This is a genomic window from Vibrio furnissii CIP 102972, assembly GCF_000176175.1.
In the GTDB taxonomy this organism is placed as follows: Bacteria; Pseudomonadota; Gammaproteobacteria; order Enterobacterales; family Vibrionaceae; genus Vibrio; species Vibrio furnissii.
Genome location: NZ_ACZP01000006.1, coordinates 1 through 57,671, shown reverse-complemented (window position 1 = coordinate 57,671; position 57,671 = coordinate 1). Strand labels below are relative to the sequence as shown.

Below are 57,671 nucleotides of genomic sequence, written 5' to 3'. Positions count from 1 at the left end.
CATGGCGCATTTGCGTCATCCAATTGTTGGCGATACCACCCATGGTGATGGCAAACACAACCGCCTGTACCGAGAGGTGTATGACGCGCATCGCTTGATGCTACACGCCAGCGAACTGCGTTTCGTGCATCCGTATACCGAACAAGAACTGGTACTGCGCGCGGGGTTTGATGCCACTTGGCAGCGCTTGTTTGCCCTGTTTGACTGGTGTGCGCCGCAGCCATCCGCCTAGCAAGGTTTTGTCAGCGATGTCGTTTCAGCCATAAAAAAGCCTTCTCTTGGAGAAGGCTTTTTTCATGCAGTCCGCATTTTATTTTGCGAGGTAATCGCGCACCGCGCGTTCAATGCCTTCGGCATCTAAGCCCAGTTCGTGATGCATCTCGTCTTGAGTGCCTTGCGGAACAAATTGATCCGGCAACCCTAAGTTGAGCACAGGCTTGATGAGCTTGTTTTTCATCATCCACTCCACCACGCCAGCACCGGCGCCGCCCGCAACCACGTTCTCTTCCAGCGTGACCAGCACATCGTGCGTGTTGGCCAGTTCGGTGATGAGGGCTTCATCCAGCGGTTTCACAAAACGCATGTCCGCCACGGTAGCATCGAGCGCTTCGGCGGCTTGCAGCGCGTGGGGCAGCAGGGTGCCAAAGCTCAGAATCGCCACTTTTTCACCTTGGCGCATGAGGCGACCTTTGCCCAGCTCAAGCGCGGTGAATGTCTCTTCCAGCGCGACGCCCATACCATTGCCACGAGGGTAACGCACGGCGCTTGGGCCTTGATGTTGGTGGCCGGTGTAGAGCATTTGACGACACTCATTTTCGTCGGCAGGCGCCATGATCACCATATTCGGAATGCAGCGCATAAAGCTCAGATCAAAGGCTCCTTGGTGCGTTTGACCATCGGCTCCCACCAGACCCGCGCGGTCAATGGCAAACATCACTGGCAGGTTCATGATCGCCACATCGTGGATCAGTTGATCGTAACCACGTTGTAGGAAGGTGGAGTAAATCGCCACAATGGGGTGATGGCCAGCAATCGCCATGCCGGTCGCTAAGGTCACCGCATGTTGCTCAGCAATCGCCACATCAAAGTATTGCGATGGGTACTCTTTTGAGAACCGCACCATGCCCGAGCCTTCGCGCATGGCAGGCGTGATCGCCATCAGCTTGGGATCTTGCGCGGCCATGTCGCACAAAAAGTCACCGAAAATTTTCGAAAAAGTCGGTTTAGTACTGGTGCTTTTTGGCAGGCAGTCGTGGCTTGGGTCGAATTTGGGCACGCCATGGTAACCAATCGGATCTTTTTCCGCAGGCTCATACCCTTTGCCTTTTTTGGTCATCACGTGCAGGAACTGCGGGCCTTTCAGCTCACGCATGTTTTTCAGCGTTTTGGTCAGTTCCAGAACGTCATGGCCATCCACTGGGCCAATGTAGTTAAAGCCCAGCTCTTCAAACAGAGTGCCCGGAGCCACCATGCCTTTGAGGTGTTCTTCGGTGCGACGAACCAACTCTTTGATGGGCGGAACGCCGGAGAGCACTTTCTTGCCACCTTCGCGAATCGAGGTGTAAAGATTACCCGACAACAATTGCGCCAAATGGTTGTTCAGTGCGCCGACGTTTTCTGAAATCGACATTTCGTTGTCGTTCAGAATCACCAGCATGTCAGGGTGGACATCACCGGCGTGGTTCATGGCTTCAAATGCCATGCCGGCGGTAATCGCGCCATCGCCAATCACGCTCACCACTTTACGGTTTTCGCCCTCTTGGCCTGCGCAAATCGCCATGCCCAGTGCCGCGCTGATCGACGTGGAAGAGTGACCTACCGACAAGGTGTCGTATTCACTCTCTTCACGCCAAGGGAACGGGTGCAGGCCGCCTTTCTGACGAATGGTTGGCATCTGTTCGCGACGCCCCGTCAGAATTTTGTGCGGATAAGCCTGATGGCCGACATCCCAGATCAGTTGATCGAACGGGGTGTTATAGACGTAATGCAACGCAACGGTCAGTTCAACGGTGCCAAGACCAGAAGCCAAGTGGCCGCTGGATTGACTGACTGAGTTGAGCAAATAGGTTCTCAGTTCATCACAAAGCGTCGGCAGCACTTCTTTTGGCATGCTGCGTAATTCATCCGGCGAATTTGCCAGAGCCAGTGTCGGATATTTTGAAATATCAAGAGTCATAGTTATGCGCGCTTATAGTGTTAGTTTTTGCGCTCGATGACGTATCGGGCGAACTCTTCGAGATGCTCAGTGTTGTAAGGAATCGCTTGCAGTGCCTGAAGCGCTTCTTCATACAGCAGTTGAGCTTTATTCATCGCACCTTCTAGGCCCAGGAGCGCTGGGTAGGTGCTTTTATTGAGTTGTTGATCAGAACCTTGCGGTTTGCCCAACGTTTCGGTGTCACTGATGATATCGAGAATGTCATCTTGAACTTGGAAAGCCAGCCCAACCGCGTCAGCGTATCGGTCGAGATGTGGCAGCACATCCAACCCTTTGTGACCGGCAGCCATCGCACCCATTCGAATGGCGCAGCGCATCAGAGCGCCGGTTTTGTTGCGATGAATGTTTTCCAGCTCGTCGAGAGCCACCAAGCGGTTCTCCGCCGCTAAATCTAGAGCCTGACCCAAACACATGCCTTGCGCGCCTGACGCTTCTGCCAGTGCTTGAATCATCTTCACGCGGTTCATCTCACCCGCGTCAGACAAAGTGCCTTCGGCGAGAATAGTGAATGCCAGCGTTTGCAGGGCATCGCCGGTTAAAATCGCGGTTGCTTCATCAAACTTGATGTGACAGGTGGGTTTACCACGACGCAGCTCATCGTCATCCATCGCCGGCAGATCGTCGTGAATGAGCGAATAGGCGTGAATGCATTCAATGGCCGAAGCCGGGGTATCGAGGTCGCTGGGTTCACAACCGAGCATTTGCCCGGTGATGTACACCAGATACGGGCGAGCGCGTTTGCCGCCCAGTAGCAAGCCATACCGCATGGCTTCAATCAGAGGCAGATTCTGGTTGGGCAGACGATTTAACCACAGGTCAAGCTGCTCATTGTTTCGGTGTTGAAAAGAGGATAGAGCCTCAATCATAGGGCACTCTTTAGTCATCATTTATTCAGGCAGATCGGTAAATTCGCTCAGCGGCGCATCGTCGCTGTTGCTTAGCAAAATGCTAACACGTTGTTCCGCTTCATCGAGCTTAGTTTGTCCAGAGCGAGCAAGGGCAATGCCGCGCTCAAATTTTTTGAGGGCGTCATCCAGTGCCAAATCACCATTTTCCAGTTGATCAACCAGTTCATCTAACTCTTGAATGGTTGCTTCGAAGGACATGTTTTCAGGTTTCTTACTCGCCATAATCATTTTGCCTTGGGAAAGATGCACGAAAGTTACCTTAGGGCGTAGTGATGGTCAAATTTAACCAAGCAATTTTGTCAGAAATACGGCGCTTTTTACTGGATACGGATAACGAAACGTAAAAATGGCACCGGAGTCTGAAACTTGACTTGGATTTCTGTGCTGCCCGCAGGTGCATCTTAACAGGATTTGAGTATACACTGGGAAAAGCATATCACTGCCTGACAAGGCATGCAGACGTTTCAAGCGCATTTTTGCGCACCGGATCGGGTCAAGCCGTGGGGGATGAACGCTTGCGGCTGGCGCGTGCTTTCGGGCAGATGCCGCCGCGGGCTGAGCAATCATCGGCTCATTACCGTTTGGCTCGGGCAGGGTGATGTGTCATCCGGATTGAGAAAAAAGTTAAAGAATTTATTCTCTTGCCGATAACGAGAGTAATCTCTAATCGCGAATGAACAGCAGAGGAGCGCTTCGTGGATTTAGCAACGCTAATAGGTCTGATTGGTGGCTTAGCATTTGTCGTGATGGCGATGGTCTTGGGCGGCAGCATTATGATGTTCGTCGACGTCACCTCTATTTTGATCGTAGTGGGTGGTTCACTGTTCGTTGTCCTGATGAAATTCACCATGGGACAGTTCTTCGGCGCCGCTAAAATTGCGGGGAAAGCGTTCATGTTCAAAGCCGATGAGCCGGAAGATTTGATCGCGAAAATCGTGGAAATGGCGGATGCAGCGCGTAAAGGTGGTTTCCTCGCCCTTGAAGAGATGGAGATCTCCAACTCCTTCATGCAAAAAGGCATCGATTTGCTGGTGGATGGTCACGACGCCGATGTGGTACGTGCAACACTACAAAAAGATATTTCCCTGACCGATGAACGTCATGAAGCCGGCACGGGCGTCTTTCGTGCATTTGGTGACGTGGCTCCCGCGATGGGGATGATCGGGACACTGGTTGGTCTGGTGGCGATGCTGTCGAACATGGACGATCCAAAAGCGATCGGTCCGGCGATGGCGGTGGCGTTGTTGACGACCTTGTACGGTGCGGTACTTTCCAACATGGTGTTTTTCCCGATTGCCGACAAACTGTCGCTGCGCCGTGAACAAGAAACGTTGAACCGCCGCCTGATCATGGACGGTGTCTTGGCCATTCAAGATGGTCAGAACCCACGTGTCATTGATAGTTACCTGAAAAACTACCTCAATGAAGGTAAACGTGTGCTTGATGTCGACAACGAATAAGCGGAGTGAGTGATGGAAGAGCAAAAGTGCAAATGTCCGCCACCTGGGCTTCCCGCCTGGTTAGGGACCTTTGCTGACCTGATGTCGCTCCTGATGTGCTTCTTCGTCCTGCTGCTGTCGTTTTCGGAAATGGACGTTCTGAAGTTCAAGCAGATCGCCGGGTCGATGAAATTTGCATTCGGGGTACAAAACCGCCTTGAGGTCAAAGACATTCCTAAAGGCACCAGCATCATTGCGCAAGAATTTCGTCCCGGTCGCCCTGAGCCGACCCCGATTGACGTCATCATGCAGCAAACCATGGACATCACTCAGCAAACGCTGGAATTCCATGAAGGTGATGCCGATCGCGCCGGGGGCACGCAGCGTGATGCGGGCCAGTTGACGGGCGGTCAATCACCAGAAACCGCGACGCAAGATAACCAAAATACCGAAACGGAAATGCAACAGCAGCAGGCCCAATCTCAATCGATGTCGGAAGAGATGGAAACTGTGCTGGAAAGTATCAAGAAAGCGCTACAACGAGAAATTGAGCAAGGGGCGATTGAAGTTGAAAACCTCGGCCAGCAAATCGTCATTCGCATTCGTGAGAAGGGGGCTTTCCCTGAAGGCTCGGCGTTTTTGCAACCGAAATTCCGCCCGTTGGTGCGCCAAATTGCTGATTTGGTGAAAGATGTGCCGGGGATCGTGCGCGTCTCGGGTCACACCGATAACCAACGTCTGGATTCTGAACTGTATCGTTCAAACTGGGATTTATCGGCGCAGCGTGCGGTGTCGGTGGCGCAAGAGATGGAAAAAGTGAAAGGCTTTAATCACCAACGCTTGCAAGTGCGTGGCATGGCCGATACTGATCCGCTCGGGCCGAACGACACTGAAGCGCAACGCTCGCGCAACCGCCGCGTTGAAATCAGCATTATGCAAGGTGAACCGCTGTACAGCGATGAAGTGCCGTCCGCGCAGCCTACGAACGCGCAATAACGCGCTGTCGAGGTGACTCCCTAAGGCAAGCCAATTGGCTTGCCTTTTTCATAAGCTTTTCTCTGTGGCGAGAGATCGTGTATAATCCCGCCCCCTTAGCGGTGCTGAGCGCCACACAGTCGTGCCTGCCAGTGAATGTTCTAATTAAATTGCGAATAACCTTATGAAATTTATAGTTAAGCCCCATCCAGAAATTTTCATTAAAAGTGAATCGGTGCGTAAGCGCTTCACTAAAATTCTTGAAAGCAACATTCGCAATATCATCAAAAGTCGCACGACAGGCGTCGCGGTGTTCAACCGTCGCGATCACATTGAAGTGTCGGCCAACAGTCGCGACTTCTTTGCCGAAACGCTTGAGATTCTGACCACCACACCGGGCATTCAACAAGTGCTGGAAGTGAAGCAGTCTGAATTTAAAGATCTGCATGATATTTACGAACAGGTGCTGCTACAAAGCCGTCATCTGATCGAAGACAAAACATTCGTTGTGCGTGCAAAACGTCGCGGTAAACACGAATTTACTTCGATTGAACTGGAACGTTATGTGGGTGGCGGCCTCAACCAAGCGGTTGCCAGCGCAAAAGTGCGCCTGAAAAACCCAGACGTGACCATTAACGTTGAAGTGAACGATGGCTTGCTGAACCAAGTGATCGCGCGTCACAAAGGCTTAGGCGGCTTCCCATTGGGAACGCAAGAAGATGTGTTGAGCCTGATTTCCGGTGGTTTCGATTCGGGCGTGTCCAGCTACCTGCACATCAAACGGGGTTCAAAGGTGCATTACTGCTTCTTTAACCTCGGCGGTCCGGCACACGAAATCGGCGTTAAACAGGTCGCTTACTACTTGTGGCACAAATACGGTTCTTCGGCCAAAGTGCGCTTTATCTCAGTTGATTTCGCCCCTGTGGTGGCAGAAATCCTTGAGAAAGTTGACGACGGCCAAATGGGCGTGATCCTCAAGCGCATGTTTATGCGTGCTGCGGGTCAGGTTGCGGAGAAATTTGGCATTCAAGCTTTGGTGACGGGCGAAGCGCTCGGCCAGGTGTCTAGCCAAACGCTGACCAACCTGCGTCATATCGACAACGTGACGGATACGCTGATCTTGCGTCCACTGATCAACTGGGACAAAGATGACATCATCAACGTCGCTCGTGAAATCGGTACGGAAGATTTTGCCAAGACCATGCCGGAATACTGCGGCGTGATCTCAAAGAGTCCAACCGTAAAAGCGGTTAAAGGCAAACTGGAAGCGGAAGAAGCCAAGTTCGACTTCTCGATTCTGGATCAAGTGGTGTATGACGCACGTCAGATGGACATTCGTGACATCGAAAAAGAATCACAGCAACAAGCACCAGAAGTGGAACTGGTGACCGCGGTGCAAGACCAAGCGGTGGTGCTGGATATTCGTAGCCCGGATGAAGAAGATGAAAAGCCGCTGGTGATTGACGGCGTGGAAGTGAAACACGTGCCGTTCTACAAACTGGCGACTCAGTTTGGCGATCTGGATCAGTCAAAGACCTACTTGTTGTACTGCGAACGCGGTGTGATGAGCCGACTACAAGCACTGTATCTGAAAGAGCAGGGCTTCGATAACATTAAAGTGTATCGCCCATAATTGAGCGCGCACTGAATGAAGAAACGCAAATCGCTGGTCGGTTTGCGTTTTTTTTTTGCCTCGGCGCAGCATTAGATTTATTTACCTTTTGTTACACACTTGCGGCGCGAGTTCGAGAATGCGAGCAAGGTCACAATGCGCAATTGCAGGCATAAAAAAACACCGCCCTTGGGCGGTGCTAAAAATTTGACAGACAGGTCAAAAAATAAATACAGGAAGTATATGTTTTGCGGCAGGGGATAACTGCACAAAACAGGATGGTAGAAAAACTACCTCACTCGAAAATCGAGTTTGCAAACACAACATCGCAATAACTAAGCCCATTGATTCTCAATGAGAATCAAGCCGTTCAGGCCCGCATTGCGGGGTGAAATATAGATTTTCTCTGGCTGGTTAGCAACGGACAATTTATAATGTTTCAGATTAAAAAAACTAATCTGTTATAGAGTGTGCTCATGTCCAGAAGATTGCCACCCTTAAACTCGCTGAAAGTCTTTGAAGCCGCGGCTCGCCACCTGAGTTTTACTCGGGCGGCAGAAGAGCTGTTCGTGACTCAGGCTGCGGTGAGTCACCAAATTAAAGCGTTGGAAGAGTTTCTCGGGTTGAAACTATTTCGTCGTCGAAACCGTTCGCTGCTGCTCACTGAAGAGGGGCAAAGCTATTTCCTCGACATCAAAGACATCTTTGGTTCGTTGGCGGAAGCGACCGACAAGTTATTGGAACGCAGCGAGAAAGGTGCGTTAACCATCAGTTTGCCACCCAGCTTTGCGATTCAATGGCTGGTGCCGCGCTTGGCGGACTTTAACCAGCAAGAGCCAGATATCGATGTGCGCATCAAAGCGGTCGATATGGAAGAAGGCTCGCTGACGGATGATGTCGATGTCGCCATTTATTACGGCCGAGGCAATTGGCCGGGGCTACGCGCCGACAAGTTGTATCAAGAGTTTTTGATCCCGCTCTGTTCGCCGTCGTTGCTGCTGGGCAGTAAACCGCTGGCGACGCTGAGTGACTTGTCGTATCACACGTTGCTGCACGACACCTCGCGCAAAGACTGGAAACAGTTCGCCAAAGAAAATGGCTTAGAGAGTGTCAATGTGAATCACGGGCCGATCTTCAGTCACTCGACCATGGTGTTGCAAGCCGCCGCGCATGGTCAAGGAGTCGCGCTGGGTAACAACGTGCTGGCACAACCCGAGCTTGATGCGGGGCGTTTGGTCGCGCCGTTTGACGAAGTGCTGATGACTAAAAATGCGTTCTACGTGGTGTGCCACGAGAAACAGGCGGACATGGGACGGATTGCAACGTTTCGTGATTGGATGCTGAAAAAAGCCCGCCGCGAACAGGAGGATATACTTGATGACAACAGCCTCAACCCCCGTGCGCATTGATGGCGGCTCGCAGCCGCTGACGTTTATTTTTGCCCATGGTGCCGGAGCTGATATGGACCACGAGTTTATGGCGGCGGTCGCCAAGGGCGTGGCTGAGCGTGGCATTCGTGTGGTGCGATTTAACTTTCCGTACATGGTCAAGCGTGCCGAAGATGGCAAGCGCCGTCCGCCGGATCGCGCGCCGAAACTGCTGGAAGCGTTTGAAGCGGTGATTGCCGAACACGCAACGGGGCCGGTGGTCATTGGGGGCAAATCGATGGGCGGACGAATGGCGTCGCTGCTGAGTGCGCACCCGCAAGTGGCGGGTATTGCGTGTTTGGGTTTTCCTTTTCACCCGCCCGGCAAGCCGGAAAAATTCAAAGGGGATCACTTGGCAGACATCGATACGCCCACGCTGATCCTGCAAGGCGAACGCGACACGTTTGGGACGCAGTTGGAGTGTGCCACATTCTCATTCAGCCCAAGCGTTTCGCTTGTATTTCTGCCAGATGGCGATCACAGCTTCAAACCGCGCAAATCGTCAGGGCATACCGAAACACAAAACATCGCCTTGGCGGTGGAACAATTGAGTCAGTTTATTCTCGAGGTGTACGATGCAAAGTAAGTCATTACTTACCTTAGGCGGCCTGTTCTCCGGGATTGCCGTGGCGCTCGGCGCGTTTGCGGCGCACGGTTTAAAAGCCACGTTGAGTCCCTATTTGCTGGGTGTCTTTCAAACGGGTGTGCAGTATCAATTCATTCATGCGGCTGCGCTGATTGCCTGTGGCATTTTGTTGCAGCTGTCGGGGACAGAAAAAGCGCGAAACTATTTTAGCCGCGCGGCGATTTGCTTTATCATCGGCATCTTTTGTTTTAGCGGCAGCCTGTACGCCTTAGCACTGACGGGTGTGAAATGGTTTGGTCCCATCACGCCGATGGGTGGTCTGCTGTTTATGATCGGCTGGGGATTATTTACCTTCGCGGCCATGAATATTAAAGAGGTCAAGCAGTGAAACAAGTCATGCTCTATTGCCGCGCAGGCTTTGAAAAAGAGTGCGCCGGTGAGATTCAGGACAAAGCCACGCAACTGGAAGTGTATGGTTTCCCGCGGATGCAGAAGAACAGCGGCTATGTACTGTTTGAATGCTATCAGGAAGGCGATGCGCAAAAGCTGATCAAAGCGCTGGATTTTCAGGCCTTGATTTTTGCCCGCCAGATGTTTGCGGTGGCGGCAGAGTTCACTGAACTGCCAAAAGATGACCGTATTTCGCCGATTTTGGCGCAGTTGTCTGAATACGAAGATTTTCCGCGCTGCGGCGATCTGCGTGTGGAAACGCCGGATACTAACGAAGCCAAAGAGCTACTCAAGTTCTGCCGTAAATTCACCGTACCATTGCGTCAAGCGCTGCGTGGCAAAGGAGTGTTGTTTGCGAAAGAGCATCCGAAAAAGCCTGTGCTGCACGTGTGCTTTATCGCGCCGGGCCACTGTTTTGCCGGTTATTCGCTGAGTTCCAATAACTCGCAGTTCTTTATGGGCATTCCACGCCTGAAGTTTCCTACCGATGCGCCAAGCCGTTCAACCCTCAAACTGGAAGAAGCGTTCCACGTGTTTATTCCGCGCGAGGAATGGGACACGCGTTTGGCGTCTGGCATGTGGGCGGTCGATCTGGGTGCTTGTCCGGGCGGTTGGACGTATCAGTTGGTGAAACGCTCGATGTTCGTGCACGCGATTGATAACGGCATGATGGCAGACAGCCTGATGGAAACCGGTCAGGTGAAACACCACATGGTCGACGGGTTTAAGTTTGAGCCGCCGCGTAAGAACGTGACCTGGTTGGTGTGTGACATGATTGAAAAGCCATCACGCGTGGCACAACTGATGGGCGAATGGATCATCAGTGGCTGGGCGAAAGAGGCGATTTTCAACCTGAAACTGCCGATGAAAGGCCGCTACGATGAAGTGTTGGAAGACATCGAAAACCTGAAGATTTTCCTCAAAGAGAATCACGTCAAGTTCCGTCTGCAAGCGAAGCATTTGTACCACGATCGCGAAGAGATCACGGTGCACGTTCAATCACTGAGTAACATCTCACCGCACTAATATCGTGACAGAGTTGAAACAAAAAACGCTCCTTAAGGAGCGTTTTTTTATGCCGGTGATCCGCTGAAACGAATGTCCTGCAGATTAAAACCGAGTTCGATGTCGGTTTTCAGTCCGGCTACCTGTTTACAGACCCGCGCCAGTTCAATGTGTTCATCGAGCTTTTTGCGATATTTCGCTGGCAGGTCGTCACTGGCGTATGCGCTGTCGATGTCCGGATATTGCGTCAGTATCTCTTTGGCCGCTTTAGGGCCAATTCCTGGGACTCCCGGCACTTGGCTGGAGCTGATCCCCGTTAATCCCCAGTAATCGGCCAGCTGTGTCGGTTTGACGCCAAACTCGTTTTCGATAAATGGTGCATCCAACCAACGCTGTTGGAAGTAATCGCGAATTTGTAGCGTGGGAGAGAGCAGTTGGCAGTAGCCTTTGTCGGTGGAAATGATGGTGACCTTTTCCTGATGCGCGGCCACTTTGGTGGCCAGTGTTGCGACCAAGTCATCGGCTTCATCGCCCTCGGAGAGCAGGGAATCGATGCCCAGTTCCCACCATGCTTGCTGAATCTGGTCGAGCCCTTGTTGTAGCGGCTGCGGCATGGGTTTGCGTCCGGCTTTGTAGCCGGGCAGCACCTCGGCGCGCCAGCCTCGATCTTGCAGGTGGTGATCAAACACCGCGATGATGTGGGTGGGGTCGGCTTCACCAATGATACGTTGTAGCGTCCGGCTGGTGGTGTCTATGGTTCGTGCAATATCGGTTTCATCCGGCTGAGCGGAATGCACGCGGCGAATGAGGTTCAGAGCATCGATAATGACGAGATGGATAGACATAGCAATTCAAAAAAATAAGGGCTGTTAGGCCCTTATTGTAATGAAATTCAATGGGATTGCTACCAAGCGTCAGGTGACGATGCGATAACACGGCACATAAGCCGAGCCGCCCGGTAGTTTCATGCGATGCTGTTCAACGAAATCTTTCAGCAGGCGGTCCATTTTCTTCATCAAGATCGGGTCGCCATGAATCTCAAACGGGCCATTGCGTTCAATCTCATGAATGCCTTCGGCTTTCACGTTGCCGGCCACAATGCCTGAGAAGGCGCGGCGCAGGTTCGCGGCCAGCACTTCCGGACGCTGATTGAGATGCAAGTCCAAATTGGCCATGCTTTCGTGGTTCGGCTCAAACGGCAGTTGGAATTCCGGCTCGATTTTGAGTGACCAGTTGAAGCTGTAGGCGTCATCGTTGTCTTTGCGATGCTGACGAACCGCTGGCATGGCATTTTTCATGATGCGCGCTGCTTCTGCGGGGTTGTCGATCACGATGGTGTAATGCTGACGCGCTTCGTCACCGAGTGTGTCGGCAATGAATTGATCGATGGAGCGGAAGTACGCTTCGCTCTCTTTCGGCCCGGTCAGGACGATTGGCATCGGTTGGTTGGCATTTTCTGGGTGCATCTTAATGCCCAGAATGTACAGCAACTCTTCTGCAGTCCCCGGACCGCCCGGGAAAATGATGATGCCGTGCGCCAAGCGGACAAACGCTTCCAGACGTTTTTCGATGTCGGGCATGATCACCAATTCGTTCACGATCGGGTTTGGCGGCTCAGCGGCAATAATCGACGGTTCGGTCAGGCCAAGGTAGCGCTGCTCGTGGTAGCGCTGTTTCGCGTGACCAATCGCTGCCCCTTTCATTGGGCCTTCCATCGCGCCCGGGCCACAGCCGGTACAGATATTGAGTTCACGCAGGCCCAGTTCGTGGCCCACTTCGCGGGTGTATTGGTACTCGATTTCATTGATCGAGTGCCCCCCCCAGCACACCACCAAATTCGGAATGATGCCCGGGATCAGCGTGCCTGCATTACGCAAAATGCCAAATACCAAGTTGGTAATGTGTGTGGCGTTGGTCAGATTCAGGCGTTGGCTGTCTGCCAAGTGCATGTTGACGTAGACGATGTCACGCAATACCGAAAACAGGTGTTCCTGAATCCCTTTGATGATGTGTCCATCGACAAATGCATGTTCGGGTGGGTTGGTCAGTTCCAGCTTAATGCCACGTTCACGGCGCAGCACGGTGACGTCAAAATTCTTATATAAATCGAGCAACTCTTTGGAGTTGTCGGTATGGCTGCCTGAGTTCAGCACCGCGAGGGTGCAGTTGCGGTACAGCTGATATAGATCACTGGACGCGGTTTTTTTCAATCGTTCGACTTCGAGCTGCGACAACAGATCCATACTGCCGGCAGGGCTGACTTGAGTGATCATGCTGACCTCCTTGCTTGAGAGGTTAATGATAGTCCACCTGCGCGGTTGGTTGATGAATGGTTGGCGTTATTGGTCGCTCGCGTCGCAGAGGTGGGGCAATCGTCCGGCGTGAACACAGATTCTGATGGGATGAACCTGAGGCAAAACCGGATGCATCAGGCTCGTGCGTTGCGGGCATGTTTGGCGCAACGTTCACGAGTCTGAACGTTTAACTAATTGATATTCCAGTTTCAATCTTGTTCGGTTCTGCTGAAATGGGAAATGTTGTGCGACATCAGATGTGAGATGAGTCACTAAAAACAGGTGTGTCAGATTAAAAAATAACCGAATGAGGCATGGGAAACGGACCGCGGGGCCGCGATCCGTCGGGGTTACTTCCAAGCGATTTGGTTTGGCCCGTATTTTTTCACTTCGACCAAGGCGCGGTGAACGCGCTCCAGCACCGTTTCTGGCGTGTCTGATTCTTTGAAACAGGTACTGGCAGCCGTCATGGTGATGATGATGCTTTTATCGCGGAACTTGAACGGCAGTTTGGAGATATTCCGTTGGATTTGTTGAATGATTTGATAACACGCGTTGTCGGCGTGTTCTGGCAGTAGCAGAATGAACTCTTCGCCGGAAAAACGCGCCACGGTGTCGGTGTCTTCAATCTCTTTACTGATGGTGCGCGCAATGATTTTCAGCGCTTTATCACCGGCCATGTAGCCGAAGCTGTCGTTGATGGTTTTGAACTTATCGATATCCAACATCACCACACGCAGCGTGTGCTGAGTACGAATCCAACGGCGATATTCGAGTTCCAATCGATCATTAAACGCGGTGCGGTTGTACACTTTGGTCAGTGGATCTTGCAGCATGCGCTGCGCCTGATCTTCCAAACGACGGCGGTAATCTTGGGTGAGTTCAAACAGGGCTTCCATTTGAGTGCGCGTGTATTGCATGCGTTCAATCAGCGCCTGTTCACGCTGCTCAGCGTGCGTGAGTCGCTCCGACAACGAGGCTAGATCCGCCAACATCGGTTCAAGCTTGGCTTTGGTGCTGCTGAGCTCTTCACCATCTTTCAGGGCGGTTTGACTACGACCGACCAGGGTGTTCAGCTCTTGATGCATCTCTTGACGATGCGTTTGATAGTTGAGGCTTTGGTCGACGTTTTGATTGACGCTTTTGATGTTGTTCGCCAAGGAGCTGTTGACTTGCTCTAGGAATTTTTCTGAACTTTTGCGCTCGAAGTGAGTGCCGGCAATCACCAGCTTTAACACGTCCAGCGTCAGTTCCAATAAGGTCTGAGTCGTCACGCCGTTTAACAGCTTGGTGCGAATGTCGGTCAGCAGATCGCCCGATTCCCCATCGAAATCCAGTTCGCAAATCAAGTTTTGCAGATCGTCACTCAGGCGTGCCAACAATTCGTTGTCGGCGCTTTGGCTGAGTTCGTCGGTCACCGATGGCGGATTGGCGGTGATGATTTTTACCGAGCGTTCGTAAATGCCCAGTAAGCGCATGGCTTGGTCCGCTTTGGGTAGTTGTTGGGCCGCAGAAAAACTGAGTAAATCACGCAGGTCGCGTTTTAATTTTGAAGGCAGGCCGGGAACACGCAGCAAGATTTCGCCACTGTGTTTGATTTGCGAGTCCAAATGGGAACTCTGCTTTTCCTTAATCAACGTGTGTTGCTTCAACATGCGCTCCAGTACGGCCAGACGAGGTATGAGCGAGCTTACATCTTTTTGTTGCTCGATGGCTTGACGCAGTTCAGCTAAATACCCATTCAATCGATGGTTCTCGCCTTGGCAAGCCAGACTTAAAGATGCGACGATACGTTTCAGGACTTTCTGTTCTCGATTAAATTTGAACGAAGTATCCCGTTGTGTCAAACGTGTCTGTTCCAACTGACTACGCAGCTGGTTTAACTGATTTTGGATATCTTGCTCGAGAACGCCCATCGACAACAAACTACAGCTTCGGATCAACCCTGATCCTATTTAGTGATTTATCGATAATAACAAAAAAAAATTATTCGTCACGATTTCAGTGCGTTAACCGTATAGCTTTTACCCATCTTTTAAAAGTTTTTTGATGTTCTCCTCATTCTTGTATGAGGAATGCACCTTGATCAATCCCTGATTGATGGCATGTTTGCACGATTTACGGATATTGTTGGACGCAAAACTGGCCGCTGGCGCATTGTCGATGGCGCGCAGGTAAACCCAGTGGCTGCTGTTCTCTTTGATGCTCAGATCGCGCGCCACACTGGCGGCCATGAGCAGAATGTCCAGCAACTCTTTGTCGTTGATTGCCGTGTATGCGCGAGGCAGGAACGGATAATCAGCGATGCCCATGCGAATGATGCGGTTGAGGCGGCGTTCGGGCTGAAATTCTTCAATCCATGACTGCACTTTATTGAACAGATCTTCTGGCGGACGTTCGCGATCCGGACACGGTTCAATGTAGAGCAGGTTGGCATCGGAGAAATGGTACAGACGTGCTTTGTCGTCATCGATTTTCGATTTGAGGAAGGCGCCAAAGTCGTGTTCCAGTTCCAGACCTGCGCTGTAGCCGTGTTGCAAGTACATGTTGCGCAGGAACGGAATGTCGATCATCGCAAAGCGCAATCGATCGTTGAGTGGTTCATGGATCAATTCCCCCACGTGCCACTGTTCGTAGTTTTGACTGCTGCGTTCTAGTGAAGAGAGCAGCTTGGAGTTGAGCATACGCAGGTTGTGTAGGCGCGAGCGCGAGTGAGTGTAAAGGTTACTGCTGAGTTCATCGATTTCATCGCGCTGGCGCTGAATCACGTAACCGCGACGCAGTAGCAGTAAGAAGAAGATCGAACTGGCCACGAACAGCGCAAACGCGATTTTTTGGAACTTGCTGTATTCACGCTGAGTTTCTTGCAGCTCTTTTTCCTGACCGACCAAATGCAGTGTCTGTTCTACGAACTCTTTTTGCTGGCGGAATGCATCTTCACTGATCTGATTGAGTTTTTCTTGGCGGATCTGCGCGATGGCATTGCTCTGTTTGACGTTTTCCAGCGCATTGGCATAACGGCCCGTCTGTTCATAGCCGAGCGACAACAGGCGGTAGGCGTTCTCTTCAATCGCTAAATCGCCCGTTGCTTGGCCGATGCTGAGCGCTTGTTGCGCTTGGGCAATCACTTGCTGGCCCTGATTTTGATGGTAAGCCAATCCAGCGTTCAACAAGCTGGCTCGCCCTTTGAGACGCGGAATGTCGGTGTAGCTGAGCAGCTCTTCTGCGCGCGCCAAATACTGCTCGGTCAGTGGGTAGTTGAACAGTTGCAAATAGGTCGCGGCAAGGCTGAGGCGCACTTCGATCACGCTTTCAATGTCGTTGCTGCTGCTCTCGTGGTCAATCACGTTGAAGTAGTGTACCAGCGCCAAGTTGTACTTGCCTTGCTGGTAGTAGACATCGCCCATGCGTTTTAACACTGCTGCCAGTGCCGGCGACTTGTCGTAGTTATCGTAAAAATCGGCGGCCTGCGAGAGATGAACCAGCGCTTTGTCCAGCACGCGGCGTTCAAAGAACAGTTGGGCCAGCAGGGTATTGGTTTTGGCCAGCAGGGCGCTGGCGTTACTTTCCACCGCGCCCCAATAAGACATCAGGAGTTCGGACAGGGCAAGGTTGTAGAGTTCGTGATTGAGGTAATGTTTACCGACCACCAAATGGTATTCAATTTGCGGCTTTTTCGATTGCAAGGTATCGATGTAGGGTTTGACTTGCGCAAATAGGCGATTGGCCAGTTCGAGGTCATTGGCTTGGGAGGCAATCTCGGCGCGCAGCATCGTCATTTTGTAATCGATGCCTTTGGCGAGGTGGTCGGAATTTTTGATCGCTTCGTATTCTTTGGCAATGTTGCGCAGCTCTTCGCGCGCTTCGCTGGTGTTGCCGTCGTAGCGCCATTGCAAGCGCACATCAAGGATCTCGACTTCCAGTTCCAAATACGGCAACTGGTATTTCTCCGCCAATTCTTGCGCTTCATCCAGCAACTTGAACGCCGTTTGTTGATACCCGAGATTAAACTCGGCTTTGGCAAGAATCTTCAACGCATCAATCGTACTGCCGGGCGTGCGCACCCGGCTGTCGGTTTCATCGCGTGAAATGGTGGTTGGGCTGGTTTCGGCTTTATCGGCCAACTTGCGTTGGGAGAGATATTCTGTGGCCAGCGCTTTGGCTTGCGCTGGAGAAATCTCAATCAAACCATCGGCTTCGTTCAGGGTGGGTGACGAATAGATGGTGGCGTAGGTCCAGGTTGAAAATGAGAGCAGAGCCAAACCAAGCCAGTGCTTCCAGCGAAGAAATGTCATCCTGTCGAGCATCCTTGTTATTGACGAGCCATACGTTGATTGTGGCTCGGAGCCGCCTGCTCAGTTGAGCGATACGGGTTGATATCTAGACCGCCGCGACGGGTGTAGCGAGCCAGCACCGTTAAGTGCTCTGGGTGGCAGTAGCGGGTGATGTCGGTAAAGATACGCTCAACACACTGCTCATGGAACTCGTTGTGCTCACGGAATGACACAATGTAGCGCAGCAGCGCTTCGCGATTAATTTTCGGCCCACGGTAAGTGATTTCTACGCTGCCCCAGTCGGGCTGATTGGTGATCAGGCAGTTGGACTTCAGCAGGTGGCTGTGCAACGTCTCTTCAACAACGTCATCGCTGGTGGCATCGGCAAGTAAGGTGTCGTCAAATGCGTAGCTGGTGATGGTGATGTCCTGATCGTCGATGCAGTCTCCTTGCATGGTCACAATCGGCTGCGCGGTATAGGCCGCTAGCGGCTTGACCTCGACATGCACGGTTTCACCGGCGCACGCGGACAAATCGTGTTGCAGGCGCGCCTGAACGTCTGCCCAGGTTGAGAAGCGCGTCTGGTTAAAACTATTGAGGTAAAGTTTGAACGATTTCGACTCGATCAGGTTGGCGCTGGTGGCCGGAATCGCGACTTCGCCGATCGCCACTTGTGGCAGGCCATTGTCGTTGAGCCATGACAGCTCATATAGCGTCCAGAGGTCGCAGCCCAAAAACGGCAGTGTGTCTCCCAAGTGCAGATCGTTGCGGTTTAGGCTACGTGGAACCGGCTGCAAAAGGGAAGGATCGTACTGGTTCGCGTACTCGGTTTTTTTCCCCAGGGTTAAACCCGCCAGCTCTTTTGCGTCAGAATATTTGCTCATACTTTACAGTGAATTCGATTAGAATAACCGGAATTCTACGCAATACCGTCGCGTGTGTCATCTGGCAGGCGCGACTAACCTAACTATGGAGAACGTCATGGCTCACTCAGTGGTTGAAGCCTTATTCTCATTCAGCCAGCGCTACTTGGATGCGGTTCAGCACGCCCATCAGCAATTGCCGTATAACGATGAGTTGATCGACTGGCCATCGCCATGTGTGGTCGAGGCGCTTGAGGACCGCGTGTTTTGGCAACCTGTGCCGCGCACCCCTGCTGCTGATTTGGCCAATGTGGAACAAGGGATTGAGCTGACGTTGCAGCAAGACATTGCCCCGTTTTATGGCGCACAATTTTCGGCAGACATGCCCGCGCGTTGGCGCGGCCGTGAGTTGACCTTGTTACAAGTGTGGAGTGATGCGGATTTTCAGCGCCTGCAAGAGAACATTCTCGGCCATTTGGTGATGCAGCGCCGCCTCAAACACAAACCCACCGTGTTTATCGCGACAACGGCCGATGAGATGGCGGTGATCTCGATCTGCAACCTGACGGGCAACGTGATTCTGGAAAAATTAGGCACCACGCAACGTGAAGTGCTGACCGCCGATGTGGTCGAGTTTTTGAATCAATTGGAACCGGTGGTGTAATCGATGTACGTGGTTGAACTTCAATTTGAGTGTTTTGACAACACCACCATCAGTGCCGTCGACAAAGCCATCAATGGGTTGATGGACGCGCTGCGTTACAACGGTCAAGTACTGGGACGCGAGTTTCCGATCATTTTGGGCGAGGGCGAGTTTTATGTGCGCGCTGTGTGCCCGGAAAAAGAGAGCTTGCACCCAAACCATCACTCCGATTTTGTTCAGGTGTGCATCAATCGTTTAGCCGATGCGAGTCTGCTGGCGCCAAAAGTGCGTTTGCTGGGGCGTGATATTAACTCTGAAGAAGCGGCTGAAGTGGAAACGCCAAGCTGGCAAGTGCTGTACACCACTTACGTGCACACTTGTTCACCGCTGCGCAGTGGTGAGACGCTGCTGCCTATTCCGCTGTATCGCAATGAACCGACGCTTAACGGTGACCACAAATCCGTGATCAAATGGCAAACCGAGTGGCAAGCCTGTGACGAAATTCAGATGGCGGGCGGCTGCAAGGCCGAGTTCGCGGCGCTGCATGAAATTTGCGATGTCGATAGCGACTTGTTTCGTCGTGGCTGGGACTTGCGTGGTCGGGTGGAATATTTGACCAAGATTCCGACCTATTACTATCAATACCGCGTCGGCGGCACCAGCTTGGCGGATGAGCAAGCACGCAAATGCCCGAAATGCGGTGGTGAATGGTCACTGGATGAGCCGCTGCATGACATCTTCCATTTCAAATGCGATACGTGCCGAATTGTCTCAAACATCTCTTGGGATCATTTGAAATAGCCGCGGTATTCGGCAGGGCATACGCCTGAAATGACCGCAACAAAAAAGGTTGGCCTAAGCCAACCTTTTTTATGGGTTTCACCGTGTCAAGGATGGGATTACCAACCTTTAACTGCGCCACCTTGGAAGATGTCTGCCGCGGCATTTGCCACTTCATCCGTTTGGTACGCTTTCAGGAAGTTCTGTACGTTTTCTGCGTTCACGTTGTCTTGACGCGCAACCAGCAGGTTCACGTATGGTGACTCTTTGTCTTCAACGAAGATGCCGTCTTTTTCTGGCGTCAGGTTGAGTGAGCTGGCGTACGTGGTGTTGATGATTGACAGAGCAACGTCATCCAGAGAACGTGGCAGTTGCGCTGCATCCAGTTCAACAATTTGGATTTTCTTTGGGTTTTCGACGATGTCACGAACGGTAGCCAGCAGGCCAGCATCAGCACGCAGTTTGATCAGGCCTTGTTTTTCCAGCAGGATCAGAGAACGACCAAGGTTGGTTGGATCGTTTGGTACTGCGATGCGCGCGCCATCTTGCAGTTCATCAACTGATTTGATCTGTTTTGAGTAACCTGCGATTGGGTACACGAAGGTGTTGCCCACGATCGCTAATTTGTAGCCACGGTCAACGATTTGCTGATCGAGGTAAGGTTTGTGTTGGAATGCGTTAGCATCAATTGAACCATCATCCAGCGCGGCGTTCGGTGTAACGTAATCCGTGAACGTGACCAGTTCCACATTCAGGTTGTATTTCTCTTTCGCAACTTTCGCTGCGACTTCAGCAACCTGCGCTTCAGCACCGGCGATCACACCAATTTTTACTTTGCTGTTGTCAACGGCTTTGTCACCACAGCCAGCCAGCACAAGTGCAGAGGCAGCAGCGGCAATGGTCAGTAAACCTTTCAGGCTCAATTTCATGATATTCTCCTTGTTATCAAACTTCTAACGTATCTGTGTTGTATTTTTTAAGATAATGAACGGGTTATCTGTGATCGACGCGACGAACAAACGCATCGCCGATCGATTGAATAATTTGTACCAGCACAATCAACATCACCACCGTCACAGCCATGATGGTGACATCATAACGGTGGAAACCGTAACGAATTGCCACATCCCCTAGGCCGCCGCCACCAACGGTCCCCGCCATGGCTGAGTAACTCACGAGGGTCACCAAGGTGATGGTTACTGAGTTCAAAATGGTTGGCATCGCTTCTGGGAGCAGCACTTTGGTGATGATTTGCATTGGGGTTGCGCCCATCGATTGCGCCGCTTCAATCAAGCCGGTTGGGACTTCCAACAACGCCCCTTCAATGAGACGCGCCACAAATGGGATGGCGCCAATGGTCAGTGGTACGATCGCGGCGGTTGTCCCGATAAAGGTGCCCACCAACATTTTGGTGACAGGAATAATTGCCACCATCAAAACCAGGAACGGTACGGAGCGACCAATGTTCACAATCGCGCCCAATACGTTATTCAGTTGAGTGTTTTCCAACAAGCCACCTTTTTTGGTGGTGTGTAGAATCACGCCCAATGGAATGCCTAACGCAAAGCCGACAATGCCAGCGACGGCAACCATGTAAACGGTTTGCCATGTGGCCATCAAAAGTAGGTCGCTGTTGAGTGATAACCAGCTGCTGATCGTATTAAAGGACATAACCAAGCACCTCGACTTTTACATTGTGGTCACGGAGATATTGCATTGCTGCGACGTCATCATTTTGATTGCCGTAGATTTCGGCCACCATCATCCCGAATTTCACGCCGCCGGCGTAATCGAGATCAGAACTCAGAATGCTGACATCAATATTGAATTTACGCGCGATTTGCGACATGAGCGGCGCATCAACGGTGGCGCCAGTAAACTCAAGGCGCACCAGCGGGTAGCTGCCTTCGACACGTTCTGCATTCAAACGCGCTTGGTAATCATCGGGAATCGACAGATCCAAGGTTGAACGAATGAATTGATGCGCCAGTTGTGTTTTCGGGTGCGCAAAAATGTCGCCTACGCTGCCTTTTTCCACCAACTCACCGTCACCGATGATCGCCACTTCGTGACAGATGCTCTTCACCACGTCCATTTCGTGCGTGATCAACAGCATGGTGATATTCAGCTTGCGGTTGATCTCTTTGAGTAGTTCCAAAATCGATTGTGTGGTTGCGGGATCCAGCGCGCTGGTGGCTTCGTCACACAGCAACACTTTGGGGTCAGACGCCAAGGCGCGCGCAATCGCCACACGTTGTTTCTGGCCGCCACTCAAATTGGCCGGGTAGGTGTCGCGTTTGTCGGTCAAGCCTACCAGCGTCAGCAGCTCAGAGACTTTACGTTCAATGTGTTGATCATCTTTGCCTGCCAATTCCAATGGCAGCGCAATATTGCCAAATACGGTGCGAGACGAGAGCAAGTTAAAGTGTTGGAAAATCATGCCAATATTACGGCGAGTTTCCGACAATTGTTTGGACGTCAGTTGCGTCAGGTCAACCCCATCAACAATCACGCTACCGCTGGTTGGCGTTTCCAACATGTTGACACAACGAATGAGCGTACTTTTCCCTGCACCAGAAGAACCGATAACACCGAAAATCGTACCTTGTGGAATATGAAGATTGATGTCTTTCAGGGCATGAATTTCTTTGTGGCCTTGCAAGAACACCTTATTGACGTGACTAATTTCAATCATGTAATAACCTGTGCAGGGATAGCAGTATAAAATTTTGAACTCTCTCTCACTTAGTAGAGGATGCTATGGGTTATCGATGGGCAAGTCAATAGATATTTTTACGTCTAGACGTCTAAACGGGTTAAGTGATGAGACGGTTAAGTAATTAGATAGTGATGAAAGAAATAAAGCGTGCAATAATTCTCGGCACACTACGTTATTTGAGAGCATTATTTTGGCTAAACCTGCTGTGTTTTTGGACCGTGACGGCGTGATCAACGTTGACCACGGCTATGTGCACGATGAGCACGATTTTGAGTTTATCGAAGGCGTTTTTGAAGCGACGAAAAAGCTGCAGGAGATGGGTTACCTGCTGGTTCTGGTGACCAACCAATCCGGCATTGCTCGCGGCATTTTCAGTGAAGATCGCTTTCTATCTCTGACACAATGGATGGACTGGAATTTTGAAGACAATGGCGTTGAGTTTGATGGCATCTACTATTGTCCGCACCACGCAGAGCACGGTGTGGGCAAGTACAAAGAAGATTGTGACTGCCGTAAGCCAAAACCGGGGATGTTTATCTCGGCGCGTGACTTCCTCAAAATCGACATGGCCAAATCGGTGATGGTCGGTGATAAAGCCGAAGATTTGATGGCGGCAGACGCTGCGGGCGTGGGTACCAAGATTCTGGTTCGTACCGGCAAACCGATCACCGAAAAAGGTGAAGTGCTGGCGACGACGATATTAGAGAGCCTGCGTGATGTGCCCGCCTATTTGAGCGCACATCGTTAACGTCTTCGAAAGGTCGCCATCGGCGGCCTTTTTCCTTTCTATCAATCGGCTGTCTATGCTTGTAAGAACGACTTAACCACCTGTGCGTCACAAGCGCCACCTGCGCGCGACTGACGTATGGCCTCACGTGATGAAAAGGAAAGGGATATGTTGGTTCGATTGACGTTTCTATTACTTGGTTTGAGTGCGCTGCTGACCGGATGTTCTTCCTCAAGCGACAGGGCAAACGATGACACCTATGGGGCTTTCTTTCATTATCAATGTGATGACGCCGCATCGTTTGATGTGGCTTACGCCGCCAAACAAAGTGCCATGTTGCGGTTGTCGGATCACAGTTATCGTCTGATGGAGGTTGCGGCAGGCTCCGGCACCAAGTACATTCTGGATGACCATTCGACCGAGGCCAATCCCATCACGCTGTTTACCAAAGGTGATGCGGCAAGGTTAGAGGCCAATGGGGTCATATACAAAAACTGCTGGCGATAACGCTCGCTGGTCAGTGCATTTTTCGGTGTGCGGTGACGCTGCCGCACCCGCTCTCAACATTAGTAGTCGTTATGGGTAAGAAACTCACTATTCTGGATATTGCAAAGCTCTCGGGAGTCGGTAAATCGACGGTTTCACGGGTGCTGACCAACGATCCCAAAGTCAAACCAGAAACGCGCGCCAGAGTCGAGCAAGTGATTGCCGAGCATGGCTACGTGCCATCGAAATCGGCCCAGTCGATGCGCGGGGGCAGCCAGAAAGTGGTGGGCGTCATCATCTCACGTCTTGATTCTCCCTCAGAAAACCGTTCGGTCAGCAGCATGCTGCAAGTGCTCTACAGCCAGGGGTATGACGTGGTGATCATGGAGAGCCAGTTTGATCGCGATAAAACTCGCGATCACCTCGATGTGTTGGCTAAACGCCATGTCGATGGGGTGATTGTGTTCGGTTTTACTGGCCTTGATATGGCGGCGTTGGTGCCGTGGCAACACCGCGCGGTGGTGATTGCGATGGACTCGGCGTCGGTATCATCTATCAACTACGATAACCGAGGGGTGATTCGTCAGGCGATTGCGTTTTTGCAGCAGCAACATCGAGTGAATATCGCGTTTATCGGCGTCAATCCGAAAGATAAAACCACCGGTGAGATGCGCCTGCAGGCTTACTTAGATTGGTGTGAGGAACAAGGAAAAACGCCGACTTATCAAACGGGTGAACTGCACCATGAGAGCGCCTATCGTTTGGTGGACGAGGTGCTGACCGACAGCACTCAAGCGATTGTGTGTGCTAGCGATACCATCGCTATGGGCGTCATCAAACGATTACAGGAACGCCAACGCGAAGATGTGATGGTGACGGGTGTCGGCGGTAATGAACTGCTGTCGTTTCTGTTTCCCAATGTCTACAGCGTCGATCCCGGATATCGCCAAGCGGGCGAACAGGCCGCGAAACTCCTCATTCAGCATTTGTGCGGTGAAATTGACGAATGCGTGCATCTGACCCAAAGCCCTGCGACTGCGGGTTGAGCCGCGATGCGGTTGTGCTCGTGTACTAAGCGGGCGAGCACAACCTAGATAAGCAAGGTCGCAAACCGCGGCGTTCTTTCGTTTTCCTTTCTGCCTTGATCGTCCGTGGGTTGTTTCATTTAGCGGACGTTGCCAAGATCGCATTTTTCACTCGGATCACTGCGCGCTTTGTGATCATTTTCAACTTGTGGGACTGTTCCCATTTTTCGTCATGATGAAGTATGTCAGTATGCTCGTCATTCTATGGGAATGTTCCCATTACAAATGAACTATGATAATAAATGGATCAATAGGGTGGACGAGGATATGAGTAAGATAGCGAAGCAAGACGTTGCGCGTCTTATTGAGCTGGTCGGTGGCAATGAGAACATTGCCAGCGTAACGCACTGCCTGACACGGCTGCGTTTTGTGCTGAATGAGCCGAGCAAAGCAGACATCAAGCAACTGGAAGCGATGAGTTTAGTGAAAGGCTGCTTTACCAATGCTGGCCAGTTTCAGGTGGTGATTGGCACTGAAGTCGATGCCGTCTACAAGGTGCTGCTTGAACTGACGGGGAAAAGTGGTGCGTCTAAAGATGAAGCCAAGCTCGCGGCGCGTCAGAACATGAACATGCTGGAGCGTGGCATTTCCCATTTGGCTGAAATTTTTGTGCCGCTGCTGCCTGCCATCATTACCGGGGGGTTGATTCTCGGTTTTCGGAACGTCATCGGCGACATTCGCATGTTCGATGGCAAAACGCTGGTGGAAATCAGCCAGTTTTGGGCCAGTGTCCATTCCTTCCTGTGGTTGATTGGGGAAGCGATCTTCTTCTTCCTGCCAGTCGGTGTGTGTTGGTCGACGGTGAAAAAGCTCGGCGGAACGCCCATTCTGGGTATCACCCTGGGGATTACTTTGGTGTCACCACAACTGATGAATGCTTACCTGATTGGTAAGCAGGTGCCAGAAGCGTGGGATTTCGGCTGGTTCGTGATTGAAAAAGTCGGCTATCAGGCGCAGGTGATTCCGGCCATTTTGGCGGGTGTGGTATTGGCGTTTATCGAGACCAACCTGAAGCGCATCGTTCCGGCCTATTTATATCTGGTGGTGGTGCCGTTTGTGTCCATCATTCTTTCAGTCATTCTCGCCCATGCTTTTATCGGGCCATTTGGTCGCGTGCTGGGTGATGGCGTGGCGTTTGCGGCGAAAGCGGCCATGACCGGTGACTTTGCGGTGCTGGGTTCGATGGTGTTTGGTTTCCTGTATGCGCCACTGGTCATTACCGGGATTCACCACACCACCAACGCGGTGGATCTGCAATTGATGCAGGATTTGGGCGGCACGCCGATTTGGCCACTGATTGCGCTGTCGAATATTGCGCAGGCATCGGCGGTGGTTGGCATCATCTTGATCAGTAAAAAGGCAGGCGAGCGCGATATCTCAGTTCCGGCGGCGATTTCTGCGTATTTAGGCGTGACGGAACCGGCGATGTACGGCATCAACCTCAAATACAAATTCCCGATGCTGAGCGCCATGATTGGTAGCGCGCTGGCGGCGGCCATCTGTGGCAGCTTTGGCGTGATGGCGAACGGGATCGGGGTCGGTGGTCTGCCGGGGATTTTGTCGATTCAACCGCAGTACTGGATGGTGTTTTTGATGGCGATGTTGGTGGCGATGGTTGTACCGATTGTGCTGACGCTGTTCATGTACAAGCGCGCGCAAGCCAAAGGCCAGCTGACCGCGGCTGAAGCCTAACCCTTTCTTTTTCAGAGTGGCCGTTGGCCGCTCTGCGATTTCTGATTTCAGGTAAGTGAGTTTACGTCATGACGACACAATTAACGGACGCCAACTGGTGGAAGACCGCGGCGATTTATCAAATCTATCCGAAAAGTTTCTGTGACAGTGCAGACAAAGGCACGGGTGATATTCCGGGCATCACCAGCAAGCTGGATTACCTCAAAACGCTGGGCATTGACGCGATTTGGCTGACGCCGGTATACCAGTCGCCGATGATCGATAATGGCTATGATATTTCCGACTATTACGCGATTAATCCTGAGTTTGGCACCATGGCGGATTTTGACTGTCTGCTGGCGCAAGCGCACGCTCGTGGCATTCGCATCATCATGGACATTGTGGTCAACCACACGTCAACCGAGCACGCTTGGTTCCAGTCGGCGCTGGGGGATAAAGCCAGTCCGTATCGCGATTACTACATTTGGAAATCACCGGTCAATGGTGCCGAGCCGAACAATTGGCAGTCCAAGTTTGGTGGCAGTGCTTGGGCGCTGGATGAAGCGACCAACGAATATTATCTGCATCTGTTTGCCAAAGAGCAGGCGGATCTGAACTGGGAAAACCCGCACGTTCGTCAGGAAGTGAAAGACATTATTTCGTTCTGGGCGGAAAAAGGCGTGGATGGTTTTCGCCTCGATGTGATTAACCTGATTTCCAAGCAACAAGATTTTGCCAATGATGACCTTGGTGATGGCCGCCGTTTTTACACCGATGGCCCGCGTGTACATGAGTATCTACAAGAGATCAGCCGCGATGTATTCCAGCGTTACGGCAGCGTGACGGTGGGAGAAATGTCATCAACCACCTTAGCACACTGCCAGCAATATTCGTCGCTGGACGGCAAAGAGCTGTCGATGGTGTTTAACTTCCACCATCTCAAAGTTGACTATACCCACGGTGATAAGTGGACTCGCGCGCCATTTGATTTTCTGCAACTCAAGCAGATTTTCAATCATTGGCAGACGGGTCTTCATGGGAAAGGGTGGGGCGCATTGTTCTGGTGTAACCACGATCAGCCACGCGTGGTTAGCCGCTTGGGCAATGACAAAGCCTACCGTGAACTGTCGGCCAAAATGCTGGCAGCGTCCGTGCACATGATGCAAGGCACGCCATACATCTATCAGGGGGAAGAAATTGGCATGACCAACCCCGGTTACACGTCCATTGAGCAGTACCGTGATGTGGAAAGCATCAACATGTACGACATCATGGTCAATCAGGGCACGACTTCCCATGAGGAGATGATGGCGATTTTGGCGCAGAAATCGCGGGATAATTCACGCACGCCGATGCAGTGGAATGCCAAGTCTCAAGCGGGCTTTACGCAAGGCACGCCTTGGCTTGCGGTGGCAGACAACTATCGCGACATTAACGCTGAGCAGGCGGTCGCTGATCCCGAATCGGTATTTTATTTTTACCAACGCCTGATTGCGCTGAGAAAAGAAGTGGCCGTGATTACGCACGGTGATTATCGCGATCTGTTGCCCGAGCATAGTGAGATCTTTGCTTATCAGCGCCAATCCGCGACGCAGACCTTAGTCTGTCTGAACAACTATTACGGACAAGAGAGTGAATGCGTGCTGCCCGCAGAGCTGGATGTCAGCCAAGCCCGTTATCTACTTGGCAACTATGCTGGTATCACAGAGCAACATGTGTCAGTTCATCAGATCCTTCGGCCGTACGAAACCCGCATCATCCTGATTGAATCTTCTCAATAAGATGTTACCGAGCTACGCCCCGCAATGCGGGGCTTTTTTGTTGCGCTGACGACAGATTTTCAAATCACAGGCAACAAAAAAGCCAGCTCAATGAGCTGGCTTTTCGTATATGGTGGAGGGGGACGGATTCGAACCATCGAAGGCGGAGCCGGCAGATTTACAGTCTGCTCCCTTTGGCCACTCGGGAACCCCTCCAGGGGATTTTTATACTTAGAAAGTGTTTTCCCAACACAGCTTTCCAAGTGCTTTCTTATGAGCATGTCACAAGAAATAATATGGTGGAGGGGGACGGATTCGAACCATCGAAGGCGGAGCCGGCAGATTTACAGTCTGCTCCCTTTGGCCACTCGGGAACCCCTCCAGGGGATTTTTATACTTAGAAAGTGTTTTCCCAACACGGCTTTCCAAGTGCTTTCTTATGAGCATGTCACAAGAAATAATATGGTGGAGGGGGACGGATTCGAACCATCGAAGGCGGAGCCGGCAGATTTACAGTCTGCTCCCTTTGGCCACTCGGGAACCCCTCCAAGGGGTTTTTATACTTAACTGACGTTTTCCCAACGCATCAATCAAGTGTTTCTCACGACAGCTGATGCTCTCATGAGAAGAATATGGTGGAGGGGGACGGATTCGAACCATCGAAGGCGGAGCCGGCAGATTTACAGTCTGCTCCCTTTGGCCACTCGGGAACCCCTCCAGGGCTTTTTATACTTAACTGACGTTTTCCCAACGCATCACTCAAGTGCGGAGCGCATCTTATCAAACTCGCTCCCTCTGTAAACCCTTTTTTTGTCTTTTTGAATTGAATGCTGTCTTTTTCGTCAAAGAAGCCAATAAATTACCGTTTTGTAGGAATAAATCACAGTGTTGCTTACAGTTTCATTCTGATCTTTACGTTCCTTGACGTTCAAAAAAATGATTAACGGTTACAATGTAAAAAGTGACCTATTCTCTGACCCTTATTATGAAAAAAAAGACTCTTCTTTGTTTGACGCTGGCGGCAACGTTCTATTATCCGTCGGCGTTTGCCGCTGGTGCTGCAAAAGCGATTCCCGTGGTGATCGAACCTGTACAAAATCATCAAGTTTCGCAAACCCTGTCTTTGGTGGGCAAATTGAAAGCCGATCAATCGGTTTATATCGCTTCGGAAGTTTCCGGTAAAGTGGATGTGATCGCGGTCAAGGCCAATCAACAGGTGAAAAAAGGCCAACTGCTCGTGCAGTTAAATGATGACAAAATTCGCGCCGCGGTGAATGAGGCCAATGCTTATCTGCGAGATGAGCAGCGCAAGCTGACTGAGTTTGAACGGTTGGTGAAACGCAACGCGATCACGCAAACTGAAATCGACGCACAAAAAGCCAGTGTGGAAATTGCCCAAGCCCGCCTCGATGCTGCCAAAGCCAATTTGGGTGATTTACGGATTACCGCACCATTTGATGGCACGGTTGGATTCATTGATTTTAGCCGCGGCAAAATGGTCAGCGCGGGCAATGACTTGCTGACGCTAGATAACCTGTCTTTAATGCAGTTGGATTTGCAAGTGCCAGAGCGCTATCTATCAAAGATTAAACGCGGCATGACGGTGATCGGCCAAACCGGTGCATGGCCCGGTCGTAGCTTTGAAGGCAAAGTGGTTGGCATCGATTCACGCATCAATCAAGAAACGCTCAACTTGCGCGTCCGTATTCACTTTAGTAATCAAGAGCGTTTGCTCAAACCGGGCATGTTGATTTCCGCCAAACTCGACTTTGAGCCGATCAGCGCGCCCATCATTCCCGTGCAAGCGTTGGAATACTCAGGCACCAAGCGTTTTGTCTATGTGGTCAATGACGATCGTATCGCCCAGCGAACGGAAGTGCATTTGGGCGCCCGGATTGAGAACGAAGTTGTGATTGAAGATGGCCTCGCAATTGGTCAACGCATTGTGGTGCAGGGGATTGTGAATATGCGCGACGGTGTGGCAGTGACAGAAGTGAACGCGTCGGGTCAGCCGATTGAACAAGGTGCGCAATAATGTGGTTGTCTGATGTCTCGGTCAAAAGGCCGGTGGCCGCTGTCGTGCTCAGTTTGTTGCTGTGTGTGTTTGGCTTCGTCTCTTTTTCTAAATTGTCGGTTCGTGAAATGCCGGACATTGAAAGTCCGGTGGTCTCCGTCACCACGCGTTACGATGGTGCATCCGCCACCATCATCGAAAACCAGATCACCTCGGTGTTGGAAGACCAACTGGCCGGGATCAGTGGCATTGATGAGATCACCTCCGTCACTCGAAACGGCAGTTCGCGGATCACCATTACCTTTGAGCTCGGTTATGACCTTAATACAGGGGTGAGTGATGTGCGTGATGCGGTCGCAAGAGCGCAGCGCAACCTGCCTGATGCGGCGGACGATCCGCAGGTATTCAAAAACAACGGATCGGGTGAAGCGTCGGTGTACATCAACCTCAGCTCTTCGGTTATGGACCGCACGCAGCTCACCGATTACATCGAACGTGTGCTTTCAGACCGGTTTAGCCTGATTTCCGGCGTGAGCTCGGTTGATATTTCTGGCGGCTTGTACAAAGTGATGTACGTGCGTCTCAAGCCGGAGTTGATGGCGGGGCGAGGCGTGACCACATCGGATATTTCCGATGCATTGCGCCGTGAAAACATTGAAAGCCCAGGCGGAGAGGTGCGTAACGATTCCACCGTGATGTCCGTGCGCACCGCGCGTACCTATCGCACGCCAGAGGATTTTCAATATCTGGTGGTGAAACACGCCAGCGATCGCACACCGATTTATCTCAAAGATGTGGCTGATGTCTTCATTGGCGCAGAGAACGAGAACTCGACCTTCAAAAGTGACGGTGTGGTCAATGTGAGCATGGGCATTGTGCCGCAGTCGGATGCAAACCCATTGGATGTGGCGAAACGCGTGCATCAGGAAGTGGACCAGATTCAAAAATTCTTACCTGAGGGGACGCGTCTGGCGATCGACTACGATTCCACTGTGTTTATTGAACGTTCGATCAAAGAGGTCTACAGCACGCTGTTTATCACTGGCGGTCTGGTGATTTTGGTGTTGTATATTTTTATCGGTCAAGCCCGCGCCACCATCATCCCGGCGATTACGGTGCCGGTGTCCCTGATTTCCTCCTTTATTGCCGCGTATTACCTCGGATTTTCCATCAACCTGATCACGCTGATGGCGCTGATCCTGTCGATTGGTTTGGTGGTCGATGATGCCATTGTGGTGATGGAAAACATTTATCACCATATCGAACAGGGGGAAAAGCCACTGATGGCAGCCTATAAAGGCGCGCGCGAAGTAGGCTTTGCCGTGATTGCCACCACCTTGGTGTTGGTGATGGTGTTTCTGCCGATTTCGTTTATGGACGGCATGGTCGGCTTGCTATTTACCGAGTTCTCGGTATTGCTGGCGATGGCGGTGATTTTCTCATCCTTGATTGCGCTGACGCTAACGCCTGTGCTGAGTAGCAAAATTCTCAAAGCCCATGTGAAACCGAACCGTTTCAACAACGCGGTCGATTTTCTATTCGGCAAATTAGAAAGCGGCTATCGCGCGGCGCTGAAAAAAGCGCTGCATTGGAAATGGGCGGCGCCCGTGGTGATTTTGTCATGTATCGGTGGCAGTTACGGTTTGAATCAAAGTGTGCCGGCGCAACTCACGCCATCGGAAGACCGCGGCGTGATCTTTGCGTTTGTGCGTGGCGCTGATGCAACCAGTTACAACCGCATGTCGGCCAATATGGATTTGGTGGAAGAGCGTTTGATGCCGCTGCTGGGGCAAGGCTTTTTGAAGTCGTTCAGCATTCAGTCGCCTGCGTTTGGAGGCAGTGCGGGCGACCAAACCGGCTTTGTGATCATGATTCTCGACGACTGGAACGATCGCAGTATCACCGCTCAGGATGCGCTAGGACAAGTGCGCAAAGTGCTGACGGGCATTCCTGATGTGCGTGTGATTCCGTTTATGCCTGGTTTCCGTGGCGGATCCAATGAACCGGTGCAGTTTGTGCTGGGGGGCTCGGATTATGCGGAGTTGAGACATTGGGCAGAACTGCTGGAAGCGGAAGCCGCTCAATCGCCGATGATGACGGGCGTGGATATCAACTACTCGGAAAAAACGCCAGAGTTGGTGGTAACGGTGGACCGTCAGCGCGCAGCGGAACTCGGCATCAGCGTGCAAGATATCTCTGATACGTTGGAAGTGATGCTGGGCGGTAAAAGCGTGACGACATTCGTTGACCGAGGGGAAGAGTACGACGTGTACCTGCGCGGAGATGAAAACAGCTTTAATAATGCTGCGGATCTGACGCAGATATACATGCGCACGTCGTCTGGCGATCTGGTGACGCTTGATACGGTAACCAAGATTGAGGAAGTGGCCTCGTCGATTCGTTTGGCACACTACAACAAGCAAAAGGCGATCACCATTACCGCCAGTCTTGCGGATGGGTACACCTTAGGGCAAGCGCTGGATTTCTTGGATCAGAAAGCGCTGGAGATGCTGCCGAGTGATGTGTCGGTGAGCTACTCCGGTGAGTCGAAAGATTTCAAAGAGAACCAGTCGAGTGTGGCGATTGTGTTTGCGCTCGCATTGCTGGTGGCTTATTTGGTGTTGGCGGCGCAGTTTGAAAGCTTCATCAACCCCTTGGTGGTGATGTTTACCGTGCCCATGGGCGTATTTGGCGGGTTTATTGGCTTGTACTTGATGGGGCAAGGCATGAATATCTACAGCCAAATTGGCATGATCATGTTGATTGGGATGGTGACCAAAAACGGTATTTTGATTGTCGAGTTTGCCAACCAGTTACGTGACCGCGGCTTGGCGTTTGAGACTGCGATTGTCGATGCGTCCGCGCGCCGGTTGCGTCCGATTCTGATGACGGCGTTTACCACGCTGGCCGGGTCAGTGCCGCTGATCCTCTCCACGGGCGCGGGTTATGAAAGCCGCGTGTCAGTCGGGACGGTGATTTTCTTTGGCATGGGCTTTTCGACCTTGGTCACGCTGTTTGTGATTCCGGCGATGTATCAGTTGATCTCGCGCTCGACGCAGGCGCCGGGTCACGTCGAAGCCGAGCTGCATCGCGAACTGGGCTACGATGTTCAGTCGCGGCAGACTCACGAATAGCAAAAAGCCCGCTTCGGCGGGCTTTTTTGTGCCTTTTACGCGGCTCAGCGATGATAGGTGACGGTATAGCGGGTGGGTTTATGGTTCATCGCCAATACCAGATTGAGCGCGATGGCCCCAAAAATCGACAGCAGAATCGTCCACGGGGATACAAAGAAGAACGACACCAACAGGATCAAGCAATCGATGGCCATTTGGCTTTTGCCCACGGAGAGGCCGAATTTGTCCTGAATGAACAGACACAATACGTTGAAACCGCCCAAACTGGAGCGATGGCGGAATAGGATCAGCATCCCCAATCCCATCAACAGACCTCCGGCCAACGCGCAATACACGTCATTGACGTTGTCAAAAGTGATGAACATCGCCAGATGATCGGTAAACAGCGAGACTAAAGCGCCGGAAATTGCACTGTTGATCGCGAAATGATGCCCAAAGCGTTTCCACGCCAATAAATAGAACGGGCAGTTGGCAATAAAATAGAGCCAACCAAAAGACCAAGGCAGAAAATGAGTCATCAGCAGCGCGAGGCCCGCTGTACCGCCCGTCAGTAATTGACCGGCCTGAAGAAAGAAGACGCCTTGTGCGACCAAGAAGGTTCCGGTCAGGATCGCAATCCAGTCCTCTTTGCGTGTGTGTTTTTCCATCAATCAATATTTTAAAGGCTGAGAATGGCGCGCATAGTAATGAAAAGCGGACATTTTCGGTAGCTCGCGAGGCGAATTTGAGGTAAACCTATGTAATTGCCGCTTTACAGGGTGTAAAGCATCAAATTGACACCAAGATGAGGTCGGATCAGCCTGAACCCTTCGGGATGAAATACTTCGTCAGTCACTATGAAAAAACTGCATGATATTTTCTTCAATTTGGGCTTTATGATAAAGATCAAATTATGTAGAATGCGCGCCAAAGAGGTGACGAAAACGTTTGCGTTGGGTCATTGTGTGGTTTTTTGCTAATTTCAGATAAATCTGAGTCAGGAGATACAGATGCTAAAGCGTGATATGAACATCGCTGATTACGATGCGGAGCTATTCGCAGCAATCCAAGAAGAAACTCTTCGCCAAGAGGAACACATTGAGCTTATCGCTTCAGAAAACTACACCAGCCCACGTGTGATGGAAGCGCAAGGCTCTCAGCTGACCAACAAATACGCTGAAGGTTACCCAGGCAAGCGTTACTACGGCGGCTGTGAGTACGTCGACAAAGCTGAATCTCTGGCAATCGACCGTGCGTGCCAACTGTTTGGTTGTGAATACGCAAACGTACAGCCACACTCTGGTTCTCAAGCCAACAGCGCTGTGTACATGGCACTGCTGAATCCTGGCGATACGGTTCTGGGTATGAGCCTGGCACACGGTGGTCACCTGACGCACGGTTCACCAGTGAACTTCTCTGGTAAACACTACAATGTGATTCCTTACGGCATCGATGAAGCGGGCCAAATCAACTACGACGAAATGGAAGCGCTGGCACTTGAGCACAAACCAAAGATGATCATCGGTGGTTTCTCAGCATACTCGCAAATTGTTGATTGGAAACGCATGCGTGAAATCGCAGACAAAGTAGACGCGTACCTGTTCGTTGACATGGCGCACGTTGCGGGCCTGATCGCTGCGGGTGTTTACCCAACGCCAATCCCACACGCACACGTTGTTACGACAACCACGCACAAAACGTTGGCCGGTCCACGCGGTGGCCTGATCCTGTCGAACGCTGGCGAAGAGATGTACAAAAAGCTGAACTCAGCTGTGTTCCCTGGCGGCCAAGGTGGTCCTCTGATGCACGTGATCGCGGGTAAAGCGGTGGCGTTCAAAGAAGCGATGGAACCTGAATTCAAAGCGTACCAAGAGCGCGTGGTGAAGAACGCCAAAGCGATGGTGGCTCAGTTCCAAGAACGCGGCTACAAAATTGTTTCCAATGGTACTGAAAACCACCTGTTCCTGGTTGACCTGATCGACAAAGACATCACCGGTAAAGAAGCAGATGCCGCGCTGGGTGCTGCGAACATTACCGTGAATAAAAACTCTGTACCGAACGATCCACGTAGCCCATTCGTGACGTCTGGTATTCGTGTCGGTACTCCTGCGATCACGCGTCGTGGTTTCACTGAAGACGATGCGAAAACGCTGGCGAACTGGATGTGTGACGTTCTGGACAACATCAATGACCAAGCGGTGATTGATGCAACTAAACAGAAAGTTCTGGATATCTGTAAACGTCTGCCAGTGTACGCATAAGCGTTCTCTCATGACGAAAAAGGCCTGCATAGATTGCAGGCCTTTTTAATGGATGACCGTTTATAAGAATGCCATCAAATCTGATTATTTAGCGATACTGAGCAAAGTGCCTGATTTGCATTTAAACAGGTAGTAGCTGTTGCTCTCACTGAATTTGCCCAATCCTTCACCGTCACAGTAATCGATGTTGATATCGCGCATGGTTTGCAGTGTGCTTTCACTTTGCAGGGCGAATTTCGACCCGTCGGCGCACACGATGCGGACTTTGCCATCGTCGCTGACCGAGTAAATGTTCACTTCGGTGTTGCACAGTTCAAAAGAGGCTTCGCGGAAATTATCCTGTTTGGTGTTCGATGCACAACCTGACGCGATCGCCACTGCCATCATGGCCAGTAGGCTCAGTTTTTTCATTCGAGTGATCCTTATGATGCGGGAGCATATGACCGCGCTACCTGTTCAAGCAAATTGTTCGTTCAAGCAAATAGTTCGGAAATAGATAGCGGAAAGTTTAGACTATTTTGCCTAGCAAGCTCAAGCCTATCGGCGTCGTAATTGCATCACGTTGCGTATTTCTGACAGAGCGACACCCGATATGACCGAGTCCTTTCGTTTTGGCAGGGTACATAAAAACAAAGCCGGCACTGGGCCGGCTTTGTCGTGTTGGGCGTGATTACTTCACTTCCATCCCTTTGGCTTGCAAATCGGCATGGTAAGACGAACGCACAAAAGGGCCACAAGCGGCGTGAGTGAAGCCGAGTTCCAGCGCGATGTCTTTCAGTTCATCGAATTCTGAAGGTGGCACGTAGCGCTCAACGGGCAAGTGGTGACGGCTTGGTGCCAAGTATTGACCCAGCGTCAGCATGGTTACGCCATGCGCGCGTAGATCTTTCAACACTTCCACAATCTCTTCTTTGGTTTCACCCAAGCCCATCATCAGGCCTGACTTGGTGGGAACATTTGGGTGCATCTCTTTAAATTTTTGTAGCAGTTCCAGTGACCATTTGTAGTTCGCACCCGGGCGAGCTTTGCGGTACAAGCGCGGCGCTGTTTCCAAGTTGTGGTTAAATACGTCTGGCGGGTTGTCTTTGAGCAGATCCAGCGCCACGTCCATACGACCACGGAAATCTGGCACCAAGGTTTCGATGCGAATCTCTGGGTTCAGGGCACGAATTTCGCGGTTACAGTCGGCGAAGTGCTGCGCACCACCATCACGCAGGTCATCACGGTCAACCGAGGTGATCACCACGTATTTCAGTTTCATGTCTTTGATGGTTTGCGCCAGTTTTTGTGGCTCTTGGGCATCGGGTGTCAGTGGGCGACCATGGGCAACGTCACAGAATGGGCAGCGGCGGGTACAGATGGCACCCAGAATCATAAAGGTTGCAGTGCCGTGGTTGAAACATTCGGCTAGGTTCGGGCAAGACGCCTCCTCACACACGGAGTGCAGGTTGTTTTTACGCATTGCCGATTTGATATCTTGAATGCGTTGGCTGTCTGCTGGCAGTTTGATTTTCATCCATTCCGGCTTACGCAGCACTTGTTTCTGTTCTGCTGGCATATTTTTTACAGGAATTAATGCCATTTTATCGGCGTCACGGTATTTCACGCCTTTTTCCATTTGGATCGGTTTGCTCATGCTCTATTTACCTATGACAGGTGCTTCTGTGCTGAATTCTACTTCCTCGTAACCAAACAGGCTGACGAGTTCTTTTATGAGTTGTTGCTCGACATCTTCTATACGTGCCGGGCCGCCTAAATCGCTCACTTGTACCATCTCCATCCCTTGATAACCGCATGGGTTGATGCGCAGGAATGGGGAGAGATCCATGTTGACGTTGAGCGCTAAACCATGGAATGAGCAGCCTTTGCGAATTCGCAGGCCGAGTGAGCAGATTTTCTTGCCTTCGACATAAACGCCAGGCGCGTCCGGGCGTGCGGCAGCGTCGATATTGTAAGCGTTTAGCGTGTTAATTACGAGGTTCTCAATATCCGTGACAAGCTCGCGAACGCCGAGTTTTTTGCGGCGCAGATTAATCAGAAAGTAGGCCACGATCTGACCTGGACCATGATAGGTGACTTGCCCGCCCCGGTCACTTTGTACCACCGGAATGTCGCCCGTATTGAGAAGGTGCTCCGCTTTACCGGCCTGACCCTGAGTAAATACGGGATTATGTTCCACAAGCCACACTTCATCGCGTGTGGTGTCATCACGCTGGTCGGTAAAGTCGTGCATGGCTTGCCAAACAGGATGGTAATCCTGTCGACCTAATCGTCTGACAACAAGCTGGTTATCCATCATCAAAGTCCGTCAGTGATATATAAAGTGTTTGGATTATAAACGTCTTGAGCTATTTGAACTACTCATGGCGGTTAACTTTTTGTCCTTAAGTTTTGTGCCACTACTTTAACTTTTTGATAAATAAACAAAAAGCAGCACAAGGCTGCTTTCAAAAAATTTTGAATAAATCAAATATTTGTAGATAAACGAGACTTACAGCACCATGCGAACGATTTCGATATCGCCGAGCTCTTTGTAAAGGACTTCGACCTGGTCAATCGACGTTGCAGTAATGGTGATGGATACCGAGTGGTAGTTCCCTTTGCCACTGGGTTTCACGCGTGGGCTGTAGTCACCTGGAGCATGGCGCTGAATCACTTCCAACACAAGCTCTGGCAATTCCGGTTTCGCGTGGCCCATCACTTTGTAAGTGAACGAGCACGGGAACTCAAGCAGGTCTTTCAATTTTGCATCAGAGTTGATGGTTAACATATTGGAAACTCCAAGTTGGGCATTCGATCAAACGGTGACGAATAGTACAGTCAATCGAATGGGATCTCAAGTGAACAAAAAAGCCGCACAAGGCGGCTTTTTTTACTGATCGGATAGGGATCAGAATAAGCCTTTGAACAGTAGAACAATGTAGTCCCACAGACGGCTGAACATGCTGCCTTCTTCAACATCCTCTAATGCCATCAGCGGGTATTGAGCCACATCTTCGCCGTTCAGCTGGTAATACAGTTTACCAACCACATCACCTTTCTTAATTGGGGCTTTTAGCTCTTTTTCAAGGACAAAGCTTGCGGTTAGATCTTTGGCTTGGCCCGCGAGGCAGTGTCACGTAAGTGTCTTCGTCTACACCCAGAGCAACTGTTGACTTGTCGCCCATCCAGATTTTCTCATCAACGAAGGTTTCACCTGCTTTGTGTGGCGCCACGGTTTCAAAGAAACGGAAGCCGTAACTCAGCAGTTTTTTGCTTTCTGATTTACGCGCGTTCATGTCTTTGGTGCCCATCACAACCGCGATCAGACGCATCTTCCCTTCAGTGGCAGAGCTCACCAAGCTGTAACCAGCATTGCTGGTGTGACCGGTTTTGATGCCGTCCACGTTCATGCTTTTATCCCACAGCAGGCCGTTACGGTTGTATTGCGTAATGCCGTTGTAGGTGAATTTTTGTTGTGAGTAAATCTTATACTCGTCTGGCACGTCGCGGATCAGCGCTTGGCCCAGCAGTGCCATATCGTATGGCGTTGAGTACAAGTTCGGATCATCAAGCCCGTGGACGTTTGCAAAATGCGTTTCTTGCATGCCCAGGGTATCGGCCCATGCGTTCATTAGATCAACAAAGGCGTCTTCAGAACCGGCAATGTGTTCAGCCATGGCCACACACGCGTCGTTACCGGATTGGACGATGATGCCTTGGTTCAGGTCACGCACTTTCACCGTGGTGCCCACTTCGATGAACATTTTTGAAGAATCTGGGAAGTTCTTCGCCCATGCGTTGCGGCTGATGGTCACGTCGTCATCGTTCGTGATGTTGCCGCGCTTCAGCTCTTGACCGATGACATAGCTGGTCATCATTTTGGTCAAGCTGGCTGGCGACAGTTTGGTGTGCATTTCTTTCTCGGCAAGAACTTTGCCTGAATGGTAGTCAATCAGTACAAAACCTTTCGCAGCGATCTGTGGCGCATCTGGAATTACGACAGGAGAAGCGAGGGCCGCGGTTGAGAAAGTAGCGGAAAGCGTAATGGAAGACGCTAAAACAGAATTTAGGATGCTTTTTTTCATGATGAATGCGAATAGTGTATTTAATTGTCCAATATCTTAACAGAAACGACTTCTCAAACCAGACCCGAATGCTTGGCTGGTCGGGTTTGAGTGGTCATCATTGCGTGACGGGGTGCTTTTTTATAAAAGCGGTGTCATATCCCATCGCTTTCACCTTTTCCAAGGTGTCCTGCGTCAGGGTGTAATCACTGAATGGCCCTAGAAAGAGCCGGTGACTACGGTTAACACTCTCAACAAAACTTTGCACCGATAAGCTTTGACCAAGGTTTTGCGCTAAAGTTCGAACTCTTTCTTCATGTTGCGAAGATGCCACCTGAATGATGTATTGAGGCGCGCCGGCTTTAGGCTTGACGTTGGTCGGTTGTGTGACCTGAATGGCTTCGATTTCAACGTTGGCCGTTCCGGTCTGAACGACGCCCAGTTTATACGCCGCTGCATAACTTAAATCAATGATGCGTCCATCATGGAATGGCCCGCGGTCGTTGACGCGAACCACGGTTGATTTGCCATTATCCAAGTTGGTGACTTTGACGTAAGACGGCAGCGGCAATGTTTTGTGAGCGGCGGTCATCGAGTACATGTCGTAGATTTCGCCGTTAGACGTCAGATGGCCATGAAACTTCTTGCCATACCAAGACGCTTGACCACGCTCTTTGAAATCCGTGGTGTTTTTGACGATTTGGTAATTCTGGCCGCGTAACGTGTAATCTTTGTTTCCACCCAAACTATAAGGTTCGTACTGCGGATGCGCATCTTCAATGTGTTCGACCGAAATCGGAGCCTTCGGCGCCACGTCATCTTTGATGTCATAGCGACCGGAAGACGAACTACACCCGGCCAGAATGGCAACGGTGCATACGCTGAATAGGAGCGTGGATTGCTTCATGAATTAGTTTGCCTTTGAAAACGCTTTTCTATGGGTGTGGATAGACATCAGAATGCCAAACCCGGCCATGAGGGTAACCATAGACGTACCGCCATAACTGATCAATGGAAGTGGCACACCCACTACCGGCAAAATACCGCTCACCATCCCAATGTTAACAAACACGTAAACAAAGAAACTCAGCACGATACTGCCCGCCATCATGCGGCCAAATGCAGTTTGTGCGTTGCTGGCGAGGTACAAGCCCCGGCCAATGATAAACAGATACACTGCCAGCAGTGCAAGAATGCCTATCATGCCCCATTCTTCCGCGATGACTGCAAAGATAAAGTCAGTATGTCGCTCTGGAAGAAATTCTAGGTTGGATTGCGTGCCGTGTAACCACCCTTTGCCGGCGATACCGCCTGAACCAATGGCAATTTTACTCTGTATGATGTGATACCCGGCGCCCAAGGGATCCGATTCCGGATTGAACAGGGTGCGCACACGCGTTTTTTGGTATTCGTGCATCAGGAAATACCACAGCACCGGAATAAAGGCGCCAACCGCCATGGCGGCGGCGATAATAATCTTCCAACTGATGCCGGCCAAGAAAATCACGAAGATCCCTGAGGCGGCAATCAGAATGGAGGTACCGAGGTCAGGCTGCTTGGCAATCAAAATAGTCGGGACGAACACCATCACCAAAGAAATAACCAAGGTTTGGAAGCTCGGCGGCAGTGGGCGCTTACCAATGTAGCGCGCCACCATCAGCGGTACCGCCAGTTTCAACAGTTCCGATGGCTGAAAACGGACAAAGCCCAAGTTCAACCAGCGCTGCGCGCCTTTTGAGATTTCACCAAACAGCAGCACGCCCAGCAAAAGCGCGACACCGACGAAAAATAGGGCGGGCGCCAAGCGCTCATAAGTGCGTGGTGGCAACTGCGCCAAGCCAATCATGACCGCGAGCGCCAAAACCATGCGCATCGCTTGGCGATCCATCATCGCTAAACTTTGGCCACTGGCGCTGTACATCACCACCAGACCAAAGCCCATCACAACCAATAAACCAAGCAGCAGCGGCAGGTCGATGTGTAAACGTTCAAAGAACGCCCGGTTCTGACCGGTAGAGGGATCCATTTTCATTATTTGTCAGCCTCTTTTTTGCCCAGAATGACGCGGTCAAAGATTTGTCTAACCACTGGCGCGCCGTTGCTCGACCCACCACCGGCGTTTTCCAGCACGATGGTGACAATCGCTTGCGGATCATCCACCGGTGCAAACCCGGTAAACAGCGCGTGGTCACGTAGGTGTTCCGCCAGTTCTTCGGCGTTGTATTCCTGTCCTTCAGCCAAGCCAAACACCTGCGCTGTACCGGATTTACCGGCGCTTTTGTATTGCAGCCCTTGGAATGCGCGTCGCGCGGTGCCGCGTTTACCATGGTTCACCAGATACATCCCTTCGATCGCCATGTCCCAGTACTTGTCGGGCACGCCTGTGATCGGCGGGTACGTTACGTATTCGGTCTCTTTTTGGGTGGAGAATTCTTCACCGTTGTTAATGGTAGAGCGCAACAAGTGCGGCGCAATCACTTGGCCGTGATGCACCAGAACCGATGTTGCCTTGGCAAGCTGCATTGGTGTGGCCGTCCAGTACCCTTGGCCGATACCGACCGGAATGGTATCGCCCTGATACCAAGGGGTGCGGTGACGCGCCATTTTCCAGTCGCGGGTTGGCATGTTGGCTTTGCTCTCTTCCGAAATATCAATGCCGGTGTAATCTCCAAAGCCAAACTTCATCATCCATTCAGACAAGCGGTCGATGCCCATGTCATAAGCGATTTGATAGAAGAAGGTATCCACCGATTCTTCCAGCGCTTTGATGATGTCGACTCGGCCATGGCCCCAACGCAACCAGTCGCGGAATGGGCGGGTTTTGGAATTTGGAATGCGCCAGTAGCCCGGATCGTTACGCGTGGTGTTGGGCGTAATGACGCCTTCTTCCAGTGCGGAGACCGCAATAAATGGTTTTACCGTTGAACCCGGAGGGTAAATACCCAGCGTGGTCCGGTTAACCAGTGGGCGATCTTTGTCGTTGAGCAGTGCATTGTAATCTTTGCCAGAAATACCGTGCACAAAGGCATTGGGATCGTAGCTTGGGCTCGATACCATCGCCAGTACGCCGTTATCTTTTGGATCGAGCACCACCGCCGAACCTCGGCGACCATTGAGTAGGTTGTGCACGTACAGCTGCAGGTTGATGTCGAGGTTGAGCACGATGTCTTTGCCCGGAGTGGGCGGCACGTATTTCAGCGTACGGATCACGCGCCCGCGGCTGTTGACTTCCACTTCTTGGTAGCCAGCTTCACCGTGCAATAAATCTTCGTAGTAGCGTTCGATACCCAGTTTGCCGATGTCGCGTGTGGCTTGGTAATTGGCTTCTTTGCCTTCACGCACCAAGCGTTCGATATCGCGGTCATTGATGCGCGACACGTAGCCGATCACGTGGGTCAACACCTCGCCATATGGGTAGTAGCGCTTGAGGTTGGCAGTGACCGAGACGCCGGGAAACTTGTGTTGCTGGACCGAGAACTTGGCGACGTCTTCTTCATTCAACTGCGTGAGAATCGGCACAGAATTGAAGCGACGGGTTTGGCGGCGTTCTTTATCAAAGGCAGCAATTTGCTCTGGCGTGATGGTTAAAATTTGTTGTAAACGGGCGATGGTCTCGTCCATGTTTTTAACTTTTTCTGGTGTGATTTCTAAGTTAAAAACCGGGCGGTTTTCGGCCAGAAGAATCCCGTTTCGATCATAGATGAGGCCGCGATTGGGCGCGATAGGGACGACTTTAATTCGGTTGTCGTTTGAACGGGTTTTGTAGTCTTGATACTGGTTCACCTGAATGTTGTACAGGTTGGCGAGCAGAATGCCCATCATCAAAACAATGGCGATAAAAGACACCACAGCGCGGTTACGGAATAACCGCGCTTCAGCCAAGTAGTCTCGAATGGGGCTACGCTTACGTAACATCAGGGTCTATTCTCGGTGATAAGGGTGATTGGCTGTAATGCTCCACGCTCGGTACAGGCTCTCTGCCATCACGACGCGCACCAACGGATGAGGCAGTGTCAGTGGTGACAGCGACCAGCTCTGTTCCGCGGCCGCTTTACAAGCCGGTGCCAGACCTTCCGGTCCGCCAATCAAAATGGACACATCACGTGCATCCATTTTCCAGCTTTCCAGCTGTTCGGCAAGCTGTTCGGTATCCCAACGTTTGCCAGGAATATCGAGCGTCACAATTCGGTTGCCTTTGGGCACGGCAGCCAGCATGGCTTCGCCTTCTTTTTGCAGAATTCTTGCAATGTCGGCATTTTTACCGCGTTTGCCGGCCGAAATTTCAATCAGCTCCAGTGGCATATCATGTGGAAAGCGGCGACGGTATTCCTGAAACCCTTCTTCCACCCACTTTGGCATTTTCGTGCCGACGGCAATCAGTTGAATCTTCACGCTTAGCCCCAGAGTTTTTCCAGCTGGTACATCGCGCGATGTTCTTCCTGCATCACATGCAGCATGGTGGTGCCGAGATCGACCACAACCCATTCACCTTCGTTTTCGCCATTCATGCCCAGTGGATCCACACCGGCTTTTTTCGCTTCACTCGCGACATGATCGGCAATCGATGAAACGTGTCGCTTGGACGTGCCAGTACAGATGATCATGTAATCGGTGACGCTGGATTTACCTTGAACGTCTAGGGTGACGATGTCTACCGCTTTCATGTCGTCGGCTTTGTCTGCAAGAAAGTCTTTTAATTCTTCGCGTTGCAAGGGGATGTCCTCTGAGATATCTAATATAAAAATGATTGGGTCAAAGCGCGGCAGTATATCACGCTTTTAGGCTGGCAACGGTAAGTTTGCCTGTGCCACACAACATTCGAGGCTTAACTGCTGCAGCAATGGCCAAGGCGATTGCTCATACTGAGTTTTTGCCACAATTTCACTTTGAGCAAGCAATTGCACTAAGTGGTGTAAGCGCTGAATGGACAGGCGTTGTAACGCCGCGGAATAGAGTGGGCGTTTGTTCTGCCAGACGCGGTGTTTTTCAAAGATGGCGCCCAGCGGCTGATGATTCATTGCCACGCGCATATGTAGCAGTTGCACCAGCTCTTTTTGCGCGGTGCGCATCAGAATGATCGGTTCCACATCCTCGGCAGCCAGTTGACGTAAAATGCGTTGCGCGCGATTGGCTTTGCCTTCGAGTAGGGCATCGACCCAATGAAATGGCGTGTAGTGGTTGTTGCGACTCAGCGACTCTTCCAGTCGAATCAACGTCAGTTGACCGTCGGGATAAAGCAGAGCGAGCTTTTCTAAGCTCTGGGCGAGGGCAAACAGGTTACCTTCATGCCACTGTGCCAGCATTTGAATCGCTTCGGCATCAGGGGAGAGCCCCAGCGCGCGGCAACGGGCGGCGACAAATTGTGGCAGGCGACTGATGTCGGGGGTTAAGCAGTTGACCAGACACCCTTCAGCCATCAGGGCTTTAAACCATGCGGAGTTTTCTTGCGCTTTGGTGAGTTTGGCGCCAACGATCAGCAGCAAAATGTCCGGATTGAGGGTTTGCGCGAGCTTGGTCAGTTCTTTGCCGATGGCGGCATTGATGCCCGCTTCTGGAATTTCCAGCTCGATCACTTGGCGGCTGGAAAACAGGCTCATGGACTGGCAGCAATCATAGACCTCATGCCAATCGAGGCTGGCATCCACATTGAAATGGTGTTTTTCTTCAAAGCCCTGTTCACGCGCTTTGCGCTCAATGGCGCTGCGCGATTCTTGGATCAGCAGGGGCTCATTACCAAACACCAGGTAAACGGGCTGCAGCGCTCGGTTGAGCGCTTCGACCAGTTTGTCAGCATAGAGTCTCATCGCAAGGCCTACTGCGTCTCGATGCTGTTGGAGGAAGGTGCAACGCGCTCTTCAATGGTGTCTATTTTGTAGCCAGATTTCGTGTTGTTTGGCTGAAGAGCGTCGGCACTGTCCATGGTTCCTTCTTGAATGGAGGCTTTTAGACGGGCCATTTGACGAATGATTTGGCTTGCAGCCAGTTTGCGCATTTCGTCTTCAATCATGTCGCGTTCCACGGATTTTGCCAGTGCTGTCAGTGGGTTGTCCAAGTAACTGCGCGTCACGCTGGTGGAGAAGGTTTTATCGCCCAATTCGGGAATGGTCACTCGGTAAGACGCGCGGAATGTCAGTTCTTTTTCTGCGGCGCGCGCATTTTGATACAACGACAGGGTGCGTTCGCTGATGCTTTCGCTTACCAGATGCAGGTTGGGTACATTTTCCGCAGGTTCAACCAATTTGATTTCGTTGAGGCGCAGTTGGCCTTTCACAAAACGGGTGAAGCTGCTGTATTGGTCGTAACTGGTGAGCGACATGGTGCTCAACTCTTCCGGGATATCATAATCACCACGGAGATGGAAACCGCAGGCACTAAGTAGGGTGGCGGTCAGGATAACCAGTGATAATTGCAACGTGGAAGGCAGTGTCAAACGCATGGGGCTCTGTTCTCATGAATTGGGTTTACTTATCTCAGTTCACCACAGCGATAAACTGAGATAAGTAAACAGGGCGCAAGGCCCTGTTTACTGACCGTAAAATACGGAATTAGTTCGCCACGATGTTCAGCAGTTTTCCTGGAACATAGATGACTTTGCGGATGGTGAGACCATTGGTGAATTTCAGCACGTTTTCATCATTCAGACCCAGTGCTTCAACCTGTTCTTTGGTTGCGTCCGCTGCGACAGTCAGTTTGCCACGTAGCTTGCCGTTCACCTGAAGGACGATCAGTTTCTCGTCTTCAACCAGTGCGGCTTCATCAAACATTGGCCAGCTTGCGCTGTCGATGTTGGCTTGACCCAGCGCGTTCCACATTTCAAAACAGATGTGTGGCGCGATTGGGTAGAGCATCACGGTGATCGCTTTCAGGGCTTCGTCCAAAATCGCACGATCTTGCGCATCGTCCTGTGGTGCTTTGCCCAGTTTGTTCATCAGTTCCATCACAGCCGCGATCGCGGTGTTGAAGGTTTGACGACGAGCAATGTCATCGGTCACTTTCGCGATGGTTTTGTGAACGTCACGACGTAGCGCTTTTTGATCGCCTGTCAGTGCAGCAGTATCCACTGCGGTTGCTTCACCTTTTTCGGTATGTTCACGAACCAGTTTCCACACACGTTTCAGGAAGCGGTTTGCCCCTTCCACGCCAGACTCTTGCCATTCCAGCGTCATATCGGCTGGTGATGCAAACATCATGAACAGACGGACGGTGTCGGCACCGTATTTGTCGACCATCTCTTGCGGGTCGATCCCGTTGTTTTTCGACTTAGACATTTTGATCATGCCTGAGTGTTCAACGCTGCGACCGTGTGAATCAACCGCTGTGGTGATACGGCCTTTACCGTCACGCTCAACTTTCACTTCGGTCGGAGATACCCACTCTTTCCCGCCTTTGTCGTTGGTGTAGTAGAAGGCGTCAGCCAGAACCATACCTTGACACAGCAGTTGTTTGAACGGTTCGTCAGACGTCACATAACCGGCATCACGCAGCAATTTGTGGAAGAAGCGTGAGTAAAGCAGGTGCATACACGCGTGCTCGATACCGCCGATGTATTGGTCAACGGGCAGCCAGTAGTTGGCTTTTTCTGGGTCCAGAATGTCGTCTGCTTGTGGAGAACAGTAGCGTGCGTAGTACCAAGACGATTCCATGAAGGTATCGAAAGTATCGGTTTCACGCAGTGCTGGTTCGCCATTAAAGGTGGTTTCTGCCCACGCTTTATCGGCTTTGATTGGGCTGGTCACGCCATCCATGACCACATCTTCTGGCAGAATCACTGGCAGTTGGTCGGCGGGTACTGGGTGCACAACGCCGTCTTCTGTGGTCACCATTGGAATTGGTGCGCCCCAGTAACGTTGACGAGACACGCCCCAGTCACGTAGACGGAAGTTGACGGTTTTCACGCCTTTGCCTTCGGCTTCCAGTTTCGCTGCAATGGCATCGAAAGCGGCTTGGAATTCCAGACCGTCGAATTCACCTGAATCGAACAGGACGCCTTTTTCGGTGTATGCCGCTTCTGAGATATCCAGTTCGCTGCCATCAAGTGGTTTGATGACCGGAATGATGTCGAGGTTGTATTTGGTGGCAAATTCGAAGTCACGTTGGTCGTGCGCAGGAACGGCCATCACCGCACCCGTGCCGTAATCCATCAACACGAAGTTCGCGACAAAGATTGGCACTTCACGACCATTCAATGGATGAATCGCGGTCAGGCCAGTAGCCATGCCTTTTTTCTCCATGGTCGCCAGTTCGGCTTCTGCCACTTTGGTGTTTTTACACTCGTCGATGAAAGCGGCCAGCGCAGGGTTTGATTTCGCGGCTTCGGTTGCCAGAGGGTGGCCCGCTGCGATCCCCACGTAAGTCACACCCATCAGGGTATCTGGACGTGTGGTGTACACTTCCAAGTCTTGCGCGTGGTCTTTCACGGCAAATTTCAGTTCTACACCTTCAGAACGGCCAATCCAGTTGCGCTGCATGGTTTTGACCATCTCAGGCCAGCCGTCAAGGTTGTCGAGATCGTCGAGCAGTTCTTGTGCGTAAGCCGTGATCTTGATGAACCACTGCGGAATTTCTTTCTGCTCAACCGGCGTATCACAGCGCCAGCAGCAACCGTCTTCTACCTGTTCGTTGGCCAGAACGGTTTGGTCGTTCGGACACCAGTTCACAGAAGAGGTTTTCTTGTAAACCAGACCTTTCTCGTACAGTTTGGTGAAGAACTCTTGTTCCCAACGGTAGTATTCTGGACGGCAAGTTGCGAACTCACGATTCCAGTCGTAGCCAAAACCCAGCAGTTTCAGCTGGTTTTTCATGTATTCGATGTTTTCGTAAGTCCAAGGCGCCGGCGCGGTGTTATTTTTTACCGCGGCGTTTTCTGCCGGTAGACCGAATGCATCCCAGCCGATTGGCTGCATGACGTTTTTGCCTTGCAGACGCTGAAAGCGAGCAATCACATCACCGATGGTGTAGTTACGCACGTGACCCATGTGCAGTCGGCCGCTTGGGTACGGGAACATAGAAAGACAGTAGAATTTTTCTTTATTTGGGTCTTCACTTACAACGAAAGTCTTGTTGTTTTCCCAATGCTCTTGAACTTTTTGTTCAATGTCTTGCGGGTTGTATTGCTCTTGCATCGATATATCCGGTTATCTTGGAATTTGTGAGTTCAGTTTGAACAGATACTAATAGATCGTCATAGAATACCTAAAGCAAGGGAGCACAACAATAGCCAATCGGGTTTGAGAGAGGTGACTTATGCCAAAACAAAAAACGGGTTATGAAGCTTTACTCGAAGAGGTGGTCGAAACCCTCAAACAGAGTCCTGAAGAAGTGGACCATATTCTGGAAACATCGGGCAAGGTTGTGGCCGCTGCAAATGATCTGACCAAAGATGAACTGGCGCTGATTTCAGCTTACGTTAAATCGGATCTCAAAGAGTTTGCAGAGAGCTATGAAGAGGAAAAAAGCAGTCCGTTTTATGTGATGATTGCGAACTCCATTTGGCAAGGACTGCTGGAGATCACGGATAAAACCAAAGTGGAGTGGGTGGAGCTGTTTCAGGATCTGGAACATCAAGGCTTGTACAAAGCGGGCGATATGATTGGTCTTGGAACGCTGGTGTGTGAAAACTGCGGCCATCGAGTCGATTACAACCATGCGACCGAAATTGTGCCGTGCATTCGTTGTGGCAAGACTGCTTTTAGTCGTTTACCGTTGAAACCGTAGTCGAGGACCGGTTGAACAACCGCAAAAAAAGAGTCCCAAGGGACTCTTTTTTCATGAGTACCGCACTCATTCCGATGCGGATTGACTCGGGGGGCGACGCTGAATCACCAGCGCGGCAACCAAACCAAACAGCGTCCAGAGGTACAGCGGCCAGCTGCCCAATGCGTGATACGGCGTCTGACCTCGTGTTGGCACCATCTCGGCACGTAGTACGCCGGTTTCAAACTGCGGCAACTGCGCAATAATGTGGCCTTGGTAGTCGGTGACTGCCGTCAGGCCATTGTTGGTGGATCGAATCAGCGGTTTGCCCAACTCCAGCGCGCGCATTCGTGCGATTTCCATGTGTTGTAGCGGGCCAATCGAACGACCAAACCAAGCGTCATTTGACAAGGTGAGTAGAAAATCGGTCTCATCTGTGACGTTGGCGCGTACCTGTTCATTGAAGATGATTTCGTAGCACAGTGCTGGTGCCAATGCATGGCCGTTGGCCATGATGTTCGGCTGAACATAATCCCCTTCGCTGAACGAAGACATGGGCAAGTTAAAGAACGGAGCCAATGGGCGCAGAATGCTTTCAAACGGCACAAATTCGCCAAACGGCAGCAAATGGTGCTTGTGGAAACGTTGCGCTAAATCGTAGTGATAATCGCCGTTTGGTGTTTCGCCGAGCGCCAAGATACTGTTGAAGTAGCGTTTGTTGTCATCTTGATTGAGGATGCCGGTCAGCAACGCGCTGTGGTTCATGCGCGCAGCGGAATCGAGATTACGCAAAAAGGCCGGAATTTCAAATTCAAACGCTGGAATCGCCGCTTCGGGCCAGATGACGATATCGGCATCCCAGTTTTCACGCGTTAGATCGGTGTACTTCATGATGGTGGGCCAGCGTTGGCTGGGTAACCATTTAAGCGCTTGATCGATGTTGCCTTGAATCAAGGCCACCTTGGTGGTGCGCTGTGGCTGAGGGGTCACCCATTGCGCGGCATTCAGGCCGTATCCCACTGCAAACAGCACCGCGGGAATCACCAGCAACAGCACGCTTTTTTTCTGCCACGCCAGCGCCAAACTGCCTGCGCACAGTAGGACGACCAGCGTCAGCAGTTCTACGCCACCAAGTGGTGCGAAGTTAGCCAGTGGGCTGTCGATTTGGCTGTAGCCCAGCCATAGCCACGGAAAGCCCGTCATGACCCAGCCGCGCAGCCAATCGCAAATCAGCCACAGCACCGGTGCCGCCAGCAACAGTTTGCTACGGTTTGAGGTGGGGAAAAATCGATTGAGTGACCAAGCAAACAGGGCTGAGTAAATGGCCAGATAACCAACCAGCAGCGCCATCAAAAACAGGCTGGCAATCTTGGGCATGCCGCCAAAAGTGTCGATGCTGACGTGGACCCAACTGATGCCAACCCCAAACTGACCTAAGCCCCAGGCATACCCGATCCAAGCCGACCGCTTGGCGGATTGACCATGTAACAACAGGAGTAACAGGCATGGGCTGAGAATGGCCAGTGGCCAGATCTGATAGGGAGCAAACGCTAGGGTGTTCAGCGCGCCAACAAAAGCGGCCGCAAGCGGCCGCATGAGGCGATGATTGAAAATATTCGTCATCTGCAACTTTTCTGATGCTCTTACGGCGTAAGAGAGGATTCGAACTACTCTTCGGCGATCTCCGGAAGAGCTTCCATATCGGGAATGGTGACTTGAAGTTGAACCACTCGACGGTTGTCCGCGGCAGTGACTTTAAAATTGTAACGATCAATTTCAACCACTTCACCGCGTGCTGGTAAGTGACCAAATGCGGTCATCACCAATCCGCCCACCGTATCCACTTCTTCATCACTAAAGCGTGTGCCGAAGGTGTTGTTAAACTCTTCGATGGTGGTCAGCGCTTTCACCGCGTAGGTGTGTTTGCTGAGTTTACGGATGTCGAGTTGTTCTTCGTCGTCGAATTCATCTTCGATATCGCCAACGATTTCTTCCAGAATGTCTTCAATGGTCACCAGACCAGAGACACCCCCGAACTCATCTACGACAATCGCCATGTGATATCGTTCCTCACGGAACTCTTTTAACAGGCGATCGACGCGTTTGCTTTCCGGAACCACCACGGCTGGGCGGATCACTTCTTCAATATCGAACGGGGAGCTGTTGGAACCCAAGTATTTAAGTAAGTCCTTCGCAAGCAGAATGCCTTCGACATGGTCTTTGTCTTCGCTGATCACCGGGTAGCGTGAATGCTGAGCATCGGTAATCAGTGCAACCAGCGCGTCCAGATTATCTGTACGTTCGATGGTGACCATCTGAGAGCGCGGGATCATGATATCCCGGACGCGCATCTCAGCAATTTCCATGACCCCTTCCAGCATGTCGCGGGTGTCGTGGTCAATCAGGTCATTGACTTCAGAGTCGCGGATCACATCAACCAGCTCTTGGCGATCCTTGGGTTCTCCCTGAAATAACTGACCTAGGCGTTCAAAGAAGGACTTTCTACTCGGACCGTCAGAATTCTGCGAATTATCTTCGTTCATTGTTTCTCTATTCAATAACGCTATCAGATGTGTGATAGCTCACATGTCAGTTCACGGCACGGTGGTGCGTGAACTAGATTTTCTCCGCTAAATAGGGGTCTTCAAACCCCATCGTTTGCATGATTTCGGTTTCGAGGGACTCCATTTCTTCAGCTTCGTCATCCTCGATATGGTCATAACCTAGCAGATGAAGACTACCATGTACAACCATATGCGCCCAGTGTGCTAGCAGCGGCTTATTTTGTTCAACGGCTTCTCGCTCAACCACTTGACGGCAAATTACCAAGTCGCCCAGCAGGTCCATCTCGATGCCCGGAGGCGCTTCAAACGGGAAAGACAGCACGTTGGTTGACTTGTCTTTGCCGCGATATTCGAGATTGAGTTGATGACTTTCTGGTTCATCAACAATGCGAATAGTCACTTCTGCCTGAGGCTGAAAAGGCACGATGGCCGTTTGCAGCCAAGTGGCAAATTGTTCGCGTGTTGGCAGACCGTCTTCGCTGGCGGCCGCCAGTTGTAAATCGAGTTCAATACTCATGATTCACCCGATTCCTCTAAGGCATTCGTTTGTGGTGCTGTGAATACGGCTTTTTGCATTTCAAGCAGTTTGGATTCGCGTTCTTCACGGCGACGCTTCTCGTACTCTTTGCGCTCTTTCTGGTCTTGTGCTTCCCATTTTTCGTACGCATTGACGATACGGGCAACCACAGGGTGGCGCACAACGTCGTCGGCTTGGAAGAAGTTGAAGCTGATTTCATCCACGTCGCTCAGCACTTCAATGGCATGACGCAGGCCTGATTTCGCGCCGCGTGGCAAGTCAATCTGAGTGACGTCACCCGTAATCACGGCACGCGAGTTAAAGCCAATACGCGTCAGGAACATTTTCATCTGTTCGACGGTGGTGTTTTGGCTTTCGTCGAGAATGATGAAAGCATCGTTTAACGTACGACCACGCATGTATGCCAGCGGAGCCACTTCAATCACGTTGCGCTCAATCAGTTTTTCCACACGTTCAAAACCGAGCATTTCAAACAGCGCGTCGTACAACGGGCGCAAGTAAGGGTCCACTTTCTGGCTCAGGTCTCCGGGCAGGAAGCCCAGTTTTTCACCGGCTTCGACCGCAGGACGAGTCAGCAGAATGCGGCGAATTTCTTGACGCTCCAATGCATCAACAGCTGCGGCAACGGCGAGATACGTTTTACCGGTCCCCGCAGGGCCAATTCCAAAGGTGATGTCGTGCGTCACCATGTTCACCAGGTATTGTGCTTGGTTCGGTGTCCGCGGTTTGATCACGCCTTTTTTGGTTTTGACGAATACTTCTTTGCCATGTGCGATGGCTGATTCGGTGTTCTGCTCCAGCACGCCCGTTTCTTTGATCGCCAAATGAATTTGATCGGGTTCAATATCCGGGATTTGACCGCGCACGGGCGCCGTATCGACGTACAGAGTTTTGATGATCTCAAGCGCAGCGGCGGCAGTATGGGCTTTGCCGACGATGGTAAAATAGTTGCTGCGATGGTTGATTTCAACGCCTAAACGACGTTCTAAATGCTTGATGTTGTCATCGAATGGGCCGCACAGACTGGCTAGACGGCGGTTATCTGAAGGTTCGAGATTGATCTCTAAAGTAACGATTTTATTGCTCAAATTAGCCTCTCAGTGTGTCATCCAGATGCCCGATTTCGACCGGGCATCCATGACAGTTTATACGAGCTTATGGAGTAAAAGTAGCGACTCCCAGCTCATCTTCGCGTCGCGTTTTGGCCATCATTTCCGTTGGGGAAGTGACCACACGTAGGTTCATCTCTTGTTCTGTTCGTACGAGTTCACCACGCAAAGAGTTCGGGAATACATCAACAATGTTCACATCGACGAACTGACCGATGAGTTCGGCCGGTCCTTCAAAGTTTACTACACGGTTGTTTTCTGTACGACCACGAAGTTCCATCAGGTTTTTCTTCGAAGGGCCTTCCACCAAAATACGTTGCTCGGTCCCCATCATCAAGCGCGAGAAACGCATCGCTTGAGCGTTGATTTGCTGTTGCAGTTCGTACAGGCGCTCTTTCTTGGTTTCCTCGGTCAGATCACATGGGTAATCAGCCGCCGGTGTTCCCGGGCGAGGAGAGAAGATAAAGCTAAAGCTCATGTCGAAATCCACATCGCGGATCAGTTTCATGGTGTCTTGGAAGTCTTTATCCGACTCGCCAGGGAAGCCAACGATGAAGTCAGAGCTGATCTGAATGTCTGGGCGCGCTTTACGCAGCTTACGGATGATCGACTTGTACTCGATGCCTGTGTGCGGGCGCTTCATCATGGTCAGAATGCGGTCACTGCCGCTTTGAACTGGCAAGTGCAGGAAGCTCACCAATTCTGGTGTGTCTTCGTACACGGCGATGATGTCGTCAGTGAACTCCAGCGGGTGGCTGGTGGTAAAGCGAATGCGGTCGATGCCATCGATTGAGGCCACGAGGCGCAACAATTCTGCAAATGAGCAGATGGTGCCATCGTGCATTGGACCACGGTAAGCGTTCACGTTTTGACCCAGCAGGTTGACTTCACGGACGCCTTGTTCAGCCAGTTGTGCAATTTCAAACAGCACGTCATCCATTGGACGGCTGACTTCTTCACCACGTGTGTATGGCACGACGCAGTATGTGCAGTATTTTGAACAGCCTTCCATAATGGAGACAAAGGCTGTTGGACCTTCTGCGCGTGGTTCCGGCAGACGGTCGAATTTTTCGATTTCCGGGAAAGAAATATCCATCACCGGCGCATCGTCAGATTGTGACTGTTTAATCATTTCTGGCAGACGGTGTAGCGTCTGTGGGCCAAAGATGACGTCGACAAAAGGGGCACGATCACGAATGTGGTCACCTTCTTGAGTGGCCACACAGCCGCCTACGCCGATCACCACGCCTGGCTTTTTGTCTTTCAGTGTTTTCCAACGGCCAAGCTGGTGGAAGACTTTTTCTTGCGCTTTTTCGCGAATCGAACAGGTGTTCAGTAGTAGTACGTCTGCTTCCTCTGGCTCTTCAGTCAGCTCATAGCCGTTTGTAGCGTTAAGCAGGTCGGCCATTTTTGATGAATCGTATTCGTTCATCTGGCAGCCCCAGGTTTTGATTAGCAGTTTTTTACTCATGTTGTTCGCTCGATCGTTAGTTTAAATTAAGGGAGCAAATCGCCCAATGTTTCCAGAATGTCATCGGAAATGGGTTTCTGATGACTAAATTTTAGCCGCCCTCACGGCGGTAAGCGGCGTATTGTACTGCTTTCACTTATCAGTGACCAGTGATCGCACTAAATCTCTTGTACCCATTGTGGCTTCTGGATTTTTACCCTGCTTGGGCCAAGGTTTTTCAACAAAATCGTTCGCAAAAAAAGTCCCGCTACGTACAATAACTTGCGTGTAACTCAGCCAAAACAGAAGTAGTAATGATGAATGATTTTGACATCGTGGTGATTGGTGGCGGCATGGTCGGTGCTGCGGCCGCGATTGGATTTGCTAAACAAGGTCGCCGAGTGGCCGTGGTCGAAGGTTATGAGCCTCAGCCCTATGACCCATCACAACCGATGGATGTGCGTATTTCCGCCATCTCTCAAACGTCGGTGGATTTGTTGACCTCATTGGGCGCTTGGGATGCAATTGTCGCCAAGCGTGTCTGTCCGTATCGTGGTTTGGAAACGTGGGAGCACCCGGAGTGTCGCACACGATTTTCCAGTGAATCGCTGGGGTTGGCGCAATTGGGTTACATGGTGGAAAACCGCTTGATCCAACTGGGGTTGTGGGAACAGTTTGCGAATTACCCCAATGTGACACTGTTTTGTCCCGATACGCTCAAAGACATCACGTTGGGTGAAACCCATGCGGTGACGTTGCAATCGGGCGTGGTTTTGCATTGCGAATGGATTATTGGCGCCGATGGCGCGAATTCACGCGTGCGCGATGTGGCTGGTATTGGCGTCACGGCGTGGGATTATCGTCAGCATTGTATGCTGATTAACGTTGAGACCGAAAAGCCACAACAAGATGTCACTTGGCAGCAGTTCTTTCCTTCGGGTCCGCGTTCTTTCTTGCCGTTGAGCGGCCATCAGGCATCGCTGGTGTGGTATGACGCGCCGCAGCGTATCAAACAGTTGAGCCAAATGAATTCGGTGCAACTCAAACACGAGATTGTCACGCACTTTCCCGCAGAGCTGGGCGATGTCACCGTGCTGCAGCATGGCGCTTTTCCGCTCACACGCCGTCACGCGCAACGTTATGTGCAACATCGCTGTGTTTTGGTTGGCGATTCTGCGCACACCATTAATCCGCTGGCAGGGCAGGGCGTTAACTTGGGGTTCAAAGATGTGGCCGCTTTGTTGGATGTAACGCAAGGGCAAGACGCGCTGACTCTGGCGCAATTCCAACGCTACGAGCGCCGTCGACGTCCGGACAATCTGTTGATGCAAACGGGGATGGATGTTTTCTATAAAGCGTTTAGCAATGATATGGCACCTTTGAAACTGGTGCGTAATGCAGCATTGAAACTTGCTGAACATGCGGGCCCTGTGAAAGAGCAGGTGCTGCGCTATGCGTTGGGACTATAGTTTGGCGCATCGAACACAAACAAAAAACGCTGCGATATCGCAGCGTTTTTTTATGAATGCAGACTAAATTATTTAGTTACACGCAGAACTGGAGTTTCACCCACTGTCACAGAACCAGACAGTTTGTTCAGCTCTTTGATTTCGTCCATGTTAGAAATAACAACAGGAGTCAGAGTTGATTTCGCTTTCTCTTCCAGCAGAGCCAGATCGAATTCAATGATAGTGTCGCCCACTTTCACTGATTGACCTTCTTCAGCGATACGTTTGAAGCCTTCGCCTTTCAGTTCAACGGTGTCGATACCGAAGTGAACAAAAAGCTCAACGCCATCGTCAGATTCGATTGAGAACGCGTGGTTCGTTTCGAAGATCTGGACGGGCCCGCCGGCGAGCTCGGGATATCACTCAGCATAATCAGGTTTGATTGCGATACCATCACCAACGATTTTCTCAGCAAACACGACATCTGGCACGTCTTCGATGTTTACAATTTCACCGGAAAGTGGTGCGATGATTTCAATTGCACCCGCGTCAGCGCTGTCGTCAGAGACTAGCTTCTTAAGTTTGTCAAACAGACCCATTGTGTCATGCTCCTAACGTTTAGATTTATTCTGTCGAAGTATAGTATACCAATCAAAAACAATAGACGACTACTTTTAGTCGTCTATGTCATTGGTATTCACAGATTATTAAGCTTTTGCTGCGATGAATTTTTCAACGCAAGCTTCAATTTCTGCTGCCGTCGGTAGAGAAAGTGCTTCTTCTGCCATCGCTTTCACTTCAGCGAAGTTAGAGTTACGGATGACTTTCTTCACTTTAGGGATAGAGATGCCGCTCATTGAGAACTCATCTAGGCCCATACCCAACAGGAGAAGGGTTGCGCGCTCATCACCTGCGAGTTCGCCACACATCCCTGTCCATTTGCCTTCTGCGTGTGACGCATCAATCACTTGTTTGATAACCGTCAGCACTGCTGGAGACAGTGGGTTGTACAGGTGCGAAATCATTTCGTTACCGCGGTCGACTGCCAGTGTGTACTGAGTCAGGTCGTTCGTACCGATGGAGAAGAATGACACTTCTTTCGCAAGGTGGTGAGCGATTGCAGCTGCTGCTGGCGTTTCAACCATCACACCGATTTCGATGTTTTCGTCGAATGCCAGACCTTCTGAACGCAGTTCTGCTTTGTACTCTTCGATGGCTGCTTTCAGCGCACGAATTTCTTCAACAGAGATGATCATTGGGAACATGATACGCAGTTTGCCGTGTGCTGATGCACGTAGGATACCACGTAGCTGATCACGTAGAATTTCACGACGATCCAAGCTGATACGTACAGCACGCCAGCCTAGGAACGGGTTCATTTCTTTTGGTAGATCCATGTATGGCAGATCTTTGTCGCCGCCGATATCCATAGTACGGATAATCACTGCTTGATCCGCCATGGCTTCTGCGACTTCTTTGTACGCTTGGTACTGTTCTTCTTCAGTCGGTAGCGCGT

50 protein-coding genes, 4 tRNA genes and 2 pseudogenes (1 of these 56 running past the window's edge) are annotated in these 57,671 nt (G+C 51.3%); 20 read left to right on the top strand and 36 right to left on the bottom strand.

What is annotated here, in order from left to right; all coding sequences use genetic code 11:
- A protein-coding gene (gene truC / locus VFA_RS00830) for a tRNA pseudouridine(65) synthase TruC (RefSeq protein WP_004723994.1) crosses the window boundary here: on the top strand, positions 1 to 232 show its final stretch. 500 nt of this gene lie to the left of the window's left edge; 232 of the gene's 732 nt are visible here — the last part of the coding sequence; its start codon lies off the left edge, out of view; it ends in the stop codon at positions 230 to 232.
- A gap of 78 nt (positions 233 to 310) precedes the next feature.
- Here truC and dxs read toward each other — a convergent pair whose 3' ends face one another.
- Genes dxs through xseB form a run of 3 tightly spaced genes read right to left on the bottom strand, consistent with a single transcriptional unit; the run spans position 311 to position 3,345 of the window.
- Complete coding sequence (gene dxs / locus VFA_RS00825) at positions 311 to 2,176, bottom strand: 1-deoxy-D-xylulose-5-phosphate synthase (RefSeq protein WP_004723992.1); 1,866 nt, start codon at positions 2,174 to 2,176, stop codon at positions 311 to 313.
- 20 nt (positions 2,177 to 2,196) lie between these two features.
- Positions 2,197 to 3,081 (bottom strand): (2E,6E)-farnesyl diphosphate synthase, encoded by an 885-nt coding sequence (gene ispA / locus VFA_RS00820; protein ID WP_004723990.1) that lies wholly within the window; start codon positions 3,079 to 3,081, stop codon positions 2,197 to 2,199.
- Positions 3,082 to 3,102: 21 nt separating this feature from the next.
- Positions 3,103 to 3,345: an exodeoxyribonuclease VII small subunit gene (gene xseB, locus VFA_RS00815; RefSeq protein ID WP_004723988.1), complete on the bottom strand. Its 243-nt coding sequence runs from the start codon at positions 3,343 to 3,345 to the stop codon at positions 3,103 to 3,105.
- A 473-nt stretch (positions 3,346 to 3,818) separates the two neighbouring features.
- Here xseB and pomA point away from each other — a divergent pair, with 473 nt between their 5' ends.
- From pomA to rlmM, 7 genes are all read left to right on the top strand, one after another.
- Complete coding sequence (pomA, locus tag VFA_RS00810) at positions 3,819 to 4,583, top strand: flagellar motor protein PomA (protein WP_004723987.1); 765 nt, start codon at positions 3,819 to 3,821, stop codon at positions 4,581 to 4,583.
- A 12-nt stretch (positions 4,584 to 4,595) separates the two neighbouring features.
- Entirely contained in the window at positions 4,596 to 5,558 is a 963-nt protein-coding gene (locus tag VFA_RS00805; RefSeq protein WP_004723985.1) for a flagellar motor protein MotB, read from the top strand.
- Positions 5,559 to 5,721: 163 nt separating this feature from the next.
- Positions 5,722 to 7,170 (top strand): tRNA uracil 4-sulfurtransferase ThiI, encoded by a 1,449-nt coding sequence (gene thiI / locus VFA_RS00800; protein WP_004723983.1) that lies wholly within the window; start codon positions 5,722 to 5,724, stop codon positions 7,168 to 7,170.
- A gap of 455 nt (positions 7,171 to 7,625) precedes the next feature.
- A complete protein-coding gene (locus VFA_RS00795) occupies positions 7,626 to 8,558 on the top strand; it encodes a transcriptional regulator GcvA (RefSeq protein ID WP_004723982.1) in 933 nt (310 codons plus the stop codon).
- Positions 8,527 to 9,162 (top strand): alpha/beta fold hydrolase, encoded by a 636-nt coding sequence (locus tag VFA_RS00790; protein WP_004723980.1) that lies wholly within the window; start codon positions 8,527 to 8,529, stop codon positions 9,160 to 9,162. The genes VFA_RS00795 and VFA_RS00790 overlap by 32 nt, the downstream gene beginning before the upstream one ends.
- Positions 9,152 to 9,550 carry a DUF423 domain-containing protein gene (locus tag VFA_RS00785; RefSeq protein ID WP_004723977.1) on the top strand — a complete coding sequence of 133 codons (399 nt, stop codon included), beginning with the start codon at positions 9,152 to 9,154 and terminating at the stop codon, positions 9,548 to 9,550. Before VFA_RS00790 ends, VFA_RS00785 begins: the two co-directional genes overlap by 11 nt.
- A complete protein-coding gene (gene rlmM / locus VFA_RS00780) occupies positions 9,547 to 10,638 on the top strand; it encodes a 23S rRNA (cytidine(2498)-2'-O)-methyltransferase RlmM (protein ID WP_004723974.1) in 1,092 nt (363 codons plus the stop codon). The genes VFA_RS00785 and rlmM overlap by 4 nt, the downstream gene beginning before the upstream one ends.
- Before the next feature lie 47 nt (positions 10,639 to 10,685).
- Here rlmM and xni read toward each other — a convergent pair whose 3' ends face one another.
- The 5 genes from xni to queF all read right to left on the bottom strand — a co-directional run bounded on the left by xni (position 10,686) and on the right by queF (position 18,069).
- A complete protein-coding gene (gene xni, locus VFA_RS00775; protein WP_004723972.1) occupies positions 10,686 to 11,462 on the bottom strand; it encodes a flap endonuclease Xni in 777 nt (258 codons plus the stop codon).
- 69 nt (positions 11,463 to 11,531) lie between these two features.
- Entirely contained in the window at positions 11,532 to 12,890 is a 1,359-nt protein-coding gene (gene ppnN / locus VFA_RS00770) for a nucleotide 5'-monophosphate nucleosidase PpnN (protein ID WP_004723970.1), read from the bottom strand.
- A gap of 371 nt (positions 12,891 to 13,261) precedes the next feature.
- A complete protein-coding gene (locus VFA_RS00765; protein ID WP_038150600.1) occupies positions 13,262 to 14,827 on the bottom strand; it encodes a GGDEF domain-containing protein in 1,566 nt (521 codons plus the stop codon).
- Between the two features lie 108 nt (positions 14,828 to 14,935).
- Entirely contained in the window at positions 14,936 to 17,206 is a 2,271-nt protein-coding gene (locus VFA_RS00760) for a hypothetical protein (protein ID WP_004723967.1), read from the bottom strand.
- Positions 17,207 to 17,223: 17 nt separating this feature from the next.
- Entirely contained in the window at positions 17,224 to 18,069 is an 846-nt protein-coding gene (queF, locus tag VFA_RS00755; RefSeq protein ID WP_004723965.1) for an NADPH-dependent 7-cyano-7-deazaguanine reductase QueF, read from the bottom strand.
- A gap of 97 nt (positions 18,070 to 18,166) precedes the next feature.
- Between queF and syd the strand changes: the two genes are divergently transcribed.
- Both syd and VFA_RS00745 read left to right on the top strand, forming a co-directional pair.
- Positions 18,167 to 18,712 carry a SecY-interacting protein gene (gene syd / locus VFA_RS00750; protein WP_004723963.1) on the top strand — a complete coding sequence of 182 codons (546 nt, stop codon included), beginning with the start codon at positions 18,167 to 18,169 and terminating at the stop codon, positions 18,710 to 18,712.
- 3 nt (positions 18,713 to 18,715) lie between these two features.
- Positions 18,716 to 19,492, top strand: coding sequence for a Zn-ribbon-containing protein (locus VFA_RS00745; RefSeq protein WP_004723961.1), 777 nt, complete (start codon positions 18,716 to 18,718; stop codon positions 19,490 to 19,492).
- 98 nt (positions 19,493 to 19,590) lie between these two features.
- On the opposite strand, the gene VFA_RS00740 is transcribed toward VFA_RS00745, so the two are convergent.
- The 3 genes from VFA_RS00740 to metN all read right to left on the bottom strand — a co-directional run bounded on the left by VFA_RS00740 (position 19,591) and on the right by metN (position 22,166).
- A complete protein-coding gene (locus tag VFA_RS00740; RefSeq protein WP_004723959.1) occupies positions 19,591 to 20,400 on the bottom strand; it encodes a MetQ/NlpA family lipoprotein in 810 nt (269 codons plus the stop codon).
- A 64-nt stretch (positions 20,401 to 20,464) separates the two neighbouring features.
- Entirely contained in the window at positions 20,465 to 21,142 is a 678-nt protein-coding gene (locus tag VFA_RS00735) for a methionine ABC transporter permease (protein ID WP_004723958.1), read from the bottom strand.
- Positions 21,132 to 22,166, bottom strand: a complete 1,035-nt coding sequence (gene metN, locus VFA_RS00730) for a methionine ABC transporter ATP-binding protein MetN (protein ID WP_004723956.1) — start codon at positions 22,164 to 22,166, stop codon at positions 21,132 to 21,134. Before metN ends, VFA_RS00735 begins: the two co-directional genes overlap by 11 nt.
- A gap of 214 nt (positions 22,167 to 22,380) precedes the next feature.
- Here metN and gmhB point away from each other — a divergent pair, with 214 nt between their 5' ends.
- From gmhB to treC, 5 genes are all read left to right on the top strand, one after another.
- A complete protein-coding gene (gene gmhB / locus VFA_RS00725; protein WP_004723954.1) occupies positions 22,381 to 22,938 on the top strand; it encodes a D-glycero-beta-D-manno-heptose 1,7-bisphosphate 7-phosphatase in 558 nt (185 codons plus the stop codon).
- Positions 22,939 to 23,085: 147 nt separating this feature from the next.
- Positions 23,086 to 23,424, top strand: a complete 339-nt coding sequence (locus VFA_RS00720) for an MliC family protein (protein ID WP_004723951.1) — start codon at positions 23,086 to 23,088, stop codon at positions 23,422 to 23,424.
- A gap of 71 nt (positions 23,425 to 23,495) precedes the next feature.
- Positions 23,496 to 24,449, top strand: a complete 954-nt coding sequence (gene treR / locus VFA_RS00715; protein ID WP_038150597.1) for a trehalose operon repressor TreR — start codon at positions 23,496 to 23,498, stop codon at positions 24,447 to 24,449.
- Positions 24,450 to 24,755: 306 nt separating this feature from the next.
- Positions 24,756 to 26,180 (top strand): PTS trehalose transporter subunit IIBC, encoded by a 1,425-nt coding sequence (gene treB, locus VFA_RS00710; RefSeq protein ID WP_172475403.1) that lies wholly within the window; start codon positions 24,756 to 24,758, stop codon positions 26,178 to 26,180.
- A 68-nt stretch (positions 26,181 to 26,248) separates the two neighbouring features.
- Complete coding sequence (gene treC / locus VFA_RS00705) at positions 26,249 to 27,940, top strand: alpha,alpha-phosphotrehalase (RefSeq protein WP_004723945.1); 1,692 nt, start codon at positions 26,249 to 26,251, stop codon at positions 27,938 to 27,940.
- A 110-nt stretch (positions 27,941 to 28,050) separates the two neighbouring features.
- On the opposite strand, the gene VFA_RS00700 is transcribed toward treC, so the two are convergent.
- The 4 genes from VFA_RS00700 to VFA_RS00685 all read right to left on the bottom strand — a co-directional run bounded on the left by VFA_RS00700 (position 28,051) and on the right by VFA_RS00685 (position 28,637).
- Positions 28,051 to 28,135 (bottom strand) — tRNA-Tyr (locus VFA_RS00700).
- An 81-nt stretch (positions 28,136 to 28,216) separates the two neighbouring features.
- A tRNA-Tyr gene (locus VFA_RS00695) sits at positions 28,217 to 28,301 on the bottom strand.
- Between the two features lie 81 nt (positions 28,302 to 28,382).
- Positions 28,383 to 28,467: transfer RNA gene (locus VFA_RS00690), tRNA-Tyr, on the bottom strand.
- Positions 28,468 to 28,552: 85 nt separating this feature from the next.
- Positions 28,553 to 28,637: transfer RNA gene (locus VFA_RS00685), tRNA-Tyr, on the bottom strand.
- Positions 28,638 to 28,904: 267 nt separating this feature from the next.
- Here VFA_RS00685 and VFA_RS00680 point away from each other — a divergent pair.
- Both VFA_RS00680 and vexH read left to right on the top strand, forming a co-directional pair.
- Entirely contained in the window at positions 28,905 to 29,954 is a 1,050-nt protein-coding gene (locus VFA_RS00680; RefSeq protein ID WP_038150595.1) for an efflux RND transporter periplasmic adaptor subunit, read from the top strand.
- Entirely contained in the window at positions 29,954 to 33,067 is a 3,114-nt protein-coding gene (gene vexH / locus VFA_RS00675) for a vibriobactin export RND transporter permease subunit VexH (protein ID WP_004723941.1), read from the top strand. Before VFA_RS00680 ends, vexH begins: the two co-directional genes overlap by 1 nt.
- 44 nt (positions 33,068 to 33,111) lie before the next feature.
- On the opposite strand, the gene VFA_RS00670 is transcribed toward vexH, so the two are convergent.
- Positions 33,112 to 33,714 carry a YitT family protein gene (locus tag VFA_RS00670; RefSeq protein WP_004723939.1) on the bottom strand — a complete coding sequence of 201 codons (603 nt, stop codon included), beginning with the start codon at positions 33,712 to 33,714 and terminating at the stop codon, positions 33,112 to 33,114.
- Positions 33,715 to 34,056: 342 nt separating this feature from the next.
- On the opposite strand from VFA_RS00670, the gene glyA reads away from it, so the two are divergent.
- Complete coding sequence (gene glyA, locus VFA_RS00665) at positions 34,057 to 35,307, top strand: serine hydroxymethyltransferase (protein WP_004723937.1); 1,251 nt, start codon at positions 34,057 to 34,059, stop codon at positions 35,305 to 35,307.
- 84 nt (positions 35,308 to 35,391) lie between these two features.
- On the opposite strand, the gene VFA_RS00660 is transcribed toward glyA, so the two are convergent.
- The 13 genes and pseudogenes from VFA_RS00660 to leuS all read right to left on the bottom strand — a co-directional run bounded on the left by VFA_RS00660 (position 35,392) and on the right by leuS (position 48,475).
- Positions 35,392 to 35,718, bottom strand: coding sequence for a hypothetical protein (locus VFA_RS00660; protein ID WP_004723935.1), 327 nt, complete (start codon positions 35,716 to 35,718; stop codon positions 35,392 to 35,394).
- A 259-nt stretch (positions 35,719 to 35,977) separates the two neighbouring features.
- Positions 35,978 to 36,943, bottom strand: coding sequence for a lipoyl synthase (gene lipA, locus VFA_RS00655; protein WP_004723933.1), 966 nt, complete (start codon positions 36,941 to 36,943; stop codon positions 35,978 to 35,980).
- A gap of 3 nt (positions 36,944 to 36,946) precedes the next feature.
- Entirely contained in the window at positions 36,947 to 37,603 is a 657-nt protein-coding gene (gene lipB, locus VFA_RS00650) for a lipoyl(octanoyl) transferase LipB (protein ID WP_038150591.1), read from the bottom strand.
- A 195-nt stretch (positions 37,604 to 37,798) separates the two neighbouring features.
- Positions 37,799 to 38,077, bottom strand: coding sequence for a DUF493 family protein YbeD (ybeD, locus tag VFA_RS00645; protein WP_004723930.1), 279 nt, complete (start codon positions 38,075 to 38,077; stop codon positions 37,799 to 37,801).
- Between the two features lie 120 nt (positions 38,078 to 38,197).
- Positions 38,198 to 39,374: pseudogene (locus VFA_RS00640) on the bottom strand (serine hydrolase).
- 97 nt (positions 39,375 to 39,471) lie between these two features.
- Entirely contained in the window at positions 39,472 to 40,260 is a 789-nt protein-coding gene (locus VFA_RS00635; RefSeq protein WP_004723927.1) for a septal ring lytic transglycosylase RlpA family protein, read from the bottom strand.
- A gap of 3 nt (positions 40,261 to 40,263) precedes the next feature.
- Positions 40,264 to 41,385 carry a rod shape-determining protein RodA gene (gene rodA, locus VFA_RS00630; RefSeq protein ID WP_004723924.1) on the bottom strand — a complete coding sequence of 374 codons (1,122 nt, stop codon included), beginning with the start codon at positions 41,383 to 41,385 and terminating at the stop codon, positions 40,264 to 40,266.
- Complete coding sequence (gene mrdA / locus VFA_RS00625; RefSeq protein WP_004723923.1) at positions 41,385 to 43,268, bottom strand: penicillin-binding protein 2; 1,884 nt, start codon at positions 43,266 to 43,268, stop codon at positions 41,385 to 41,387. Before mrdA ends, rodA begins: the two co-directional genes overlap by 1 nt.
- Positions 43,269 to 43,274: 6 nt before the next feature.
- On the bottom strand, positions 43,275 to 43,745 hold the full coding sequence (rlmH, locus tag VFA_RS00620) for a 23S rRNA (pseudouridine(1915)-N(3))-methyltransferase RlmH (RefSeq protein ID WP_004723921.1): 471 nt from the start codon (positions 43,743 to 43,745) through the stop codon (positions 43,275 to 43,277).
- A 2-nt stretch (positions 43,746 to 43,747) separates the two neighbouring features.
- Positions 43,748 to 44,065: a ribosome silencing factor gene (gene rsfS, locus VFA_RS00615; RefSeq protein ID WP_004723920.1), complete on the bottom strand. Its 318-nt coding sequence runs from the start codon at positions 44,063 to 44,065 to the stop codon at positions 43,748 to 43,750.
- 66 nt (positions 44,066 to 44,131) lie between these two features.
- Positions 44,132 to 45,157, bottom strand: coding sequence for a DNA polymerase III subunit delta (gene holA, locus VFA_RS00610; RefSeq protein ID WP_004723918.1), 1,026 nt, complete (start codon positions 45,155 to 45,157; stop codon positions 44,132 to 44,134).
- A gap of 8 nt (positions 45,158 to 45,165) precedes the next feature.
- Positions 45,166 to 45,789, bottom strand: coding sequence for an LPS-assembly lipoprotein LptE (locus tag VFA_RS00605; RefSeq protein WP_004723917.1), 624 nt, complete (start codon positions 45,787 to 45,789; stop codon positions 45,166 to 45,168).
- A 109-nt stretch (positions 45,790 to 45,898) separates the two neighbouring features.
- Entirely contained in the window at positions 45,899 to 48,475 is a 2,577-nt protein-coding gene (gene leuS, locus VFA_RS00600; RefSeq protein ID WP_004723915.1) for a leucine--tRNA ligase, read from the bottom strand.
- Positions 48,476 to 48,596: 121 nt separating this feature from the next.
- On the opposite strand from leuS, the gene VFA_RS00595 reads away from it, so the two are divergent.
- Entirely contained in the window at positions 48,597 to 49,067 is a 471-nt protein-coding gene (locus tag VFA_RS00595; RefSeq protein ID WP_004723914.1) for a zinc ribbon-containing protein, read from the top strand.
- Positions 49,068 to 49,133: 66 nt separating this feature from the next.
- On the opposite strand, the gene lnt is transcribed toward VFA_RS00595, so the two are convergent.
- The 5 genes from lnt to miaB form a co-directional block, all read right to left on the bottom strand.
- Positions 49,134 to 50,669, bottom strand: coding sequence for an apolipoprotein N-acyltransferase (gene lnt / locus VFA_RS00590; protein WP_004723911.1), 1,536 nt, complete (start codon positions 50,667 to 50,669; stop codon positions 49,134 to 49,136).
- Between the two features lie 44 nt (positions 50,670 to 50,713).
- Entirely contained in the window at positions 50,714 to 51,589 is an 876-nt protein-coding gene (corC, locus tag VFA_RS00585; RefSeq protein ID WP_004723910.1) for a CNNM family magnesium/cobalt transport protein CorC, read from the bottom strand.
- 73 nt (positions 51,590 to 51,662) lie between these two features.
- Positions 51,663 to 52,127, bottom strand: a complete 465-nt coding sequence (gene ybeY, locus VFA_RS00580; RefSeq protein ID WP_004723908.1) for an rRNA maturation RNase YbeY — start codon at positions 52,125 to 52,127, stop codon at positions 51,663 to 51,665.
- On the bottom strand, positions 52,124 to 53,236 hold the full coding sequence (locus VFA_RS00575) for a PhoH family protein (RefSeq protein ID WP_004723905.1): 1,113 nt from the start codon (positions 53,234 to 53,236) through the stop codon (positions 52,124 to 52,126). Before VFA_RS00575 ends, ybeY begins: the two co-directional genes overlap by 4 nt.
- Before the next feature lie 67 nt (positions 53,237 to 53,303).
- Entirely contained in the window at positions 53,304 to 54,728 is a 1,425-nt protein-coding gene (miaB, locus tag VFA_RS00570) for a tRNA (N6-isopentenyl adenosine(37)-C2)-methylthiotransferase MiaB (protein WP_004723902.1), read from the bottom strand.
- 296 nt (positions 54,729 to 55,024) lie between these two features.
- On the opposite strand from miaB, the gene VFA_RS00565 reads away from it, so the two are divergent.
- Entirely contained in the window at positions 55,025 to 56,176 is a 1,152-nt protein-coding gene (locus tag VFA_RS00565) for a 2-octaprenyl-3-methyl-6-methoxy-1,4-benzoquinol hydroxylase (RefSeq protein WP_038150608.1), read from the top strand.
- Positions 56,177 to 56,244: 68 nt separating this feature from the next.
- Here the strand turns inward: VFA_RS00565 and crr are convergent.
- Positions 56,245 to 56,754 (bottom strand): annotated as a pseudogene (gene crr, locus VFA_RS00560) (PTS glucose transporter subunit IIA).
- A gap of 108 nt (positions 56,755 to 56,862) precedes the next feature.
- The coding region (gene ptsP / locus VFA_RS00555) for a phosphoenolpyruvate--protein phosphotransferase (protein WP_038150589.1) at positions 56,863 to 57,671 on the bottom strand (809 nt) is incomplete at its 5' end.

What these genes read in the sequence shown, in the direction of transcription:
- dxs (WP_004723992.1), bottom strand. Translation starts at nt 2,176, where the DNA reads ATGACTCTTGATATTTCAAAATATCCGACACTGGCTCTGGCAAATTCG.
- ispA (WP_004723990.1), bottom strand. Translation starts at nt 3,081, where the DNA reads ATGATTGAGGCTCTATCCTCTTTTCAACACCGAAACAATGAGCAGCTT.
- xseB (WP_004723988.1), bottom strand. Translation starts at nt 3,345, where the DNA reads ATGGCGAGTAAGAAACCTGAAAACATGTCCTTCGAAGCAACCATTCAA.
- VFA_RS00805 (WP_004723985.1), top strand. Translation starts at nt 4,596, where the DNA reads ATGGAAGAGCAAAAGTGCAAATGTCCGCCACCTGGGCTTCCCGCCTGG.
- thiI (WP_004723983.1), top strand. Translation starts at nt 5,722, where the DNA reads ATGAAATTTATAGTTAAGCCCCATCCAGAAATTTTCATTAAAAGTGAA.
- VFA_RS00795 (WP_004723982.1), top strand. Translation starts at nt 7,626, where the DNA reads ATGTCCAGAAGATTGCCACCCTTAAACTCGCTGAAAGTCTTTGAAGCC.
- VFA_RS00790 (WP_004723980.1), top strand. Translation starts at nt 8,527, where the DNA reads ATGACAACAGCCTCAACCCCCGTGCGCATTGATGGCGGCTCGCAGCCG.
- VFA_RS00785 (WP_004723977.1), top strand. Translation starts at nt 9,152, where the DNA reads ATGCAAAGTAAGTCATTACTTACCTTAGGCGGCCTGTTCTCCGGGATT.
- xni (WP_004723972.1), bottom strand. Translation starts at nt 11,462, where the DNA reads ATGTCTATCCATCTCGTCATTATCGATGCTCTGAACCTCATTCGCCGC.
- ppnN (WP_004723970.1), bottom strand. Translation starts at nt 12,890, where the DNA reads ATGATCACTCAAGTCAGCCCTGCCGGCAGTATGGATCTGTTGTCGCAG.
- VFA_RS00765 (WP_038150600.1), bottom strand. Translation starts at nt 14,827, where the DNA reads ATGGGCGTTCTCGAGCAAGATATCCAAAATCAGTTAAACCAGCTGCGT.
- VFA_RS00760 (WP_004723967.1), bottom strand. Translation starts at nt 17,206, where the DNA reads ATGACATTTCTTCGCTGGAAGCACTGGCTTGGTTTGGCTCTGCTCTCA.
- queF (WP_004723965.1), bottom strand. Translation starts at nt 18,069, where the DNA reads ATGAGCAAATATTCTGACGCAAAAGAGCTGGCGGGTTTAACCCTGGGG.
- syd (WP_004723963.1), top strand. Translation starts at nt 18,167, where the DNA reads ATGGCTCACTCAGTGGTTGAAGCCTTATTCTCATTCAGCCAGCGCTAC.
- VFA_RS00745 (WP_004723961.1), top strand. Translation starts at nt 18,716, where the DNA reads ATGTACGTGGTTGAACTTCAATTTGAGTGTTTTGACAACACCACCATC.
- VFA_RS00740 (WP_004723959.1), bottom strand. Translation starts at nt 20,400, where the DNA reads ATGAAATTGAGCCTGAAAGGTTTACTGACCATTGCCGCTGCTGCCTCT.
- VFA_RS00735 (WP_004723958.1), bottom strand. Translation starts at nt 21,142, where the DNA reads ATGTCCTTTAATACGATCAGCAGCTGGTTATCACTCAACAGCGACCTA.
- metN (WP_004723956.1), bottom strand. Translation starts at nt 22,166, where the DNA reads ATGATTGAAATTAGTCACGTCAATAAGGTGTTCTTGCAAGGCCACAAA.
- VFA_RS00720 (WP_004723951.1), top strand. Translation starts at nt 23,086, where the DNA reads ATGTTGGTTCGATTGACGTTTCTATTACTTGGTTTGAGTGCGCTGCTG.
- treR (WP_038150597.1), top strand. Translation starts at nt 23,496, where the DNA reads ATGGGTAAGAAACTCACTATTCTGGATATTGCAAAGCTCTCGGGAGTC.
- treB (WP_172475403.1), top strand. Translation starts at nt 24,756, where the DNA reads ATGAGTAAGATAGCGAAGCAAGACGTTGCGCGTCTTATTGAGCTGGTC.
- treC (WP_004723945.1), top strand. Translation starts at nt 26,249, where the DNA reads ATGACGACACAATTAACGGACGCCAACTGGTGGAAGACCGCGGCGATT.
- VFA_RS00680 (WP_038150595.1), top strand. Translation starts at nt 28,905, where the DNA reads ATGAAAAAAAAGACTCTTCTTTGTTTGACGCTGGCGGCAACGTTCTAT.
- vexH (WP_004723941.1), top strand. Translation starts at nt 29,954, where the DNA reads ATGTGGTTGTCTGATGTCTCGGTCAAAAGGCCGGTGGCCGCTGTCGTG.
- VFA_RS00670 (WP_004723939.1), bottom strand. Translation starts at nt 33,714, where the DNA reads ATGGAAAAACACACACGCAAAGAGGACTGGATTGCGATCCTGACCGGA.
- glyA (WP_004723937.1), top strand. Translation starts at nt 34,057, where the DNA reads ATGCTAAAGCGTGATATGAACATCGCTGATTACGATGCGGAGCTATTC.
- VFA_RS00660 (WP_004723935.1), bottom strand. Translation starts at nt 35,718, where the DNA reads ATGAAAAAACTGAGCCTACTGGCCATGATGGCAGTGGCGATCGCGTCA.
- lipA (WP_004723933.1), bottom strand. Translation starts at nt 36,943, where the DNA reads ATGAGCAAACCGATCCAAATGGAAAAAGGCGTGAAATACCGTGACGCC.
- lipB (WP_038150591.1), bottom strand. Translation starts at nt 37,603, where the DNA reads ATGGATAACCAGCTTGTTGTCAGACGATTAGGTCGACAGGATTACCAT.
- ybeD (WP_004723930.1), bottom strand. Translation starts at nt 38,077, where the DNA reads ATGTTAACCATCAACTCTGATGCAAAATTGAAAGACCTGCTTGAGTTC.
- VFA_RS00635 (WP_004723927.1), bottom strand. Translation starts at nt 40,260, where the DNA reads ATGAAGCAATCCACGCTCCTATTCAGCGTATGCACCGTTGCCATTCTG.
- rodA (WP_004723924.1), bottom strand. Translation starts at nt 41,385, where the DNA reads ATGAAAATGGATCCCTCTACCGGTCAGAACCGGGCGTTCTTTGAACGT.
- mrdA (WP_004723923.1), bottom strand. Translation starts at nt 43,268, where the DNA reads ATGTTACGTAAGCGTAGCCCCATTCGAGACTACTTGGCTGAAGCGCGG.
- holA (WP_004723918.1), bottom strand. Translation starts at nt 45,157, where the DNA reads ATGAGACTCTATGCTGACAAACTGGTCGAAGCGCTCAACCGAGCGCTG.
- VFA_RS00605 (WP_004723917.1), bottom strand. Translation starts at nt 45,789, where the DNA reads ATGCGTTTGACACTGCCTTCCACGTTGCAATTATCACTGGTTATCCTG.
- leuS (WP_004723915.1), bottom strand. Translation starts at nt 48,475, where the DNA reads ATGCAAGAGCAATACAACCCGCAAGACATTGAACAAAAAGTTCAAGAG.
- VFA_RS00595 (WP_004723914.1), top strand. Translation starts at nt 48,597, where the DNA reads ATGCCAAAACAAAAAACGGGTTATGAAGCTTTACTCGAAGAGGTGGTC.
- lnt (WP_004723911.1), bottom strand. Translation starts at nt 50,669, where the DNA reads ATGACGAATATTTTCAATCATCGCCTCATGCGGCCGCTTGCGGCCGCT.
- corC (WP_004723910.1), bottom strand. Translation starts at nt 51,589, where the DNA reads ATGAACGAAGATAATTCGCAGAATTCTGACGGTCCGAGTAGAAAGTCC.
- ybeY (WP_004723908.1), bottom strand. Translation starts at nt 52,127, where the DNA reads ATGAGTATTGAACTCGATTTACAACTGGCGGCCGCCAGCGAAGACGGT.
- miaB (WP_004723902.1), bottom strand. Translation starts at nt 54,728, where the DNA reads ATGAGTAAAAAACTGCTAATCAAAACCTGGGGCTGCCAGATGAACGAA.
- VFA_RS00565 (WP_038150608.1), top strand. Translation starts at nt 55,025, where the DNA reads ATGAATGATTTTGACATCGTGGTGATTGGTGGCGGCATGGTCGGTGCT.